We start from the raw sequence: 57,671 nt of genomic DNA on the forward strand, positions 1-57,671 counted from the left end.
GACTATGGCTAGTTCCTAGAGAAATCAGTGAAAAAAGATCTGGATGAACCTTTACGGGTTCAATGCCAGCTTTTTGATTGACCTCCATCAATTCAGAAGAAGAGTCATTGGCACTAAAGCGATGCTCATAGGATCGCAGGAGACTAAAGCAATCGGCCAGTATTTGGTCAGCTTGTTGATGAGAAATCGAAACGGTTATGGTGGAGCCCATTAGGCGTTCGGATCGACTAGTTAGTTCCACAAATAGTAAACCACCTTTCCAATATTCACCTACTTCAAGTTTATCAAAAAGAAAGCCATTTCACAATCCCCTCAAGCAAAATTATTGACATTTTTCAGGACTTATGCAAATGGATTTGAAAATAATATCACAAATTGTAAGCAAAAAATTTGGAAACGATATCATTTTCATGTTATAATTGTATGGTAAATAAAATTAAAGGTAGGATTTTTTCTATGAGTAAAATCGTAGTTGTGGGTGCTAACCACGCTGGAACTGCATGTATCAACACAATGTTGGATAATTTTGGAAACGAAAATGAAATCGTTGTCTTTGACCAAAACTCAAATATCTCATTCCTTGGATGCGGAATGGCTCTTTGGATTGGTGAACAAATCGACGGACCTGAGGGCTTGTTCTATTCAGATAAAGAAAAATTAGAAGCTAAAGGCGCTAAAGTTTACATGAACTCACCAGTTCTTTCAATTGACTACGACAACAAAGTTGTAACTGCAGAAGTTGATGGTAAAGAACACAAAGAATCATATGAAAAATTGATCTTCGCAACTGGTTCAACTCCAATCTTGCCACCAATTGAAGGTGTTGAAATTGTCAAAGGGAACCGTGAGTTCAAAGCGACTCTTGAAAATGTACAATTCGTTAAATTGTACCAAAATGCTGAAGAAGTTATTAAGAAACTTGAAGACAAGAGCAAACACCTTGAGCGCATCGCTGTTGTAGGTGGTGGTTACATCGGTGTTGAGCTTGCTGAAGCATTCGAACGTCTTGGAAAAGAAGTTGTCCTTGTTGATATCGTTGACACAGTATTGAACGGATACTATGACAAAGACTTCACACAAATGATGGCTAAAAACTTGGAAGACCACAACATCCGTTTGGCACTTGGTCAAACTGTTAAAGCTATCCAAGGTGACGGTAAAGTAGAACGCTTGGTAACTGACAAAGAAACATTCGACGTTGATATGGTTATTCTTGCTGTTGGTTTCCGTCCAAACACAGCTCTTGCTGATGGTAAGATCGAACTCTTCCGCAACGGTGCCTTCCTTGTAGACAAGAAACAAGAAACATCAATCCCAGGTGTATACGCTGTTGGTGACTGTGCGACTGTATATGACAACGCTCGTAAAGACACTAGCTACATTGCTCTTGCATCAAATGCGGTACGTACTGGTATCGTAGGTGCTTACAACGCTTGTGGACATGAGCTTGAAGGAATCGGTGTGCAAGGATCAAACGGTATCTCTATCTATGGTCTTCACATGGTTTCAACTGGTTTGACTCTTGAAAAAGCAAAAGCAGCAGGCTACAACGCTGTTGAAACTGGCTTCAACGACCTTCAAAAACCAGAATTTATCAAACATGACAACCATGAAGTTGCCATCAAGATCGTTTATGATCAAGATAGCCGTGAAATCCTTGGTGCTCAAATGGTATCACGTGACGCTGCAATCTCAATGGGTATCCACATGTTCTCATTGGCAATCCAAGAGCACGTTACAATTGAAAAATTGGCATTGACAGATCTATTCTTCTTGCCACACTTCAACAAACCATACAACTACATTACTATGGCAGCACTTACTGCTAAATAATGCATTCTATAGAAACGCTCATTTGGGCGTTTTTTTGCTGTTGTCTTACTCAAGAGCTGTGAAAAATAGTATAATAAAAGCAAGAAATCTGGGAGTTGAAGAGAATTTATGAAACAAAGTCAGCAAATCCAAAGAGAATTTCAATCGACCTCGAGATCTATTTTGTCTCAGGTTAGCAGAGGTGTTTTAGTAGGGCTTGTAGTCGGCGCGATTGTCTCGAGTTTTCGATTTTTTATTGAGCATCTCTTTCATATTGTACTGGGATTGTATAAGGATCTTGGAAGAAGTCCGATCAATTGGATCATCATCCTTTCGATGTATCTTTTTATTATTTTGCTAGCTAGCCAGCTCATCAAAAAGAACAAAAACGTTAAAGGATCTGGTATTCCTCAAGTAGAAGCAGAATTAAAAGGACTGCTACAGATAGACTGGTGGGCTACGCTTTGGCAGAAGTACATTTTAGGGATTTTAGCAATTGCTAGTGGTCTGATGTTGGGGCGTGAAGGACCCAGTATCCAACTTGGCGCCATGGGAGGAAAGGGGCTGGCTAAGAAACTTGCACTTAGTCCTGTAGAAGAAAGAGCCTTGATTGCCAGCGGTGCCGCAGCAGGTTTGGCAGCAGCCTTTAACGCTCCGATCGCTGGTCTACTCTTTGTAGTAGAAGAAGTCTACCATCATTTTTCTCGTGTCTTCTGGGTATCGACCTTGGCTGCGAGTTTGGTCGCAAACTTTGTCTCCCTCAATATTTTCGGTCAAACACCTGTATTAAATATGCCAGACCATATTCCCCATATCGATTTATCCAGCTATTGGATTTTCTTAGTCATGGGAATTTTTCTGGGCCTAACTGGTTATTTCTATGAAGTTGCTGTTTTAAATATTGGTCGGCTATATCAAAAGCTTGGTAGCTGTTTCAAGGTGACTGCTCCTTACTATCCACTCTTTGCCTTTCTTTTGATCCTACCGATCGGTTATTATTTCCCTCACTTATTAGGTGGTGGAAATCAGTTGGTTTTGAACTTAGCGCATGTCCCTCTTAGTATCCAGATGCTGATCTTCTATTTTGCGATACGATTTATTTGGAGCATGATTAGTTACGGTAGTGGTCTTCCTGGTGGCATCTTTCTTCCGATTCTAGCTCTTGGATCTGTTTTAGGAGCCTTGGTTGCGGCTGTTTTATTAAAGTTTGGTCTCATACATTCTAATCAACTTCCCTTGTTTGTCATTTTAGGAATGAGTGGTTATTTCAGTGCCATTTCAAAAGCGCCCTTGACAGCCATGATTCTAGTGACTGAAATGGTAGGAGATATACGAACCTTGATGCCGATTGGCTTGGTGACTTTGACAGCTTACATTACTATGGATCTGCTAAAAGGGGCCCCTGTCTACGAGGCTATGCTGGAACAATTGATGCCTGAGGTGACCAGCGGTTCAGATGTCTTAACCCTGATCGAAATTCCAGTATCAGAGAAAATAGCAGGCCGACAGGTTCGAGATTTAGATCTACCGAGAGACCTCCTAATCACAACTCATCAGCATAATGGAAAAAACAGTACGGTGCATGGTAGTACCCGCCTCTATCTAGGAGATAGCATCTACCTCGTGGTAAAAGAGACAGATATCGGCCGGGTGAAAGAATTACTCCTCTAATTCATTTTATTAAAGTTTTCTGACAATTATTGAAAAATGAGAAAATCTTTGCTATAATAGACCACGTAAAAAAAGTATCCAGGAGAAATTCTCATGAAAAAACTTGCAGTAGCACTCTTATCAGTCGCTTTATTAGCAGGCTGTGCTAATACATCTTCAAAAAATACAACTACAAATAGTTCCTCTTCGACAGTGAAATTGTCAAAAGAGGACCAAAAAGCCTTGGACCAGGCGACAAGTGAATACAAGGAGTTTGTGCAAGGACAAATTGATCAGTTGTTAAAAGATACAGAGGAATTTCAAAGAGTCCTCAAAAGTGGTGATTTAGAAGAAGCTAAGAAGGTCTATCCTTTGATTCGGATGTCTTATGAACGCTCTGAACCAATTGCTGAAAGCTTTGGGGAGTCTGATGTCAAGATTGACTTCCGTTTGGTTGACTATGTCGATGAAAACAAATCAGAAGAAGGATGGTCAGGCTTCCACCGTATCGAACGCATCCTCTGGGAACAAAATACAACCGAAGGCACTGAAAAATATGCGGAGCAATTGGTAAATGATATCAAAGAGTTGAAAGCTAAGATTGCGACAGTAGAAGTGACGCCAGATTTGATGTTGACAGGTGCGGTTGACCTCTTAAATGAAGTGGCGACACAAAAGATCACTGGGGAAGAAGAAATTTTCTCTCATACAGATCTCTATGACTTCCGGGCCAATATCGAAGGGGCTGAGAAGATTTTTGCACTCTTCAAACCTCTCATTGAGAAAAAGGATGCCAAACTAGTGAAAACCCTTGAAACAGAATTCAAGGCGGTGAATGACTTGTTAGACAAACATATGACTGATGATTCCAACTATAAATCATATACAGACCTAACAGAAGAAGATACCAAAGAACTAGCAGAAGCAGTTACAAAATTGGGAGAACCACTCTCTCAAATGGGAATCATTTTAAACGGTAAATAACAATGACAAAAGACGAAAAATTTTTTGAAAAGAAGATGGATCGTCGCGAATTTCTGAAAAAAGCAGGTATTGGGGGAGCAGGCTTAGCACTTGGTCTATCCGGTGCTTCTGCTTTTTTCGCTAATAAGGAGCAAGGCTCCAAAAATATCGCAGACGGTCAAGAAGAAATTAGCTTTTACGGCAAGCATCAGGCTGGAATTACCACCCCCATGCAGAAGAATATCTATTTTGTGGTGCTCGATCTCCGGACGACAGATAAAAACGAATTGATTCAGTTGTTTAAAGACTGGACAGATTATAGCCAGAAATTAGTCAATGGAGAACTGGTCAAAAAAGATGGATCCAACGCTCTCTTGCCTCCAAGTGATACTGGGGAAACAGTCGGACTAAATCCTTACCGCCTCACCCTAACCTTTGGTGTTTCGGCTAGCTTTTTGACCAAACTAGGCCTTGAAAAGAAACGTCCCAAACTCTTCCGGGATCTGCCAGCTTTTCCTAAGGAACAGTTGAGAGAGCAGTATACGGGTGGTGATATCGTTATCCAAGCATGTGCAGATGATGAGCAGGTGGCCTTTCATGCTGTCCGCAATCTGATTCGTAAAGGACGCAATAAGGTGACCATGAAGTGGAGCCAATCAGGATTTGCTGCTATTGGGGATCGCATGGAAACGCCCCGGAACCTCTTTGGCTTCAAAGATGGAACTGCCAATGTCACGACAGAGAAAGATTTCGATAAGGTCGTCTGGGCTGATAGTCAAGACTGGATGAAAAACGGCTCTTACATGGCTGTACGCCGGATTATCATGCATTTAGAGACCTGGGATCGTACCAACCTGCAGGAGCAAGAAAACACTTTTGGACGCTATAAAGAAAGTGGCGCACCATTTGGAAAGAAAAACGAGTTTGACGAAGTGGACCTCTCCCTTTTACCAGTTGACTCACATGTCCGTTTGGCTAAAGAAGTGGATCTGCCAATTTTGCGACGCTCTTATTCATACTCTGATGGGATTGATCCGAAAACGGGGCAGTTTGATGCAGGATTGCTATTTATTGCCTTTCAAAAGTATCCAGACCGCTTTGTGAAAATCCAAACCAATCTTGGGGCAGACGATAAGATGAATGAATATGTGACCCATATTGGCAGTGGCCTCTTTGCCTGCTTCGGAGGTGTGAAGGAAGGAGGGTACATTGGTCAAGACTTATTTGAATAAATTGTTAGTCGTCCTAGTAGCCTGTCTCTTTTTCATCGTGACTCCTGTTCAGGCCGAATCCTATAGTGATCTCTTTATCAAAATCACTGATGCAACGACAGCAGTTCGGGATAAGGACCAAGAAAAGGCTCACACTCTGGTCGCAGAGATAAAAGAGGAGTTTCTAAAGAAGGCCAATCATGATTCCAAGGCAGGAAAAGAAGTCCAGAAGAGTCTGGACTTGAAAGGAGAGATCACAGAAAAGCAGTTGGTGACCGTCTCCACTTCCTTGCTAGCCTTTGAAAAAGAGCAAAATCCAGTCGATCTGGATGCTGAAAAAGAGAAGCTAGAAACTCGCTTGCAACCTTACTTTGAGAAGCTTCAAGAGGCGATCACAGCAAAGGATCTCCAGGCGACACGAAAGGCTTATGCTGATTTAAACAACACCTGGACTCGGAATGAAGCCGTAGTCAGAGACCATAGTACTGCTTACTATGGAAAGGTAGAAACAGCTATCTCCTTCTTGAGAAGTGCCATCGAAACAGAGCCTACAAACTTTGACTCCATCCAATCTTCGTACAACGACTTAAAGAATGTACTGGATCAATTTATCAGTGGGGAAAAGATTGAGGAAACAAGCTCCAATCTGACTCTTTCAGACGGGATCAAGCTCCTAAAGAAAGCTCTGAGCCTCTTCCAAGCCAATGACACTAGCCAAGCTAGTCAAGTCATGAAGGAGTTCATTACCATTTGGCCAACGATCGAAGGCGATGTCAGCACGACCAATCCTGGTCTCTATACCAGAGTGGAAAGTCAAAGTCCAGTTATTATGGTCAAGGGAAAGGAAAGCAAGTACCAAAAGCAACTGGAAGCTCTGATTAGTGATCTATCAGCTATTGATACCACCGCCTCCTATTCGGCGGTTGACGCTATGTTGATCCTCTTACGCGAGGGAGTCGAAGCGCTATTGATTGTCATGGCTTTGGTGACAGTTCTCAAGTCAGCTAAATTGGTCAAAGGATTGAAATGGGTTTATGCAGGTGCTCTTCTAGGTATCCTGGCCAGTGCAGCCATTGCAGTCGCTCTTCAATTCTTATTCCCAGCTGTGACCTCGGCTTCAAACCGCGAGGTGATCGAGGGAGCGGTAGGAATTATCGCAGTAGGCATGATGATTGTCATTGGGATTTGGCTACATCGCAAGTCCTCCGTTAAAAAATGGAACCAATTCATGGAAAGTCAGATGAAGGCTGTGACAGCAACTGGAAGTTTCATTTCTATGTTTGCCCTCAGTTTCTTAGCTGTCTTCCGTGAGGGGGCTGAGACTATCCTTTTCTATGTAGGGATTCTCCCTCGTATTCGCTCCTTTGATTTCTTTCTAGGGATCGGCTTGGCACTCGCAGTTTTGGCCATTCTTGCTATTCTCATGACCAAGGCGAGCCATCTGGTCAAGCCACATAAGATTTTCTTCATCCTGACTTGGATGATCTATGCCCTGGCCTTTAAGATGCTGGGGGTGAGCCTGCACGCGCTTCAATTAACCAATATGCTTCCCAATCATATCTTGAGTAATTTCCCAACCATTGATTGGGCGGGGATCTATCCGAGCTGGGAAGTTCTTGCTTGCCAAGTTCTATTCGTTCTTATTGTCGGGATTGTAACGGTGAAGCAGCATGAAAAATGAAGATAGAAGGCTCACTATTGTAGAGCATTTAAGCGAGTTTAGACGACGCTTCATCGCTTGTATCCTTTGTTTTTTCGTTGTCTTTTGTGGAGCCCTCTTGTTTTCTGACCAGCTTTATGCCTTTTTGACGGCTGGATTTCGAGAGAAACTCTTTGTCCTTGGCCCTAATGACATTTTAAGCATCTACCTTCAGTTGGCGAGCTTAATAGCCTTTACCATCACCCTGCCCTTCACCCTCTTTCAAGTCTGGCAATTTGTAAAACCAGCTTTGAGAAATGGAGAAGCAGGAGCTATTCTGCTCTATGTGCCGGCCAGTTTGATTTGTTTCTTGCTAGGCTTACTCTTCGGCTATTATCTGGTTAGTCCAGCTATTCTCGAGGTGCTCTTGAAGTTGGGACAAGGCCAGTTTACCATCCAGTTAACGGCACAGAACTACTTGGCCTTCATCTTTCATACAACAGTACCTTTGGGTGTCTTGTTTGAATTGCCGGTCCTTGTAGCCTTTTTGACCTCGATTCATATCTTAACGCCAGACTGGTTAAGGCGCTATCGTCGAATAGCCTACTTTCTTTTACTAGTACTGGCAGTCGTCCTGACGCCAGCTGATTTTATCAGTGATTTAGCAATGACCGTGCCCCTTATCTTGCTCTATGAAGTGAGTCTGGGCATCAGTCGCATCATCTATAACCGTATACAAAAAAGGAGATAAATTATGGGAATTTTACGTGATATCGGTGCACCAGGACTGATTATTATCATCCTGGGAGCCCTCTTAATCTTTGGACCAAAGCGTTTGCCTGAGCTAGGGCACTCACTTGGGAAAATGTTCTCTGAATTCAAGTCAGCCGTCAACAATGGTGCTACTGAAAAAGAAGAGGACAAAGAAAAGACTGGTAAGACTGAAGAATAATAGCTTGCCTTTCATGATATTTTCTGACAGAACTATCTTTTGTTCTTTCATTTTCAATAATAGCAAAAGCAGGAGTAGATCGTTAAAACGATATCTAAGTATGAATCCTGCTTTTTGTTATTATTGAACCGTCTGAAAATTTTTGTAAATTACAAATTGAAAACAAATCAACTTTTGATAGCGTTTTCCTTGAATCTAAATTTGGCCAGGAGTATAATAGAGTGTGGAAAAAGTACATTAAAAAGGAGTGTGTCATGATGATCATTAGTGTGATTTTTGCTGTAGCTTACTTCTTGCTGGTTGCCCTTGTTGCGGCTCTTGTTTTCCGAGCGATAGGAAAAATATTTGAGCTCTTCGATGGCTACCTGATGTACCATTAAGAGATAAACAAGCCCACTCACTATGAGTGGTTTTTTACTATATGACGGAGATAATTATGAAAACGGAATATGAAAAGATGATTGCTGGCGAGTTTTACAGTCCCATGGATCCAGAATTGAGGAAGTTAGCACAAGAAGCTCGGACAAAGCAATTTGCCTTTAACCAAGAAGCAGACGGTGAGAAGCGGAGTCAACTTATAAAAAGTTGGTTCGGATCTACTGGAGAAAATCTATCCTTGCACCCCTTCTTGGCTTGTGACTATGGGGTCAATATCCACTTGGGAGAGAACTTTTATGCCAACTGGAACCTAACTATGCTGGATGTCTGCCCAATCAGGATTGGTAATAACGCCATGATCGGTCCCAATTGCCAATTTCTTACCCCTCTCCATCCCCTAGATCCGCATGAACGGAATGCAGGAAAAGAATATGGAGCTCCGATAACGATTGGAGATAACTTCTGGGCGGGTGGTGGAGCTATCATCCTTCCAGGCGTTACCTTAGGCGATAATGTCGTCGTTGGAGCAGGAGCAGTGGTGACCAAATCCTTCGGGGATAATGTAGTCCTAGCTGGTAATCCAGCCAGAATCATTAAGGAAATAGAGGTGAAAGAGTGAAGTTTTACTTTATCGGAGGACTCGGAAGTAACGAAAATCATATAAGCGAATTTGCTCACTGCTTTCCATACCCCATCACCTATCTAGATCCCTATAAGGTAAAGCTGGAATCTTCCCAAGATTTAGTAGATTGGTTTGAAGCACATGCGGATTCTAATGAAAAGACTTGTATCATTGCCCATTCACTGGGTGGAGACTTGGCTCGATACCTAGCAACCAATGTTCCACAAATTACCCACCTGATTTTGCTAGATGGTGGCTATCTTGACATGGAGCAGATCTTATCGCTGGAGCAAGAAATCGAAGAGACTCTCTCTTATCTGAAGCAACAGGTATTTCCATCTCTAGAGGAAGCTGTTGCAAGTGAACTTGGAGACACTTACAACCCTTCGCCAGCAACTATAAAGGCCATCCAATCCAGTTATCGTTGGAATCCTGAACTACATCATTATGAACTGGATTTGGATCCACAAGCCGTTCTTTCCCTGCTGAGACTCAGACGAGAGCTCCGATCTTTTCAAGCTCCACTAATAGATACCAAGGCCTTGTTTATCGGTCCTAAATACGAGGATGAGCCTGAATGGAGAGCTAGAGCACTTGAAAATTTAGATCCTTCTATTAAGAAGGTGCTCTTAAAGGATCTATGCCACGATTTTTATACAGCAGTTCCTGAGCTTGTCAGCAAAGAAATCATCACTTGGATTCAGATTTGTTCATAAATAACTCATATATAGAAGTTGTTCTATACAATAGTCTAGTAATTTCCGAACATTATTTATATAATCAGCATTCTATTTGAATCGCCTCCGTATCTTTGTTATAATCTTGAATGGAAACGTCGGAAGACGAAGTGATGATCCATCACGATTTAAAATTTAGAAACGAGATTTCAATCCGTATGTTAAACGAATTTCCAATCTTTGATTACGAAGATATTCAACTAATCCCGAACAAGTGTATTATCAAAAGTCGTGCAGAAGCAGACACGACAGTTCAGTTTGGTAAGCACACCTTCAAGCTACCAGTCGTACCTGCCAACATGCAGACCATCCTGGATGAAGATGTGGCCGAACAACTGGCTAAAGGGGGCTATTTTTACATTATGCACCGCTTTGACGAAGCTGGTCGCATTCCCTTTATCAAACGGATGCACGATCAGGGCTTGATTGCTTCCATTTCAGTTGGAGTGAAAGATTATGAGTACGATTTTGTGACTCAACTCAAGGACGATGCACCTGAATACATCACCATCGACATCGCTCACGGTCACTCAGATAGTGTCATCCAAATGATCCAGCATATCAAGAAGGAATTACCATATACCTTTGTCATAGCAGGAAATGTCGGAACTCCAGAGGCCGTTCGTGAATTGGAAAACGCTGGAGCAGATGCTACCAAGGTTGGAATTGGACCTGGCAAGGTCTGCATCACAAAAGTGAAGACTGGTTTTGGTACTGGCGGTTGGCAGTTAGCAGCCCTTCGTTGGTGTTCAAAAGCAGCGCGCAAGCCCATTATTGCGGATGGTGGCATTCGGACCCATGGAGATATTGCTAAATCCATTCGTTTTGGTGCTAGCATGGTCATGATTGGCTCTCTCTTTGCAGGTCATATTGAAAGCCCAGGGAAAACAGTTGAAGTAGATGGGGAATCCTTTAAGGAGTATTATGGATCTGCTTCCGAGTACCAAAAAGGGGCCTATAAGAATGTTGAAGGAAAGAAAATCCTTCTGCCAGCCAAAGGTCATCTGCAAGATACCTTGACAGAGATGGAGCAAGACTTGCAAAGCTCTATTTCCTATGCTGGAGGCTGCAAGGTTGCTGATCTCAAGCATGTCGATTATGTCATCGTTAAGAATTCTATCTGGAATGGTGACTCTCATTAAAACTACAATTACTTATTTATCTTGCGGATTGGCGCAAGGTCTCTACAAGGTGCCGGAACACCTAACAATAAGTAAGTCTTAGATTGATCCAGGTATACTTGGATTCTGTAGAGGCTTACTTGGTAAGTCTCTATTTTTTGTTCCAAACTGTTTAGGAGAAAACATGAAATTATTAGAAGAACGTATATTGAAAGACGGAAATGTCCTGGGAGAAAACATCCTCAAGGTCGATTCCTTCTTGACCCACCAAGTGGATTACCAGTTGATGAAAGAAATTGGGAAGGCTTTTGCGGAACGCTTTAAAGATGCTGGTCTGACCAAGATTGTGACCATTGAAGCTTCCGGAATCGCTCCTGCCCTTTATGTGGCAGAAGCTTTGGAACTTCCCATGATTTTTGCTAAAAAAGCCAAGAATATTACCATGAATGAAGGGATTTTGACAGCAGAAGTCTATTCCTTTACCAAGCAAGTAACCAGTACGGTTTCCATTGCTAGCAAGTTTTTAACACCAGATGATCGCGTCTTAATCATCGATGACTTTCTGGCAAATGGCCAGGCAGCTAAAGGCTTGATCCAGATCATCGAACAAGCTGGTGCCAGTGTAGAAGCAGTCGGTATCGTCATCGAGAAATCCTTCCAAGATGGCCGTGGACTGCTAGAAGAACTCGGCTACCCAGTTGTTTCACTTGCTCGTTTGGACCGTTTTGAAAATGGTCAGGTTGTATTTAAGGAGGCAGACATCTAATGCAAAAACAAGAAAACCATTCACAGGCAGCCATTCTAGGCTTGCAGCACCTATTGGCCATGTATTCAGGCTCTATTTTAGTACCGATCATGATTGCGGGAGCTTTGGGTTATAATGCCCAGCAATTGACCTATCTCATCTCTACAGATATCTTTATGTGTGGGGTAGCCACTTTCTTGCAATTGCAATTAAACAAATACTTCGGGATTGGTCTTCCGGTCGTTCTTGGGGTAGCCTTCCAGTCTGTGGCACCTCTCAGCATGATTGGAGCTAGTCATGGTAGCGGTGCCATGTTTGGTGCCTTGATTGTTTCCGGGATTTATGTGGTTCTGGTCTCAGGTTTCTTCTCTAAAATCGCTAACCTTTTCCCATCTATTGTGACGGGATCTGTCATTACAACCATTGGTTTGACTCTGATTCCCGTAGCGATTGGAAACATGGGGAACAATGCTGAAGAACCAACAGTTCAAAGTCTGATTTTAGCTGTGATTACCATCCTCATTATTCTGGTGGTTAACATCTATACAACTGGCTTTATCAAATCCATTTCTATTTTGATTGGGTTGATCGTTGGGACAGCCATCGCAGCTTCTATGGGCTTGGTGGACTTCGCACCTGTAGCACAAGCTCCAGTCGTTCACGTTCCAACACCGTTCTTCTTTGGAGCTCCTAAGTTTGAAATTACTTCAATCGTAATGATGTGTATCATCGCAACTGTTTCCATGGTCGAATCGACTGGTGTCTATCTTGCTCTTTCAGATATTACAAAAGATCCAATTGATAGCACGCGCCTTCGTAATGGCTACCGTGCTGAAGGATTAGCTGTCCTTCTCGGCGGTATCTTCAATACCTTCCCATACACTGGATTCTCACAAAATGTCGGCTTGGTGAAATTGTCTGGTATCAAGACCCGTCTTCCAATCTACTACGCGGCTGGTTTCCTCGTTCTTCTTGGTCTCCTTCCTAAGTTTGGAGCTTTGGCGCAAATCATTCCAAGTCCAGTACTTGGTGGAGCTATGCTAGTCATGTTTGGTTTTGTGTCTATTCAAGGGATGCAGATCCTTGCGCGTGTTGATTTTGAGCACAATGAGCACAATTTCCTCATCGCAGCTGTATCGATCGCAGCAGGGGTAGGATTGAACAACAGCACCCTCTTTAATGGCCTACCAAGTGCCTTTAAAATGTTCTTTGCAAACGGAATTGTTGTTGCCAGTGTCTTGGCTATCATTCTGAACGCCATCTTGAACCGTAATAAAAAATAATCTAAAAAACTGAGGATCCGTTAGATCTTCAGTTTTTTAATTCTTTTGACATTTAAGGAGACATATAGTAGAGTGGTAAGAGAAAATTTCAACTTGATAAGAAGAGAGTCCTACCATGTATCTAACCCATCATTTTAAAGAGCGCTTGCGCTTGTTTATCAGTCTATTTATCCCCCTCCTGGTCTATCAACTCGCCAACTACTCTGCTAGTTTTGTGGATACAGCCATGACGGGACAATACCATACCTTGGACTTAGCTGGAGTATCGACTGCCACTAGTCTTTGGAATCCCTTTTTCACTTTCCTGACAGGAATTGTCTCTGCACTAACGCCGATTGTCGGGCATCACCTAGGCAAGGGAAACAAAGATCGGATTGCTAGCGATTTTTACCAATTTCTTTATATGTCATTTGGTATGGCTGTTCTCTTAATAGGCTTTGTCTGGGGGATTGCGCCAATCATACTCAAGCAGATCGGTTTAGAAAATGTTGTTGCTCAGATAGCGATTCGCTACTTATATTTCCTTTCTCTAGGAATCTTACCCTTGTTGCTCTTTAGTATCGTGCGAACCTTTCTCGATACGTTGGGAATGACGCGTCTATCCATGTACTTGATGCTCTTGCTCTTGCCTTTGAATGCTTGTTTTAACTATATCCTGATCTATGGGGCACTTGGTTTTCCTGAGATGGGGGGAGAAGGAGCGGGTCTTGGAACCTCTCTGGCCTACTGGGTCTTGCTGGCTATTGCAGTTTTGATCTTGTGCAAACACCCTAAGTTAGCACCTTTTCAATTGTGGAAGCCACAACCTTATGATCTTAAAGGGATTAAAGAAGTATTGCACCTTGGCCTTCCAATCGGGGGAATTGTTTTTGCTGAAGTCATCATCTTCTCGCTTGTTGGACTGCTTATGGCAAAATTCCCATCACTCACCATTGCTAGTCACCAATCTGCTATGAACTTTTCAAACATGATGTATGCTTTCCCAGTTAGTATCTCAAGCACCATGGCAATTATTGTGTCTTACGAACTAGGAGCCGGAAGACCGGAGGTAGTGAAACAATATTGCCGTTTGGGACGATTGACAGCCTTTGGCTTTGCGATTGTCACCCTCGCCTTTCTATATACATTCCGCTTCCAACTGGCAGGCCTATACGGCAAGGATCCAGTCTTTGTGCAGCAAACAGCGATTTTCATGACCTATAGCCTCTTTTTCCAAGTAGCCGATACCTTTGCAGCCCCCCTTCAAGGGATTTTGCGGGGTTATAAGGATACAACGGTTCCATTCTTATTAGGAGTTTTTAGTTATTGGTGTATCTCTATCCCTCTAGGGATTTTCCTTGACCATGTGACCAACCTCGGTCCCTATGCTTATTGGATTGGCCTTATTTCTAGCCTTGCTGTTAGTGGTATTTGTTACCAGATGCGACTATGGCAGATTCAAAAGAAATACCAAATTTCCTAAAAGAGGCTGGGACAAAAGTCCTAGCCTCTCAATTGTCTTTGGATTATCGAGCAAAACGCAGTGGTTGAGTGGGCTCTACTACGCTGATTTCATTAGCTTTTATAGCCCTACTCAACTGTGCGGAGGTGGGATGACGAAATCGAATTCTAACGAATTACCGATTTCTATCCCACTCTCTTATTTAGTACGCATCTCACCTTGAGGGAAGTAGGTTCCTTCAGGCATATCATTGATAATGACATGAACAGCAGATTGGGGAGCACCTGTATTCCGAACGACAGCCTCGGTTACTTCCTTGGCCAAAGCTTTCTTTTGTTCCAAGGTTCGTCCTTCGAATAAATCAATACGTACAAATGGCATTGCGCCACCTCCTTCATAAATCTTAACCTTATTTTATCATATTTTATATGAAAAGGAGAAGTCTATGTAGATGTTGCGAGTATCAGTTTAATAACCATATAAAAATTTTTTACCAATTTTTAGTACCACCTACTTACATAACTTCACTTATTATGGTATAATTAATTTGTGAGAAGTGGTCTCTCACCGTGCGTTTGTCATTTTGTCAGGGAAATGATAAACGCTTTTTTTATTCTCAAATAACAAAAATGATGTGGCAACAGAGTTCATTTTTTACTAGTGCAAACAGGAAAAACAAGCCTCCGTAGAACTCATCATCCATAGCGCATCATTCATTCGTGAACCTCTCTATAAGTTGCCCTAATTTACTGCCCGTGTTATAATATAATGAAACACATTTTAGAGAGAACAGAAGGATAATGGCACAATTATATTATAAATATGGGACCATGAATTCAGGGAAAACCATTGAGATTTTGAAAGTGGCCCATAATTATGAAGAGCAAGGCAAGAGCGTCGTCATCATGACCTCAGCAATCGATACACGAGATGGAGTGGGAGTAGTTTCTAGCCGGATCGGTATGAAACGAGAAGCCATGGCCATTGAAGATGAGACGGATATCTTCGGTTATATCCAAAGTTTGGAAGAGAAACCCTACTGTGTCTTGATCGATGAAGCCCAGTTTTTGAAACGCCACCATGTCTATGATCTGGCAAGAGTCGTGGATGAACTGGATGTGCCGGTGATGGCTTTCGGCCTCAAAAATGATTTCCGAAATGAACTCTTTGAAGGTTCCAAACACCTCCTCTTGTTAGCGGACAAGATCGAGGAAATCAAAACTATCTGCCAGTACTGTTCCCGCAAGGCGACTATGGTCTTGCGTACCCAAGCGGGAAAACCCGTCTACGATGGAGAGCAGATCCAGATCGGTGGACACGAGACCTATATCTCGGTTTGCCGCAAGCATTATTTTAATCCAGATATTAAGCAAGAAAAGAAATCTTAAGGAGCAAACATGAATATCTATGATCAACTACAAGCTGTAGAAGACCGTTATGAAGAGTTAGGAGAATTGTTGAGTGACCCAGATGTGGTCTCTGATACCAAACGCTTTATGGAGCTTTCAAAAGAAGAAGCTTCCACTCGTGACACGGTGACAGCTTACCGAGAGTACAAACAAGTCCTTCAAAACATTGTCGACGCTGAAGAAATGATCAAGGAAGCAGGCGGCGATGCGGACTTGGAAGAAATGGCTAAGCAAGAGCTAAAAGATGCTAAGGCTGAAAAAGAAGAGTACGAAGAAAAACTGAAGATCTTACTTCTTCCAAAAGATCCAAACGATGACAAGAACATTATCTTGGAAATCCGTGGAGCCGCTGGAGGAGACGAAGCTCAGTTGTTTGCTGGTGACCTATTGCAGATGTACCAAAAATACGCAGAAAGCCAAGGCTGGCGCTTTGAAGTCATGGAAGCTTCCTACAATGGCGTTGGTGGGATCAAAGAAGTCGTAGCCATGGTTTCTGGTCAATCGGTTTATTCAAAACTCAAGTATGAATCTGGTGCCCACCGGGTGCAACGGGTTCCTGTGACAGAAAGCCAAGGTCGTGTCCATACTTCGACTGCCACAGTTCTGGTCATGCCAGAAATCGAAGAAGTCGAGTATGACATTGATCAAAAAGACCTTCGGATTGACATCTACCACGCATCTGGTGCGGGTGGACAGAACGTCAACAAGGTCGCAACAGCCGTTCGTATCGTCCACTTGCCGACCAATATCAAGGTAGAGATGCAGGAAGAACGGACGCAACAAAAGAACCGTGAAAAAGCCATGAAGATCATCCGTGCGCGTGTGGCTGACCACTTTGCTCAGATCGCCCAAGACGAGCAGGATGCTGAACGGAAGTCAACCATCGGTACAGGTGACCGTTCAGAGCGGATCCGGACTTACAACTTCCCTCAAAACCGTGTGACGGATCACCGGATTGGCTTGACCCTTCAAAAACTTGATACCATCTTATCTGGTAAATTGGATGAAGTGGTCGATGCTTTGGTCTTGTATGATCAAACTCAAAAACTAGAAGAGTTGAACAAATAATGTTGTTGGGACAATTATTAGCCCAGTATGAAGAAGCATTAATAGCCGTTGGAGAGGAAGCAGAAAGCCTCTCCTTCGCATATCGTGCTTTAAAAAATTGGACCTTTACGGACTTTGTCCTTGCCTTGCAAAAAGAAGTGGAAGCAGAGGATCAGGCCTTGCTGGATTCTATCTTTGAGCAGCTGAAACATCACGTCCCTGCCCAGTATATTATTGGGAGCGCAGAATTCTGTGGCCATGTTTTTACAGTTGATGAGCGCGTGCTGATTCCTAGACCTGAAACAGAAGAACTCGTTACCCTCATTCTTGAGGAAAACGATAAGGAATCCTTACGAGTTCTGGATATCGGAACTGGAAGTGGTGCCATTGCCATTAGCTTAGCCCTTGCTAGACCTAATTGGCAGGTTCAAGCCAGTGATGTGTCAGAAGATGCCTTGGAGCTTGCTCAAGAAAATGCCCAGCAGTTAGCAGCAGTTCTTTCATTCAAGTCTTCAGATATACTGGATGATCTAGAAGGTCCTTACGACTTGATTGTTTCCAACCCTCCTTATATCTCGCGGGACGATGTAGAAGAAGTTGGAGCTAACGTTTTAGCCTCTGAACCCCACTTGGCTCTCTTTGCTGATCATGATGGATATGCCATCTACGAAAAGATTGCTCAACAAGCACCGAGTGTATTAAGACCAGAAGGAAAAATCTATCTAGAAATCGGCTATAAGCAAGGTAACAAGGTAAAAGAGCTCTTTCAAACGGCATTTCCTGACAAACAAGTTCGAGTGCTGAAAGACCAATTTGGACAAGATAGAATGGTAGTAGTAGACAATGGATCCATTTGAGAAAGAATTAGAAACCGGACATGCAGTTGTCTTACCGACTGAGACTGTCTATGGCCTCTTTGCAAAGGCACTGGATGAAGCAGCGGTTGATCAGGTATACGCTCTAAAGCAACGGCCTCGTGAAAAGGCTATGAACCTCAATGTTTCCAGTGAAGAAGACATTCGATTTTATTCGAAAAATCAACCACCTTATCTATCAAAACTAATTGCAACCTTTTTGCCAGGACCCTTAACCATCATTCTCGAAGCCAATGAAGAAGTACCAGCTTGGATTAATTCTGGGATGGCTACGGTTGGTTTTCGGATGCCAGCTCATCCAAAAACATTGGAATTAATTCGTAAAGCGGGTCCCTTGATTGGACCTTCTGCCAACCTCTCTGGGAAAGCTAGTGGGACCCAGTGCCAGCAAATTCTTAAAGAACTTGGTCATGGAGTGATAGGACTTGAAGACGATAGCTTTCTAACTGGACAAGATTCGACTATTTTAGACCTTTCGGGTCCTAAAGCCCGAATCTTGCGTCAGGGTGCCATTACTCGTTCAGAGATCCTTGAGCGTGTACCAGAGATTCCTTTCTAGGAGGGAGTAGATGTTACGTAACCTTTTATTAACGGATGTGGAAGCTTTAAGTCGGATTAACACGCAAGCATTAGGCTACTCTTTTTCTATTGAGAAAACAGCCCAGCAACTAGTTAAATTAATCCAAGATTCCCACCATTTTTTCATCGGGTTTGAAGATGTTAAGTCGCATCAACTACTTGGTTATGTTCATGCAGAAGTTTACCAATCCCTCTACTCAGAACCTGGTTTTAATGTTCTGGCTCTTGCTGTTTTACCAGATCAGCAAGGAAAAGGCATCGGGAAAATTTTGCTTCAAGGATTAGAAGAAGAAGCCAAACGAAGAGGATACGCTTTTATTCGCTTAAACTCTGCTGACTACCGCACTGAGGCTCATGCTTTTTACGAGCATGTCGGTTATAGCTCTGATAAGCTACAAAAACGTTTTATTAAATTTTTTTAAAGGAGTAGATCTATGATTTTTGACAAAGAAGATTACAAAGCCTATGATGCTGACCTATGGAATGCCATTGCCAAAGAAGAAGAGCGCCAGCAAAACAATATTGAGTTGATTGCTTCTGAGAATGTCGTCTCTAAGGCAGTGATGGCAGCTCAAGGATCTATTCTGACCAATAAATATGCCGAAGGCTACCCTGGTCGTCGTTACTACGGCGGGACTGATGTGGTCGATGTGGTTGAAAGCTTAGCCATGGAACGCGCTAAGGAAATCTTTGGGGCTAAGTACGCTAATGTTCAACCACATTCAGGAAGTCAGGCCAACTGCGCTGCCTATATGGCCTTGATTGAGCCTGGCGATACAGTTATGGGGATGGATTTGGCTGCAGGAGGACATTTAACTCACGGTGCCTCTGTGAGCTTCTCAGGTCAAACCTATAACTTTGTGTCCTACAGCGTAGATCCTGAGACAGAACTTTTGGATTTTGATGCCATCTTAAAACAAGCCCAAGAAGTGAAGCCAAAACTCATCGTTGCTGGTGCATCAGCCTACTCTCAGATTATTGATTTCTCAAAATTCCGTGAGATTGCGGATGCAGTAGGAGCCAAGCTCATGGTTGACATGGCCCATATCGCTGGCTTGGTAGCGGCAGGTCTTCATCCAAGTCCAGTTCCTTATGCCCATATCACGACCACGACCACTCACAAGACCCTTCGTGGCCCTCGTGGAGGCCTGATCTTGACCAATGACGAGGAATTAGCTAAGAAAATTAACTCTGCTATTTTCCCTGGTATTCAAGGAGGACCGTTGGAGCATGTCATCGCAGCTAAAGCTGTAGCCTTCAAGGAAGCTTTGGACCCTGCCTTTAAAGAGTATGCAGCGAACGTCATTAAAAACAGTCAAGCTATGGCGGCTGTCTTCTTACAAGATCCTGATTTCCGTGTCATTTCAGGCGGAACTGAGAACCACCTTTTCCTTGTCGATGTGACGAAAGTCGTTGAAAATGGGAAAGTGGCGCAAAACTTGCTAGATGAAGTCAATATTACTCTCAACAAGAACTCCATTCCTTATGAAACCTTGTCGCCATTCAAGACCAGTGGGATTCGGATCGGTGCAGCAGCCATCACCGCTCGTGGTTTTGGAGTAGAGGAAAGCCGTACAGTGGCTGAACTGATGATCAAAACCTTGAAAAACGCAGATAACCCAGCTGTATTAGAAGAAGTGCGGAACCAAGTCAAAGCCTTGACAGACGCCTTCCCACTTTACGAGGACTAAACCATCTTATGGACATCTACGTAAAAAAAGCCATCATTCATCAATTTAGCCCAGATGATACCGATATTTATCTGGCAGACAAATTCCTGAATATCACCCCCAAAATTGAGGAATACTTGCGCAAAAAGATTGAGCGGGTCTATTCCGATGAGGCGAAAACCGGCATTTTTGAGGAAGACAATCCATTCCTTGAGATGATAACGGATGATCTCCTAGAAACTTCAGTAGCCTTAGCCAATCGCTGGAAAGAAGAATTTGTCGTCTCTGAGAATCAAAAGACCAACGATTTGGTGTTTATCCAATTCTCAAAAGAAGGGGTGGATCATTTTGCCTTTCTTCGGATCGCCTTACGGGAAACCTTGACCCATCTTGGAGGAGAAGTAGATAACCCAATCAAGCTAACGCAAAACAATCTACCTGGCTTTGGAACGGGGGCCGATGAAGCCTTGGTCATCAATCTTCAAAGTCTCAAGTACCATTTGATTGAAAAACGAATCAAGTACAATGGGACTTTCTTGAACTATTTCTCTGAGAATCTCCTCCAGGAGCAACCCAAGATTTCACCTAAAAAATCGATCAAAGAAATCGAAAAAACGGCCCAACGGATTGCTGAGAACTTCCAACAAGATGATTTTCAGTTCCAATCCAAGGTCAAATCAGCAATTTTCAACCAACTGGAAGAAGAGAATGAATTGTCACCTGAAAAGTTAGCCAATGATTTGTTCGATAACAACTTAACAGCTCGACTCAGTTTTGTCGATCTGGTGAAAGAGACTATTCCAGATCCTGTTCGCTTCGATGAGATTGATGCCAGCCGCCAATTGAAGAAATTTGAAAACCAAAAACTCTCCCTTTCAAACGGAATTGAGCTTTTGGTCCCTAACCATGTTTACGAAGATGCTGAATCGGTAGAGTTCATTCAGAATGAAAATGGGACCTACTCGATCCTCATCAAGAATATAGAGGACATTCAGAATAAATAATGATGAAACGAATAATAAAAATTTTCTTTTGCCTCTTGCTCGTCTTTATCATATACAAGGGCTATCAGATACACCGGGATGTCAAACAGGTCATGACTTATCGTACCTTAGTGCGTGAAGTACTGGCTGAGGAAGATACTGGTACGAATGAAGATCTGATCCTTGCTATGATTTATACAGAGACCAAGGGTAAGGAAGATGATGTCATGCAGGCCAGTGAAAGTGCAACAGGCCAGACAAATTCTATCACCAATAACAAAGAAAGTATCCGCCAAGGAATTCAAACCCTCTCTGAGAATCTGCGAAAAGCAAAGGAGAAGGGAGTTGATCCTTGGACAGCTGTACAGGCTTATAATTTTGGACAAGATTACATTGAATATGTAGCAAAAAATGGCGGGAAAAATAGTCTTGAATTAGCCCGTAAATACTCAAAAGAAGTGGTTGCACCGAGTCTTGGAAATGTCACAGGGAAGACCTATCTTTATCTCCATCCTATTTCATTTTTACATGGCTCAGAGCTCTACGTTAATGGGGGAAATTATTATTATTCACGTCTCGTCGAAATGAATCAGTTCATCATGAAACTATTTTCCTGGTTCTAATACAGGCAGTCGCTCTAAACAAGGGAAGAATCCCTTGTTTTTTTATGGAGCAAACTGTCATCTGTTTTTAAAGAAGCTGTAAGCCAGTCTTAAGATAAAAAGGATAGACTAGAAGGGAGGCAAAGGGAAAAAACCTGCTTCCTTTTTATTGTCCGAAAGAGGTTTAGTATGATAGAAGTAGTTATGGAGAAGGTATGAAACTATTCAGGAAATTTATTGGAATCTTTATTGTTGGCTGGTTGGCACTCCTTGCAAGCTCTTCAACAGTTTTTGCAGACGCAACCATTCAGAAAGTCATTGATCAAAAATATAGCCAACCTGACTATGTCATTGGCTCATCATTGGATGAGTTTCAAGTCGAGCAAACCCTCAGTCTCTTGATGTATAACGAAGAAAAGGAGAAGGAATGGAAAACCATGAATCCTTCTGCTTATACAAGTTTTACTATTGATGAGAACGGAGATCGTTATTCCTCCGTTAAACTACAGAAACAAGCCAAGAAAGCGCCTATTAGCGTGCACATTGTCACTCCTCAAAATATAACAGAAGTAACAGCGGATATGCATCGAAATGCACTGACCACTCTTGGGCTAGAACATGCCGAAATCACGATTGCGTCTCCAACAGAAGCATCAGGCATGAGTGCCCTTGCAGCGGTCGCATACTCCCTTGAGCAAAATGGTAGCACCATATCTGATGAAAACAAAACACTTGCTCAGGAAGAATTATCCCTGCTTGCAACCATCTATAAAGAGAGTGCCCGTAAAAAAGGCTTCCATGAAGATAAGCTCAATGTCGCTGTCATCGATCTTAAAATCGCAGCTCTAACAGGAAGCAATCAAGACAAAAAGCTCGAGAAGAAAGATTTCCAAAAGCTGGTAAAAAAGATTCTGGAAACTTATCAATTAGAGGGTGCTATAACGGATGAACAAACCAAACAATTAGTTGATTTTGCTAGCAAGCTTTCTAATAGTCAGCTAAGCTCTGATAAATACCTTGTCAAGTCCTTCAAACCTCTAAAACAGGATATCATTGAGAAAGCAGGAGATAGCTTTAATACGATTGATACCAAGCTCAATACAGAAACACTACTGAAAGAAACCAACAAGCTTCCTTTGTACCTTATGATTGGACTGGGAGTCCTGATGCTCCTTGCAATCGGATTAATAGTTTTTCGTTTTCATACTAAACAAATCAAGAGGAAATAAACTATAAAAAACCAATGCTAGATGATTTCAGTTCAAATACGAAGTATTTTTAGAAACTTTCCTTAAGTGAGTGGGGAGGTTAGATGAAATCCAGGAAGTTCCATGACTAAGTTTTGAATCATACTGTTTCAAGCACTTTTCTCACTGAGAAAATTTCAAAATTGTTCGTATAATTTTAACAACAAGTAATCATCATTATTGATTCAAAGAGATTATTTTATGTAAGATAAGATTAGTGTGTATACAATAAAAAGCCATCGAATGATGGCTTTTTAATCTGTTACTTCGATTGAGAGATAAGGAATACCTAAGATTTTTCCGAAAATACCTAGAAAAGTCTTCCAAGCTGAGCCTTTAATGACAGCTGTTTGACCAGCTTTTACGATCACTTCCTTAGAACGTGTGAAGGCTCCTCTTTGATCTACGTAGACCTTAACCATATCAAGCCCTTCAGGAAGCGGAAGTGTAACGGTTTCATCTTTGCTTAAGTTGGCAACACATTCACCGTTAATATAAACGTTTACCTTCATTAATACACCTACAAGGCCAGTTTGACGCGAAACTGTAATTTCAGACATTTGATTCTCCTAACTTTATGAATTCCTTACTCAAAAGGAATAGATTTAAAACTATCATAACATAAGTACGAGCTTCATACAAGAACCTGTTTCATTCTATATTATTTAATATTAATCTAACACCCAAATAGAGTTCACAAGTTCCGTCTATATTTTCTTTGTTTTTTGAATTAGGAAATTTTGCTCCTTGATATAGACTGCCTGGAACTGGTCTAGAGGTAGAGGTTATTTTGATTATAAACGCTGTCTTACATATATAAAAAAACGCTGAAATCAATGATTTCAAGCGTTATTTTATCAAGTCATTTTATTCCCACTCAACAGTTGCAGGTGGTTTACTTGTGATATCGTAGACGATACGGTTAACGTGGTCAACTTCGTTTACGATACGTACTGAGATTTTTTGGAGGACTTCCCAAGGGATCTTGGCAAAATCAGCTGTCATTCCATCGATGGAAGTGATAGCACGGATGGCAATGGTATAGTCGTAAGTACGACCATCTCCCATAACACCTACGGAACGAACGCCAGTGTTAACAGTGAAGTATTGCCAAATGTCGCGGTCAAGACCAGCTTTAGCGATTTCTTCACGAAGGATAGCATCTGATTCACGGACTGTCTCAAGTTTTTCTTCAGTGATTTCACCCATGACACGGATAGCAAGTCCTGGTCCTGGGAATGGTTGGCGCCATACGATGTGGTCTGGCATACCAAGTTCTGTACCAAGGGCACGAACCTCATCCTTGTAAAGAGTGTTGAGTGGTTCGATAAGCTCAAACTGCATGTCTTCTGGAAGTCCACCCACGTTGTGGTGAGACTTGATGGTTTGAGCAGTATCTGTACCTGACTCGATGACGTCTGTATAAAGTGTACCTTGAGCAAGGAATTTCACATCTTTTAGCTTGCTTGCTTCATCATCAAAGACATAGACAAACTCGTTACCGATAATCTTCCGTTTTTGTTCAGGGTCAGATACACCAGCCAATTTATCAAGGAAACGTTTAGCAGCGTCTGCTTTAACGATGTTCAAACCAAACTTACCACCAAGCATATCCATCACTTGGTCAGCTTCCCCTTTACGAAGGAGACCGTGGTCTACAAAGATACAGATCAACTGATCACCGATGGCTTTTTGGAGAAGAACCCCAACTACAGAAGAATCAACACCACCTGAAAGTCCGAGGAGAACACGTTTGTCTCCAACTTTTTCACGGATTTGTTTGATTTGCATCTCGATGAAGTTATCCATGGTCCAGTCACCTTTGGCACCACAGATGTTCAAAGCGAAGTTACGAAGGATATCATAGCCATGAACTGAGTGACGAACCTCAGGGTGGAATTGGATACCATAGATTTTCTTATTTGGGTTTTCAATCGATGCATACGGACAGTCAGCAGAAGTACCTGTACGAACAAAGTCAGCAGGGATTTCTGTAACAGCATCCCCGTGGCTCATCAAGACCAATTGTTTGTCTGGTGTGCCTGCAAAGAGAGCAGAAGACTCCGTCAAGCTAAGCTCAGATTGACCATATTCACGGTTACCAGCATCGCCTGCAGGAACAACCTTCCCACCAAGCTTGTGAGTTAATAGCTGCATTCCATAACAGATCCCAAGAATTGGAATGCCAAGTTCAAAAATTTCAGGATCAATATCGAAAGACCCTTCTTCATACACTGAGTTTGGTCCGCCTGAAAGAACGATCCCAACTGGATTGATTTCACGCACTTCAGCTGCAGTAATCTTGTGACTCTTCAATTCTGAAAAGACACCAATCTCACGAATACGACGAGAGATGAGCTGATTGTACTGGCTACCGTAGTCAAGCACGATGATTTTTTCAACATCATGCAAATCAGTTGATAGGTTTGTCATCTTTTCCCCTTCTTCTAGAAAATTCTTTTCCTCTATTCTAACACAAAAGCCCCTTCATTACCAATCAAGACTGACTAGGATTGAAGATTTAACAAAATTGCGCTACAATAGGTTATAACACACAGAAAGAGTAGCAAGATGATTCCAGCTTACATACAAATTCATGATCAAATTAAAGCCGAAATTGACCAGAAAATCTGGAAAATCGGACAACGCCTCCCTAGTGAGCGGGACTTGGCTGAGAAGTTCCAAGTGAGTCGGATGACCCTCCGTCAAGCCATTACACTCTTGGTAGAAGAAGGAGTACTGGAGCGACGTATTGGTAGTGGTACCTTTGTCGCTAGCACGCGCGTCCAGGAAAAGATGCGGGGGACGACTAGTTTTACTGAAATCATGAAGGCCCAAGGAAAAATACCTTCTACACAGGTTATATCCTACAAACGCACTATTCCTAGCCTTCAAGAAGTAGATAAGCTTGGTATCGACAAGACTGAAACAATTGTTCGAATGGAACGGGTTCGTTATGCGGATGGTGTACCAGTCGTTTATGAAGTTACCTCCATCCCTGAGAAATTTATCAAAAACTTCAAAAAAGAAGAAGTGACCAGTCATTTCTTCCAAACCTTAGAAAAGCACGGCTATCGAATCGGGAAATCTCAACAAACCATTTACGCACGCTTGGCCAAAGAAAAAATTGCTGAATATCTGGAAATCCCCAAAGGACAGGCCATCCTTGCTTTGACCCAGGTTTCTTATTTTGATAATGGTATTGCTTTTGAGTATGTAAAAAGCCAATATGTTGGAGAACGGTTTGAATTTTACTTAGAAAATAATTGATTTACATAAATTATATTATGTAAATTCTATAAGAAGTTTTTATGTCTCAAATTAAAATTGATGCTGTTGCAGCACCTCTCAGTGGACACCTTTATCCTGTCCTCTTGCTTTTAGCCCCATTATTGAATGACCTTAACTATGAGATTAGGATTTTTACAGGGCCTCAAAAGCTAAAAGTAGCAGAAGTTATTGGCTTTACTGTTGCTCCTATTATGGAAAACCAGATGGTGCAGGGATTTTCTTACAATGCATCAAAAATGAGATTCCAGCTTTAATCCTCCGGCATGACTATGACCAATATGATTACGCTATTCGCGGAGTAGAAGCAGGAGTAGCTTTGCAAGCTCCCAAGGACAAGAGTCAAAAGATCGCTCAAGCCTTTGAGCAATTACTTGCAAGAAAAGACTGATCCCAACTCAAAGAGCTCCAAAAGAGAGCCTAGACCTATGATGCCACCAGCATCTTAAAGAAAGAAATTCGTCGCTTAGTTAAAAAGGAGACACCATGAAAGTACTTGTAACAGGAGCAACAGGTTTTCTAGGAAAATATGTGGTAAAAGAGCTAGTAGCAGAGGGCTACTTTGTCCGCGCTTTCGGTCGGAATGAAGCAGTAGGACAAAGCTTGGTTTCAGACCAGGTGGAATTCTTTAAAGGAGATCTAAGTTCCAAGCAAGCAGTAGAAGAGGCCTGCAAGGGCGTTGAAATGGTCGTTCATGCTGGAGCTTTATCCACTATTTGGGGGCCTTGGGAGAGTTTTTACCAAGCTAATGTCCTTGGTACCCAGCATGTTCTAGAAGCTTGTCGAACTAATAAAATAAAACGCTTGGTCTATGTTTCTTCACCAAGTATTTACGCCGCTCCAAAAGACCAAATCGGCATCAAGGAAGAAGATGCTCCAGCTAAAAATCATTTAAACAACTACATCAAAAGTAAGCTCTTATCAGAGAAGCTCTTTCCTGCTTACCCGGATGTTCCAAGCATCATCCTCCGTCCACGTGGGCTCTTTGGCGTTGGGGATACCAGCATCCTTCCTCGTGTTCTCAAGCTAAGCCAAAAAATTGGAATCCCCTTAATCAAGGAAGGCAAGCAATTGATGGACATGACCTGTGTTGAAAATGTTGCCTTGGCCATCGCTTTGGCTCTGAAAGCAGATCGGGCAGAAGGCCAGGTTTACAACATTACCAACGGCGAGCCGACTCCCTTTAAGGAACTGATCGAAGAAGCCTTGCAGGGCTTGGGACTTCCTATTCGTTATAAAAAGCTACCGGCCTTTCTTCTAGGTGGCTTAGCTTCGAGCTTAGAAGTTCTTTATCGGGTCTTACCTCTAAAGGGAGAGCCTCCATTGACTCGCTATACCTACTACCTATTGCGTTATAGCCAGACTCTTGATATTTCAAAAGCAAGAGAAGAGTTGGGCTATGAGCCACGCCTCAGCATCAAGGAGGGAATTGCCCGGTATGTCCAAGATTATCGAAAGCATTAAGTACTTCCCTGCTGGCTATTGTACTAGCAATCTGGCCTTGCTCTTTAAGGGACAGAAAAGGAAGAAAATGGTCTTTCCAGCCGGCGTCTATCTCCTCAAACACCGAGAACATGGTTATATTCTCTACGATACTGGCTATCATTATGAGATCAAAAGCAAACTCCGTTATCTTTATTACCGCCTTGGCACTCCTATGCAGATGAAGAAGGAAGACCAGATTGATTGTTTGCTTCAAGCGACTGGGATTTCACCAGAAGACATTTCTTATGTCATCCTCTCCCATTTTCACCCAGATCATCTAGGAGGAGCGGCTTGCTTCAAAAATGCGCGCTTCTTGGTCACCGAGAGAGCGTATCAAGTTTATCAAAAGCCCAGCTTCAAGGATTTAATTTTTAAAGAGTTTATGCCGGATCATTTTGAAGAATCCGTCAAAATTATGCAACCTCAAGCAACCAACCCTCTTTTTCCTTATACGGCAACAGAGGATATCTTTAAAGACGGTAGTATTCTTCTTAGTTCTCATGATGGACATGCTAAGGGACAGGGTTGCCTATTCCTTCCAGAGTATCAATTGTTTATCGGAGCTGATCTCTGCTGGGGGATTGACCTCCTTCCCTTGACGGAGCAGATGCGCTGGATTCCTAGTCAAGTTCAGGATAATGTTGAGGCCTATTTAGAAAACGTTAATTTCTTGCGGTCCTTGTTAAATCAAGGGATCGATGTTCTTGTCAGCCATGATCCAATAAATCGGGTAGAAAGGATACTAGATGAAAAAATGGACCTTTCTTAAAACCTTTTGTCAGACTCGTTGGGGCCACCGCTTTAAGAACCGAGAGGAACTCGAGCGCTACCAAGAGAAAGAGCTGCAAAAGTACCAGGCCTTCTTACTCCAACATTCGCCCTATTTCGCTCAAGGCCTTCCAAAGGACTTCCGCTATATGGACAAGACCTTTATGATGGAGCATTTCAATGAGTTAAACACCCAAGGAATCGACCGGGACCAGGCTCTTGAAATGGCCATTCGCGGGGAGCAGTCTCGTGATTTTACAGAGATGCAAGGAGAAGTGGCAGTGGGGCTTTCTTCTGGGACCTCCGGCCACCGAGGCATTTTTATCACAACAGAGACGGAACGTAGTATGTGGGCAGCAGCTATTCTTGCTAAAATGCTTCCAAAAGGGAAGCTCTTTGGCCACCGCATTGCCTTTTTCCTCCGTGCTGATAACGAGCTCTATCAAACCATCAATTCTCCCTTGATTCGCTTAGAATATTTTGATATTTTCAAAGATAGCCAAGAGCATATAGAACGTTTAAATAACTACCAGCCGACTATCCTTGTTGCTCCAGCCTCTACCTTATTGGATTTAACCAAATATTTAGAGAATCAGGCCCTACAGATTCAACCACAAAAGGTTGTTTCCGTAGCTGAAATCTTAGAGGATCGGGACCGGGACCTCATCCGCCGGGCATTTCACTTGACTAAGGTCGATCAGGTCTATCAAGCGACAGAAGGTTTCTTAGCTTGTACCTGTTCTGAGGGGAACTTGCACCTCAACGAGGATATTCTATCAGTTGAAAAAGACTATTTGGATGACCACCGCTTTTATCCTATCATTACAGATTTTAAACGTAGTAGCCAGCCGATTTTCCGCTACCGGCTCAATGATATTCTGGTAGAGGATCCTGAGCCCTGCCATTGTGGTTCTGTCTTTACAAGGATTGCTAAAATTGAGGGCCGGTCGGACGACATCTTTTATTTCAAGAAAGCCGATGGGGAGCTACAGATGGTTTATCCAGACTTCATTCGACGTTGTATCCTCTTTGTCGAAGGGATTCAAGACTATCAAGTGACTCAAACCGAAGATGGACAAGTCCAGGTTGCCCTCAGCAAACGTTCACCTGATATAGAAGAGGCTATCCTCAACCAATTTCAAGTCTTAGCAGATCAAAAGGGCTTTATCATGCCCGCTCTTACCTTTATTGACTACCGATGGGACACGACACGCAAACTCAAGCGCGTACAACGTCTTCACAAATAGGAGGAAGCATTATGACAAGTGTACAAAGACATGTTCGTATTAAAGGATATGGAACAGCCTTACCCAAGCATCAAGTTACCTTTAAGGACCAGACACGTTACCGAGTAAAAGAAGATGAAGAATCTCAGATCGACTTAGCTGCTCGTGCTATTGAACAGGCTCTAGAGCAGGCAGGATTGACCATGACAGATATTGACTGCCTAGTTTCAGCCAGCGCCGTAGGGGTTCAGCCGATTCCATGTACAGCAGCTCTAATCCATGAACGGGTTGCCAAGAACTTGACCATTCCCGCTATGGATATCAATACCACTTGTACCAGCTTTATTTCAGCCCTCAGTACCATTTCTTATCTGATCGAAGGTGGCGAGTACAAGCGTGTCCTCATTGTTTCAAGTGAAGTAGGAAGTCTCGGTCTCAATCCAAAACAGAAAGAAAGCTATGAATTGTTTAGTGATGGGGCAGCTGCCTTTATCTTTGAAAGTACCACAGAAGATCTGGGAGTGATGGCAAGCCTTCAACGGACCTGGTCAAAGGGAGCCCATGATACAGAGATTCGTGGTGGTTTAACCGCCTACCACCCAAAACATTATAGTGAATCAACCAAAACCGATTTCATGTTTGACATGAAGGGTAAGAAGATTTTGCTTCTATCTGCGCGTGTTATTCCTGACATGTTCCAAGAATTTCAAGACAAGGTCGGCCTATCGCTTGCTGATGTAGACTATATCATTCCTCACCAAGCCAGTCGTGCCCTTCCTTTGGTTATGGAAAAATTAGGGGTACCAGACCATAAGTATCTTAACATTGTTAGCGATTACGGAAACATGGTTTCAGTAGCTGTACCTTTTGGCCTAGCTTACGCCCTGGAACATGGCCTTGTCAAAGAAGGAGATACCATCTTCTTAATGGGAACTGCAGCGGGTATGACGGTCAATATGTTGGCTCTGAAAATCTAATTCTTTGCTTAGATAAAAAATAGTGTATACTCCTAAAAACTCAGGCAAAAAGCATGAAGTCCCGCTAGTCTTTGGCGGGCTTTTTTGATATAATGAAAGGTATGGAAATTGAGAAAACCAACCGAATGAATGCGCTCTTTGAGTTTTATGCAGCGCTCTTGACGGACAAGCAAATGAACTATATCGAGCTTTATTACGCAGATGACTACAGCTTAGCTGAGATTGCGGAAGAGTTCGGGGTCAGTCGTCAGGCGGTTTATGATAATATTAAGCGGACAGAGAAGATTCTAGAGGATTATGAGATGAAGTTGCATATGTACTCTGACTACATTGTACGCAGCCAGATTTTTGATCAGATTTTAGAACGCTATCCGGAAGATACTTTTCTACAAGAGCAGGTTGAAATTTTATCCAGCATTGACAATCGGGAGTGATTATGGGCAGTCTCGTCATTTATCAAGGAATACCTTGCAAACTATTAGTCGCAGAGGAAGTATTTCCTACTCGACTACAGATTATCTCGCCCAATGATATCTCCAATGCTATGCAAATAGGTTTTAGCTGTTGGGGATATCCAAATGAAATCATGAAAGAAGTCACACCCGAAGAACTAGAATGTTTGCAACATTTCGGACGATTTCCACTGAATTGAAAAAATAGGAGAAAAAAATGGCATTTGAAAGCTTAACTGAACGTTTACAGAACGTCTTTAAAAATCTTCGTAAGAAAGGGAAAATCTCTGAAGCGGATGTCCAAGAGGCGACTAAAGAGATTCGTCTTGCCCTCTTAGAGGCCGACGTTGCCCTTCCAGTTGTAAAAGACTTCATCAAACGCGTCCGCGAGCGGGCCGTAGGTCATGAGGTCATTGAAACTTTGAACCCCGCCCAACAAATCGTGAAGATTGTTGATGAAGAATTGACAGCCATTTTGGGTTCTGAGACAGCAGACATTATCAAATCTCCAAAGATTCCAACCATTATCATGATGGTCGGTCTTCAAGGGGCTGGTAAAACAACCTTTGCGGGGAAATTGGCCAACAAATTGGTCAAGGAAGAAAATGCGCGTCCTTTGATGATTGCGGCCGATATTTATCGTCCAGCAGCCATTGACCAGTTGAAGACGCTTGGTCAGCAGATCAATGTCCCTGTCTTTTCACTTGGTACAGAAGTCCCTGCAGTGGAGATCGTTCGCCAAGGTTTGGAACAGGCAAGAGCCAACCACAATGACTATGTCTTGATTGATACAGCCGGTCGTCTGCAAATTGATGAAAAACTCATGGCTGAGTTGCGTGATGTCAAAGCCCTTGCTGAGCCGAATGAAATCCTCTTGGTTGTCGATGCCATGATTGGTCAAGAAGCGGCCAATGTGGCGCGTGAGTTCAATGAACAACTCGAAGTGACCGGGGTGATCTTGACCAAGATTGATGGGGATACCCGTGGTGGTGCAGCCCTTTCTGTCCGTCAGATTACTGGGAAGCCAATCAAATTCACTGGTACTGGTGAAAAAATCACTGATATCGAAACCTTCCACCCAGACCGCATGTCTGGTCGGATCCTCGGTATGGGGGATATGCTGACGCTGATCGAGAAGGCTTCTCAAGAATACGATGAGAAACGTTCCCTTGAACTCGCTGAGAAGATGCGGGAAAATACCTTCGATTTCAACGATTTCATTGATCAATTAGACCAAGTACAAAATATGGGACCAATGGAAGATCTGCTCAAGATGCTTCCAGGAATGGCCAACAATCCAGCCATGAAGAACCTCAAGGTCGATGAACGAGAAATTGCTCGCAAACGTGCGATCGTATCATCCATGACACCAGCTGAACGGGAAAATCCAGATTTGTTAAATCCAAGCCGTCGTCGTCGGATTGCTGCTGGTTCAGGAAATAGCTTTGTCGAAGTCAATAAATTCATCAAGGACTTTAACCAAGCCAAGCAGATGATGCAAGGTGTCCTCTCTGGCGATATGAACAAGATGATGAAACAAATGGGGCTCAATCCAAATAATATGCCGAAGAATATGCCTGGTGGAATGCCTGATATGTCTGCCCTCGAAGGCATGATGGGACAAGGTGGCATGCCTGACTTGTCAGCTCTTGGCGGAGGCGCTGGAATGCCTGATATGAGCCAAATGTTCGGTGGTGGTCTCAAAGGAAAAGCCGGTGAATTTATGATGAAACGGGCGATGAATAAGATGGCCAAACAAATGCGAAAAAATAAGAAAAAACGGAAATAATCGTTTCTAAGAGGGCCTGGAACACTGTTCCGGGTTCTTTTAGAAACTACTACTAGAGGATCATGTTAAAAAAACTATTTCAACAAGTCATTCGTTTCTTTGCAAGATTGTTTTCTTCGCACAGCAAGCCCTTTGAATTTCCTAAAGGGTCAAAGAAACCACCGATCAGACCAATCATCTTTGTACCTGGAAGTTCAGCTAGTATCCAGCGATTCAACGGAACCATCCGCATGCTCCATCGCTTTTCTAGAAAAAAACAGAGTCTTTTAAAAATAAAAGTCAATAAAGATCATTCTATAGAAATGGAGGGAAGACTGAATACGAAAGAGCCGAATCCGATGATTGTGATTGGCTTCGAGAACAATCGAGATGGCTACAGCAATATCAAGCAGCAAATCGAATCCCTTAAGATCGCTTTAACCTATCTTCTTGATCACTATTATTTTACAGAGTTCAAGGCAGTCGGGCACTCCAATGGTGGACTAGTTTTGACTGGCTTATTGGAAAGTGGCTTTTTAGAAAAGAAAAAGCTGACCGTGAGCAAGCTGGTTATTATTGGTAGTCCTTACCAATTCAATCAAGAAATGTATGACGATTTTCAAAAATGGAAGCATCGATTAGATAAAGAAGTAGAGGTCCTTAACTTTGTCGGTAGCTTTGCTGGGAAATCAGACGGGATCGTCCCTCTTTCTAGTGCTAAAGCAGCACATTCTATTTTTGAGAAACAAGCCTATACAGAAGTGAATTTAAAAGGACGCAAGGCTCATCATTCAGCTTTACCCACTAATCCAGATCTAGTGAAACAGTTAAGTCTATTTTTGAATCTATAATTAAATTACATAATTTCAGTTATGTAATTTTTATTTGTCTCTTGCAATCCTTAAGTAAATATGGTACATTTTTGGTAGCGATTACATATTCCTAAGGAGGGTTTTATGAAAGATCCTAAATTACTAGAATTAATGAAAGATTATAGGGGGCGTGATGAAGTGCCCGCAGACTTTGATACCTTTTGGGATCAAGCCCTAGCAAAGATTACTGAACTGCCTAAATACAAGCTTGAAGAACGAGATTTCAGCATTCCAAATGTTGTTTGTTATGAATTAACCTTTAAAGGGACACGAGATGGTCTTGTTTATGCGCGAGTTGTTTTTCCAAAAACAGATCAACAGATTCCAGTTATTTTCCATTTTCATGGTTATATGGGCCGTTGTTGGGATTGGACAGACATGCTGGCTTATACAGTAGCTGGCTATGGAGTTGTGTCTATGGACGTAAGAGGTCAATCAGGCTATTCAACAGACGGAGATCGATCACCACTTGGAAATACTGTAAAAGGACAGATTATCCGCGGAGCTGTGGAAGGTCCAGATGAGCTATTTTATAAGGATGTCTACTTAGATCTTTACCAGTTAATAGAAATTGTAGCTAGCTTTCCTCAAGTTGACAACAGCAAACTCGCCAGCTATGGAGCCTCTCAAGGTGGTGCCTTGGCCCTGGTTGCTGCCGGATTGAATCCAAGAATTCAACGAACGGTAGCCATTTATCCATTCTTATCAGACTTCAGACGTGTATTAGAGCTTGGAAACACCAGTGAAGCCTATGACGAGCTTTTCCGTTATTTCAAATTCCATGATTCATTCCATGAAACGGAAGACCAAATCATGGAGAACTTAGCCTATATTGATGTGAAAAATTTTGCCCATCGCATTAAAGGACAGGTTCACATGATTACAGGATTAGATGATGATGTCTGTTATCCTGTGACACAGTTTGCCATTTATAATCGATTAGAAGGTCAAAATGAGCATTTAATCATGCCAGAATATGCACATGAAGCTATGAATGTTCAAGTCAATGATCGTGTGTACAATTGGCTCTGTGGTAGCAAGATTGGTTTTCGATATGTAGAAAAATAAGTTAGAGAAAAAAACAATCAGTAGATCCATGAGATTTACTGATTGTTTTGTTAAAAAAGCTATACAGTAAAACTAAAACAGTCCTATAGATCCCCTATAACATCTTTCCGAAAAACTATAATTTTCTTGAAAAATATATCTGGCTATGCTATACTACTAGTATAGAAAGATTTGGAGAAAAACATGAAACGCGAGATCTTATTAGAACGTATCGATAAACTCAAACAAGTCATGCCTTGGTACGTCTTAGAATATTACCAATCAAAACTGGCCGTTCCATACAGTTTTACAACTTTGTACGAATACTTAAAGGAATACGATCGATTTTTTACCTGGGTTTTGGAATCTGGTATATCGGATGCTGATACCATGGCCGAGATCCCTTTAGACGTTCTGGAGCACATGACCAAGAAAGACATGGAATCCTTTATTCTTTACTTACGTGAACGCCCTCTGCTCAATGCCAATACAACGAAAAACGGGGTTTCCCAAACGACTATTAACCGTACCCTTTCTGCATTATCTAGTCTCTATAAGTATTTGACTGAGGAAGTTGAAAATGAGCAAGGAGAACCTTATTTCTACCGCAACGTCATGAAGAAGGTTGCTACCAAGAAAAAGAAAGAAACCTTGGCTGCTCGAGCTGAAAATATCAAGCAGAAGCTCTTTTTAGGTGAGGAAACAGAAGGTTTTCTTAACTATATCGACCAGGAGTACCCTCAAACACTCTCAAATCGCGCCTTATCCTCTTTTAATAAGAATAAAGAGCGAGATTTAGCCATTATCGCACTCCTTCTTGCCTCTGGTGTCCGTCTCTCTGAAGCCGTTAACCTAGACCTTCGTGACCTCAATCTTAAGATGATGGTCATTGACGTCACTCGAAAAGGTGGAAAACGAGACTCAGTCAATGTTGCTGCCTTTGCTAAGCCTTATCTAGAACAATATCTCGCGATTCGAGACAAGCGTTACAAGGCAGAAAAGACTGATACAGCTCTCTTTCTGACCTTGTATCGAGGTGTTCCAAACCGGATCGATGCTTCTAGCGTTGAAAAGATGGTCGCCAAGTATTCAGAAGACTTCAAAGTCCGCGTGACACCCCACAAGCTTCGCCATACATTAGCAACTCGTCTCTATGATGCTACCAAATCACAGGTCTTGGTCAGCCACCAGCTAGGACATGCTAGCACCCAAGTTACAGACTTATATACGCATATCGTTAATGATGAGCAGAAAAATGCCTTGGATAGTTTATAAAATTACATAACGTAAATTATGTAATTTATTAGTTTTAAAAAGAGCGATAGATTTTTTGAATGTCTACCGCTCTTTTATACTTTCTATAAAAATTCGATCCAATAATTACGGTGTGGTTCAATAATGACTGGTTTTCCCCAGAATGATTTTAGATAGGCCAAGTTTGCAGGGGTGACAGGTCTTTTTTCACCATTGAACTTCTCTGCACTCTCTTTCGTTAGAAAGCATTTAACAGCTTCATATGGTGTACCATCGCTCGCTGTTCGATCAATTCCTAAATAAGCAATTTCATCACCGGCTTTTGGAAAATCTGTAAATAGTTTACCAATAAAATAAACCGTCTTATCTTTCATTAATTCATAAGCCTTACTATTTTCCAGTCTGTTATTCGCTGCAGCGTACATAATACAAAAACTGTCCACAATATCTTTCAAAGGCATTAATTCTTCTTTGCTGACTATAATTTCGTCGGGAGCAAGTCCACCAAGGATTAAATTTTTATAATGAGGTTGCTGGATGATATTATCTAAAGCCATTCCTAATGGTAGTTGGACAGCTTGATAGCCTAATGGTTCGAGCTCTTGCTTTTTCTGGTCAAGGTGTCCTTGTGTAATACTGACATTCAAATCATAAGGATTGGAAGGTTGTTGTTTGCTAAAAAAAGCCACTACTATACGATCTAACTGTTCAAATAGACCAAGATTTTCCACTGGAATTTTCATCATCGAATATAATCCCCTTTTGTGTTCAGATTTCTTCTATATTGTACACTCATGGTATTTAAATATCAAGTTTAAGATAAAAGATATCCATGTTAAATGGATATCTTTTACTTTATTCCACCACTGCTTCAGCAATTTCTTCTGCAGTGATACCTGCAAAGTAACGACCTAGGTTAATGGTTTGAAGGGCATTGAGGACGTCTTCACGTTCGTATTTAACGCCACGAAGAACATCTTCTACTGCTGCAACATCTTCGATACCAAAGAAGTCACCATAAATCTTGATATCTTGAATTTTTGATTCAATGACATTAGCGAAGATTTCCACCTTACCACTTGGGAATTTTGTGCCACGACGGACATTGTATTCAGGAGACTTTCCATAGTTCCAATCCCAGGTACCGAACTTGGTTTCCTTGATCCGATTAATTTCAGCCAATTCTTCATCCGAGAAGACGTATTCTGTCATCTCAGGGTATTCTTTCTTCATGTAGTCCAAAAGCAAGTCACGGAACTCTTCAACCGTGATTTTTTCTGGCAACTCATCGATGATATTGGTCACACGAGCACGGACTGATTTAACCCCTTTGGACTCAAACTTGTCTTTAGATACCTTGAGAGCATTTGCAAGGACTGACAAATCAACGTCAAAAAGAAGGCAACCATGGTGCATGATCCGACCATTGATGTAAGCTTGGGCATTTCCACAGAATTTCTTGCCATCAATCTCTAAGTCGTTACGACCTGTAAATTCAGCCTTAACTCCAAGTTGAGCCAAGGTGTTGATCACGGGAGTTGAGAAGCTCTTGAAATCAAAGGCCTTGTTTTCATCTTCTTTTGAAATGATGGTGTAGTTGAGGTTGTTCAAATCGTGATAAACAGCCCCACCACCACTGATTCGGCGAACCACTTCAATCCCATGCTCCCGAACGTAGTCACGGTTGATTTCTTCGATAGTATTTTGGTGGCGACCAACAATGATAGAAGGTTTGTTAATCCAAAGAAGGAAGATTTGATCTTCATCCAAGAGGTGCTTAAAAGCATACTCTTCTAAAGCAATATTAAAAGCAGTATCATTTGAATAATTAATAATGTATTTCATAGTAATTCCAAAAATTCGTTTTATAAATCCTACTCATAGTAAGATAAGCATTAGACAGAAATAGTTGAATTTCACTTGAATATTCTGAAGTAGTAAAAAGAAATGTAACGATAACTCGTTACATTTCTCGGAAAAATTGAGACAGGTAGCTCAATTTTTAGGCATGGAACTCTAAGAGAGGTCGCTGCCGTCCGTACTACTTTAAGAAAATTTAGTTGAAAGAATAGTATTATTTCTTCTTAGGTGAGTGAACAGCCAAGCCAAGTACATCTGCAAAAGCCTCGTACATCACTTCTGAGAAGGTTGGGTGGCCATGAATGGTCTTGAGCATTTCTTCCACAGTGATTTCCATCTCAATGATTGTTGAAGCTTCGTTGATCAATTCAGCTGCTGCTGGACCAATGATGTGAACCCCAAGAACTTCACCGTATTTCTTGTCTGCAATGACTTTAACGAATCCTTGAGCTGCATCTGATGCAATGGCACGACCGTTCGCCGCAAAGTTAAATTTACCGATTTGAACATCGTATTTTTCACGAGCTTGTTCTTCTGTCAAACCAACAGCGGCAACTTCTGGAAGTGTGTAGATAGCTGCAGGCGTCAAGTTCAATTTGGCAACAGCATGATTTCCCTTAAGAGCATTTTCAGCCGCAACTTCTCCCATTCTGAAGGCAGCGTGAGCCAACATCTTAGTACCGTTGATATCACCTGGCGCATAGATACCTGGAACAGACGTTTCCATGTATTCATTAACCTTGACCCGTCCACGATCCAATTCAAACTCAACTTCACCGATTCCTTCAAGATCTGGAACACGACCGATTGAAAGAAGAGCTTTGTTTGCGATAATATCATCTTTTCCTTCAACCTTGATACGGAGTTTGCCATCTTCTTCAATGATTTCTTGCAATTTCGTATCCGTCAAGATGGTCATACCCTTGCGTTCAAGGATCAAGCGAAGGTTCTTAGATACTTCCGCATCCATAGCTGGAACAATGCGGTCCATCATTTCGATGACTGTTACTTTTGAACCAAAAGTCATGAAGGCTTGACCAAGTTCGATACCGACAACCCCGCCACCGATGATCACGAGGCTTTCTGGAACTTCGTTCATTTCAAGGATATCATCACTGGTCATGACAAGGGATGATTCCATACCTGGAACGTTAATCTTGCTGACTTTGGAACCACCAGCAAGGATGATTTTCTTCGTTTCAAGCAATTCAGAACCATTAACCAAGACATTCTTATCTTTCGTAATGGTACCGATACCCTTGTGAACATCCACACCGTAGCTGCGAAGAAGACCCGCAACACCACCAACAAGGGTATTAACAACTTTAGATTTAGTTTCTAAAAGTTTATCCATATCTACTGAGAAACTTGGATTTTCAATGATAATACCACGGTTGGCTGCATGTCCGATATTTTCAATAATTTCAGCGTTGTGGAGGTAAGTCTTAGTCGGGATACATCCGCGGTTCAAGCACGTTCCACCAAGTTCAGATTTCTCAACAAGAGCAACCTTACCACCTAGTTGAGCTGCTTTAATAGCAGATACGTAACCAGCAGGACCACCACCAATCACTACGATATCATAAGCATCATCGCTCTTATTGTCATCGTTTGAAGCACTTGCTGCAGCTGGTGCTGGACTCGCTTCTGGTGCTGCTGCTCCAGCGGTTGGGATGTTTTCCCCTTCTTCACCAAGGTAACCGATTACTTCTGTTACAGGAACCGTTTCTCCGTCCCCTTTCAAGATAGCAATTAAGTACCCATCTTCTTCTGCTTCCAATTCCATGCTGACTTTGTCTGTCATAATTTCAAGGAGAACTTCTCCTTCTTTTACAAATTCGCCGACTTTCTTATTCCACTGAACGATTTGTCCTTCGGTCATATCTACGCCGGCTTTTGGCATAATTACTTCTAAGGCCATTTTATTTCCCTCTTTTTCTTGTTTCAATTCTCTCGTTGATTAGACCAACATTGAAATCGGGTCTTCAATCAAGGCTTTCAAGTCTTTCATGAATTTGGCACCAGCCATTCCATCGACAACGCGGTGGTCAATGGTCAAGCCCAAGCTCATGATTGGACGAATGACAATTTCACCATTCACAACCACTGGTTTTTCAACCGTTGCACTAACTCCAAGGATGGCAGAGTTTGGTTGGTTGATAATCGGTCCAAATGATTGAACGCCAAACATCCCCAAGTTACTGATAGTAAAGGTTGAGTTTTGCAATTCACTTGGAGCAAGCTTACCATCCAAGGTACGTCCGATAACATCCTTGAAGGCTACGACCAACTCTGACAAGGTCATCTTTTCAGCATTGTAGACAACTGGAGTCATCAATCCATTGTCCATCCCAACTGCCATCGCTAAGTTGACATAATTGTGAGTGATGATGGTTTTGCCATCTTCTGTCAATGACGCATTGATGTATGGGTGTTTCATCAAGGTCTTAACCACTGCTAGAGAAAGCAAATCTGTTACAGTCACTTTCTTACCAGTTGCTTCCATGATTGGATCCAATACCTTCTTACGAAGAGCCAACATTTGAGACATATCGACGTCGTAGTTCAATGTAAAGGTTGGTGCTGTTAAGTAAGATTCCACCATCCGTTGAGCAATCACCTTACGCATTGGTGTCATCGGAATCCGCTCGATCTCACCATAAGGTGTCACATTATCAGGAACTTCTTCGACTTTCTTAATTTGAGCAGGTGACTTAATGGTCTCATTCTCAATATTCTCAGGAAGGAAAGCAAGGACGTCCTTCTTCATAATCTTACCACGATGACCAGTTCCTTGGATTTCTTGCCAAGCAATATTGTGTTCTAAAGCAATTCGTTTTGCAAGTGGTGAAATGCGAACCACATTTGTGTCTTTATATGTTTCCACGTCTTCTTTGTGGACACGACCGTTTGCGCCTGAACCAGAAACATCATAGAGGTTGATCCCAAGATCATCCGCTAATTTTCTAGCCGCAGGAGTCGCTCTTAGCTTATCATCAGCCATGACCTCTCCTATTCTATTATAAGATATCAAGGACGTAGAGGACAAAGAAAAAATAGGAGATTGACGCTGTGTTCGATGAACACAAGGAAATCTATCTTTTTTTCACAGTCCTCCGTCCGGATTCAACTCTACAAGCAACTTGGATACATGCGTATCTCAAGTTGCTACGGTTGCCGCTATCAGGCGGACAACCTAGTAGACTTACTAATTCGTTCGTCGAATATCATCGATTCGACTCTCTCATGTCGCATTTTTCAGATAAAAAACGAGAGAGAAAAACGAATTTCATTCACATAAAATAATTTATGTTATATGCTATTCTTTATTATACGTTTTACGAATGGCATCTTTGATGCTTTCAACTGTTGGAATCATTGCATTTTCAAGGTTTTGTGCGTAAGGCATTGGCACATCTTCACCCGCACAACGACGGATGGGTGCATCCAAGTAATCAAATGCTTCTGATTCAGAAATGATAGCTGAAATTTCACCGATATAGCCACTTGTTTTATGGGCATCATTGACAAGGACTACTTTTCCTGTCTTCTTGACAGAATTAATGATGATCTCTTTATCGAGTGGGACCAAGGTCCGTGGGTCTACTACTTCTACTGAGATGTCTTCTTCTGCCAATTCTTCAGCTGCTTGCATCACGCGACGAAGCATTTTCCCGTAGCTTACGACAGTGACGTCAGTTCCTTCGCGTTTGATTTCTCCGACACCAAGTGGAATCGTGTAGTCTGGATCAACTGGCACTTCCCCTTTTTGGTTGAATTCTGATTTGTATTCAAGAATGATAACAGGGTTGTTATCACGGATAGATGACTTAAGCAGTCCCTTCATATCCGCTGGCGTACCAGGAGCAACAACTTTCAAACCAGGAATATGAGTAAACCATGATTCCAAGGATTGGGAGTGTTGAGCTGCAGATCCAACTCCATTACCAGCAGCACAGCGAACGGTCATCGGCACTTGACCTTTTCCACCAAACATGTAGCGAGTTTTAGCAGCTTGGTTGACAATAGCATCCATGGCAATTACTGAGAAATCCATGAAGGTCATATCTACGATTGGGCGAAGTCCGGTCATGGCTGCACCTGCTGCTGCACCTGAAATCGCAGCCTCAGAAATCGGACAGTCACGGACACGTTCTGGACCGAATTCCTCAAGCATTCCTACTGAAGTTCCGAAGTCTCCACCGAACACTCCGACATCTTCCCCCATCAACAATACGTTTTCGTCGCGACGCATTTCCTCAGACATAGCAAGGATAATGGTATCGCGGAAAGACATTAATTTAGTTTCCATAATTCTCTACTCCCCCTTAGTCTGCGTAAATATCTTCGAAAGCTGATTCGAGCGGAGGGAATGGGCTTTCTTCCGCAAATTTCACTGAAGCTTCCACTGCTTCTTTTACTTCTTCTTGGATCTGATCCAATTCTTCTGCGCTCGCAATCTCATTTTCAAGGAGATACTTGCGAAGGTTTTCGATTGGATCTTTCTTCTTCCACTCTTCGACTTCTTCACGTGTCCGGTATTTACCAGGGTCAGATGATGAGTGACCAAGCCAACGATAAGTGACACTTTCAATCAAGACAGGACCTTTACCAGAGCGGACGTGTTCAACAGCTTTTTGGAATCCTTCATAGACATCGATAACATTGTTTCCATCAGGAATAAACATTCCAGGAATGCCGTAAGCAGCACTACGCTCGTGGATATGCTTGACATTGGTCATTTTTTTGATGTCAGCAGAGATTCCGTAACCGTTATTGATACAGTAGAAAATTACCGGAAGATTCCAAATAGAAGCCATATTCACTGCTTCGTGGAAGACACCTTCGTTGGTTGCGCCGTCCCCAAAGAAGCAGACAACAATCTTACCAGTCTTATGCATTTGTTGAGTAAGGGCAGCCCCTACGGCAATCCCCATACCACCACCAACAATACCGTTGGCACCAAGGTTACCTGCATCCAGGTCGGCGATGTGCATTGATCCACCCTTCCCTTTACAAGTACCGGTATACTTACCAAGGATTTCTGCCATCATGCCATTCAAATCGATTCCTTTAGCGATGGCTTGTCCGTGACCACGGTGGTTTGAAGTTAGCAGATCATCCTCGTTCAAAGCCAACATCGCTCCAACGTTAGCCGCTTCTTCCCCAACAGAAAAGTGCGTCATTCCTGGCACTTTCCCTTTTTTTACTAACTGTGCAATTTTTAAGTCCATGCGACGGATTTCTTCCATTTTACGGAACATTTCCAATAAGAGACTTTTATCTAATGTTGCCATTATTTCGCCTTTCTAAGCAATTATTCATTCTCTTTTATTCTATCTCACTATGAAAACACTGTCAAAATAAATGCTCATTTCCTTTCACAAACTAATCCGTCTAGAATACTGATAGATATGAATTCCCAAACTGTTATATAAAAGATTCACAAAGTCGTTTTCTATTATGGAAAATCAAAAAACCGATAGGGAAGACCTATCGGAATATTTTATTGATGGCGTTGGCCAAAGTCATGAATCATTTGTTCTAACTCCTCACGACTTGGCGTTGTTAACATGTAAAGATAATCACCTTGAAGCTCGGCGAAGGCAGCAGGCATATCTTTCTTCACGCGGAATTGGTCATGGTATTTAGCTAAAACTTCATCCTCAGAAAGGACATAAGATGCATTGGCACGGCGTGAAGTCGCCAAGCAATAAAGTGGCTCAAACTCAGAAGCTGGGAATGGTTCTCCGGCTACGATGGCTGCATAGCCACGGTACAAATCAATCGAGTGAGCATAGTTGTAGACGTCGATGGTGAAGCCACCTGCAGGACGATTATTGTACTCAATCGCAATATAGTCATCTCCATCACGGAAGAACTCAATGTGGAAGAAACGCTCCTTCATGCCAAAAGCTTTAACAATCGCTTCTCCGTATTGACGCAATTTTGGATCCATCTCTTTAAGGACATAATAAGAATTGTCCATCTTGTAGAGCATTAAGTCGAGTGGCGTATAGGCATAGTCAAAAGTCGTCGAGAAGACAATATTACCTTCGCGATCGACCAGACCATCAAAGGTACAAATCTCACTAGAAGTAACGAATTTCTCAAAGAAATACTCAGTATGTTCATCCCATTCAGCTTTGAAATGGTCCACATCTTCTGCTGTTTCAAGCTTGAAGGTTGCTGCCGCTCCTACCCCATTGTCAGGCTTGGCGATTAATGGCAACCCAATCTTCTTCACAGCTTTATCGATGTCTTTTTCGGCTTTGACCACTGCACCAGGTACGACTGGGACTCCTGCTTTCTTGAAGAGTTTTTTCATTTCTGATTTAAACTTGGTTTTCTTCAAATCTTTTGGTTTAGCACCGAAGACATTGAATTGCTCCCGAAGCGCCGCATCCAATTCCAACCAGTACTCATTATGGGATTCTATACGATCGATTGGACCATGTTTGTAAAAGAGAAAGGCTACCGCACGCTTCACTTCGTCCCAGTTTTCCATGTTATCAACTCGGAAATACTCTGTTAAACTATTGCGCAATGGCTCGTCTAACTGTTCATAAGGCTCCTGACCAATCCCTAAGACCGTGATGCCTTTGTTAGCCAGCTCGATGGTAAATTGTTGAAAGTTTTGCGGATAATAAGGTGAAATAACAAGATAATTCATAGAGGTCTCCTCCTTTTTAGCTTATAAATACATCTGACCTAAGAAATAAGGCATTTGCTTGCGCCACCAGTCCCAATCATGGGCGACGTCATGGCCCCACTCAGCAAACCATGCAGGAATATTTTTGTGGTCAAAGGCTTCTTTTAGTTTGTAGAAAGATGGTAGGCCATCTTGTTCCCAAGCTCCAAGACCGGTACAAATGACAATTTCCGCCTGACGGTAACGGTCAATAAACCAGCCGTCATTTTGATGCCAAATATAATCAGATGGCGAGTTTTGATAAATCGCTTCGTCACCACCAAACTCACCAACAAAGAAACGAGCATCATAGACACCACTCAAGGCAATCACCTTGTTGAAGACATCTGGATGTTGCAAGAAGAAATTAAGGGCGTGGTAGGCTCCCATAGAGCAACCAGTTGTCATCATCGGATCAAACCAGCCTGTTTTGTGCTTGATGAAAGGAATGGCTTCTTCAATCACATAACGTTCATAAGCACGGTGCATCTCTGCTCGATCATGAGGATTTTTCCAATCACAAAGCCAGCTCTCACTATCGACACTCGAAAGGGTGAAGAATTGAACTCGTCCTTCTTCGATAAACTGAGCACAAGCATCAATCATACCAAAGTCATAGTACTCGTTATGGCTTCCACCTGATGAAGCAAAGACAACAACAGGAATCCCTGCATGTCCATAGCGGTTTAGATACATTTCGCGGTTAAGTTGGCCACTCCAGTGGCTTAAATGTTCAATATTCATAAGTTCCCTCTTTCTCTTTATTTCTTTATTTACAGGCTATTAATCCCAATTTTCAGCTAAAAAGCGCAGACATTCTGGTAAATGCTCGGCCCAGGCTTCTTCGTGGTGAATAGCCCCAGATTGAATCCGAATGGCAATATTTTCCAAAGCCACCCCTTGTTGAATGACATCATGATAGTACCGAAGGGATGAGTCAATGTAGGCTTGCTTGATATTTCCCGCCATCAGCGTTTTATCCGTATCATCAGCTTCTTCAGTCCCCACATAGATGTAGATCCGTTGATCTGCATAAAGCTTCTTCCGCTCGATATAGCGATCAAAGGCCTCTTGGTGCAACCAGTTAGCAGAGGAGAAGACACCCAGACAACCGATTTGGTCTTGGTACTCTAGGCCCAAGAATTGGGTGATATTCCCACCAAGCGAAGATCCAATCATGGCTGTATGTTCTCTATCAGCAAGGGTTCGATATTCTTGATCGATAAAGGGTTTGACGACATCCATGACAAACTCCCCATACTCGACACCCTTGCCACCAAATTGCATACCAGGGATATTGGACTCCTTGTACTTCCAGGCAGAGTATTCGTTCATCCGTTGCAAACCATCGTTATCAATGGCAACGACAATCATGCGACTAATGTCAGGATTTCGCTTAATGGCTGGAATGACTTTCCAGGAATGACCCGCATAGGCCTCCTTGCTATACAAAACGTTTTGCCCATCGTGGAAATAAACCACAGGGTAGCGACGATCTGTATCTAATTCATAATTCTTAGGTAATAAGACTCGTACACGACGGAGTTTTCCGGTATAAGGCACTTTCAACTCGTGTGTCTTCATCTCTAAATAAAAGTAGGATTTATTCATTGTCAGAAAACTCTCTATATTCTAAATTTTTATTTATTATACCATTTTTATAAGAAAAAGTCTGGATTTCTCCAAACTTTTTCATTGATTGACTTTATTTTCCAATAAATGTAGCCAGATCTTGTAAAGAACGTTCGGCAATTTTCTCATACCGTTCCTTTTTATCCCGAATGCGTGGGCCTTCCAGCTCCTTAATAATTCCGAAGTTGACATTCATGGGTTGGAAATGCTTGCTGTCGGCATGGGTAATATAGTGAGCCAAACTTCCGATCGCTGTTGTTTCTGGGAAAATCGCTGCTTCTTCTCCTTTAAAAAGACGTGCCGCATTGATCCCAGCCACCAAACCTGAAGCCGCTGACTCGACATAGCCCTCTACTCCTGTCATTTGACCCGCAAAGAAGAGGTTGGCTTGCTTCTTAGAACGGTAGGTTTGTTCAAGGAGATTTGGAGAGTCCATGTAGGAATTACGGTGCATGACACCATATCTGACAAACTCCGCATTTTCCAAACCAGGAATCATTTGAAAGACTCGTTTTTGCTCGCCCCATTTAAGGTGAGTTTGGAAGCCAACGATATTGTAGAGGCTAGCAGCTGCATTGTCTTGGCGCAATTGGACTACCGCATAAGGGGTCTTAAACTCCCCGTCACGAGGTCCTTTGTAGTCATCTGGATACTCGAGACCAACTGGTTTCATAGGACCATAGAGCATGGTTTTGATGCCTCGTTTGGCCATGACTTCAATTGGCATACAACCTTCGAAATACTTTTCTTTTTCAAAAGAGTTGAGTGGGGCTTCTTCCGCATTCACCAAAGCCTCATGGAAGTCCATAAACTCTTGTTTGGTCATGGGACAGTTGAGATAAGCCGCTTCTCCTTTGTCATAACGAGACTTGAGGTAAACCTTGTTCATATCGACGGTATTGACATCGATGATTGGAGCTGCTGCATCATAGAAATAGAAGCCATCGCCACCATTGAGCTCGTGGATCTTTTCCGCCAAGGCATCGCTGGTTAGAGGGCCCGTTGCGACGACTGTGATCGCGTCTGTCGGCAATTCTGTAATTTCATCGCGAATCACTTCAATGAGTGGGTGTTGGGATACCTTTTCCGTTACTCGACTAGCAAAGCCTTCCCGGTCCACTGCCAGTGCTCCACCAGCTGGTACACGAGTCGCTTCAGCCGCTTCAAGGATGACAGACCCCAGACGACGCATTTCTTCTTTGAGGAGCCCGACAGCATTGGTTAGAGAATCCCCTCGGAGAGAGTTGGAACAGACTAACTCAGCAAAGTTGTCTGTTTTGTGTTGTGGAGTAGATTTGACTCCCCGCATTTCGTAAAGCTTGACCGGAATACCCTGTTGGGCAATCTGATAAGCTGCTTCCGAGCCAGCAAGGCCTGCACCGATGACATTGATATAAGATTGAGACATGACACTAATACCTCTTTGGGTATCCAAACCACCCCACTAGACTGTTAGACACCCACAAATCTTTCTAATTTTCTACTTGGTCCATTATACCAGAAAGCCAAGTAAAAAGACAGGGAGGGTTTTCCTTCCTGTCTTAGACCTAAGTCTGTTATTTGTTTTCTTATAGACACAACCAAGCAGCAAAGAGGGCTGATAGGATACTGAATAAGGACCCGATTAAATAATACTCTGCGAAGGCTGGATTCTCCGAAATTTTATTGTAGCGGGCGATGGATTTGGCCGTAAAGACCAGACCGATAGAAGCAAATTGGCCGTAGACGAGACAGGCACCGATAATCAACCGCTCTAAGAAGCCAATCATGGAACCAGCCCCAGTGATGGTATCCATTTTCTCCTCCATCGTCGGCTGGTACTTAGCAAAAAGAATTTTAAAGACGATATTGGTCGGTTTTCCCACTAGGAGGACATAAAAGATTAGCTTTAAACTGTCAATAGGTAAATAAGTCGTGCCATTTTTAGCTCCCCAAAGGACTAGGAAACTAATGATACCGACATGCAAGACTTGATCCAATGCAAAAGTCCATGCGGCTGTTACATTCAATTGCTTCTGAACCAAAGGTTTTCCGTAATCAATCCCTGCATGAGTCAGCAAAATGATCAAGCAAATCCACCACAAATCCAGATGACAGAGGGAAACGACGAATAGAGGCAGAGCTACATACAGAATATGAAGCCCGAGCACCTTCTTATCCTGATCCTTGTGGTCCGCCATCTTTTGACTTTGAAAATAATAATCAGACAACAAATGACAACTCAACAAGAGAAGCAAGTATGGATTTGTTACGATACTAGATAATCCTGTCATAAGCCTCTCCTTTCGCTAAACTTTGAATACTAGCTAGTGCTGCTGCTCGCCCCCGTAAGTAAACCCGGATACTGCTACTTTTCAGCCGTTTAGAGAGAGCACTTGGGTTTATCTCCAGCGATTGGGCCAAATCCTGCTGACTAAAATTCTCACTATATACACACCTCTTAAGAAGATCTAGCAGGATTTCTTCCTGACTTCCACGCCAACCCGAACGAATGGCTTCCCCGGAAGCGATGAGGGCATTCACAAAGAAGTCTTGCTTTTCCTTCCCGCATGAAAAATAAATCTGGGTATTGCCGTAGTCATTTTTCTGATGAACCAGATTGATGGCGGCGCGTGCATTCCAATAGGCTGGCCCATCCGCACCGATACTTTGTAAGGGATCAATATCTGTTACAATCTCCCCGAGACCAATCCCGAAACGAAGTTGAGTCGGGGTTAGTTCAGAACGCAGGGTATCGATGATTTGAAAAACCGGAGCATCCACCTTTAAGAGCCCCTGAAACTCATCACCAAGGGTCAAGGTAAAATTGGATGCTATGAATTCTCCAAATAGTTCATTCATTGTTTGAAGCGTTTTTTCTAACTGTTTTTGCAGGTCAAAACGCTCTTGAACCATTTTGGAATCAATGACATCTGCAATCAAAGCAAGATACATAAGCCCACCTCCTTGTGTCTATTATAACGAAAAAAAACAAAAATGTCTATTATAACAGACATTTATTAAAATTGCCGTTATAATAGACATCGCATGATTCTAAAATCTTATTTTACTTTTTCTTCTTCGTAGTCGCCGTTGCTACATACGACTTGCTTACCGCCACCACGAACTTTTTTCTCAACTAGGTAGTGACCACATTTTGGACAATCACGGCCAATTGGCTTGTCCCAAGAGGTGAATTCGCAGTCTGGATAGCGATTGCAGCCATAGAAGAGACGGTTCCGTTTGGTTTTACGCTCGATGATTTGGCCTTGGTGACAATCTGGACATTCCACTCCAATTTCCTTAACGATAGCTTGCGTATGGCGACAATCAGGGAAATTGCTACAAGCGAAGAACTTACCAAATCGACCCAACTTGATGACCATCGGACTTCCACAAACCTCACAGTCAAATCCAGCAGCCTCATCCTTGATTTGGATTTTCTCCATCTCTTCTTCAGCCTTGGCTACTTCTTTTTTAAAGGGTTGGTAGAAGGAATCAATAACCTTTTGCCACTGTTCTTTCCCGAGTTCGACATCATCCAACTTTCCTTCCATCTCAGCGGTAAAGGTTACATTGACGATATCTGGGAAGAATTCAACGATCAGTTTATTGACGATTTCTCCTAATTCGGTTGGCTCGAAGCGTTTGGCTACAAGCTTCACGTAATAGCGTTTTTGAATGGTCTCAATGGTCGGTGCATAGGTTGAAGGACGACCAACTCCATTTTCTTCTAAAGTCTTAATCAAAGTCGCTTCAGAGTAACGAGCTGGTGGTTGGGTAAAGTGCTGTTCAGGTTTGCTGTTGACCTGAGTGACGGTGTCACCTTCTTCCATGTCCGGTAGCATCTTATTCTTGTCCGAATCATTGTAGATCGCCAAATAGCCGTCAAACTTCACCTGACTTCCATTTGCTGTATATTGAACTCCATTTTGCCCTAAACGGACATTCATGGTATCAAAAATAGCTGCTGTCATCTGACTAGCCACAAAACGATTCCAGATCAAGGTGTAGAGCTTGAGCTGGTCCTTGTCCAAATACTTGGCAATTTTCTCAGGCGTATTGTAGACGCTAGAAGGACGAATGGCTTCGTGGGCATCTTGAGCACCAGAAGCATTCTTAACCCGGCTACCATGCTTAGAATACTTATCTCCAAATCGATCAACGATAAAGCTAGCTGCTTCATTTTGAGCGACTGGACTAATCCGAGTCGAATCCGTACGCATGTAGGTAATCAAACCTTGAACACCTGATCCAATATTGATTCCTTCGTATAATTGCTGTGCTACCATCATGGTCTTACGAGTACGGAAATTGATCTTATTGGCAGCATCCATCTGCATGGAAGAAGTTGTGTAAGGAAGCGGCGCATTGCGTTTGCGCTCTTTCTTCTCAACCTTTTCAACGATATACTCTTTCCCATCTAGATGCGAAAGTACAGCTTTCACATCCTCCTGGTTTTGAAGTTTCATCTTCTTGCCATTCATTCCATAGAAATTGGCTTGGAATTGCTTGGTCCCCTTTTTAAAGGTTCCATCAATTGTCCAATATTCTTCTGGTTGGAAGGCATTGATTTCTTCTTCCCGGTCAATAATTAACTTAAGCGCAACGGATTGCACCCGACCAGCCGAAAGTCCCTTCTTCACCTTTTTCCATAGAATTGGTGAGATGGAGTACCCAACAATCCGGTCCAAGACACGGCGCGCTTGTTGAGCATCTACCAGATCCATATCAATCTTACGGGGTTCTTGAAAGGCATTTTTTACCGCATCCTTGGTAATTTCGTTGAAAACAACGCGGTTCTTATCTTCCTTATCCAACTGAAGAATATGCGCCAAATGCCAAGAAATAGCTTCTCCTTCACGGTCCGGGTCACTTGCGAGAAAGACTTGTTTGGCTTTTTTAGCCTCTTTTTTCAAATCATTAATCAAAGGACCTTTTCCGCGAATATTGATGTACTCTGGTTCGTAATTGTTCTCAAAATCAATAGACATGGTAGATTTTTTCAAGTCACGAATATGACCCACGCTGGCCATGACCTTATAATTTCTACCAAGATACTTTTCAATCGTCTTCGCTTTCGCAGGAGACTCCACGATGACTAAATTCTTTTTAGTTGTTGTGGTTTTCTTTTTTGTTTTAGTAGCCACTTTTTTACCTCTATTTTGTAATAAACCTCATAGAGTGTAAACTATTTTTTTCGGGATGTCAACCGTGAAGTTCTCCTATAGGAAAACTCATTTTAAAATTCAAACTCATCTAGGACATCTTTTCCACTGGTGACCAGCTTTGCACCTTCTTGAATGAGGTGGTGACAGCCATCTGAACGTCCATCCAAGATCGAACCAGGAATAGCAAAGACATCTCGCCCTTCTTCCATAGCACGCTCGCAGGTGATCAGACTTCCAGATCGCATCCGCGCTTCCGCCACAATCACTGCTCTAGAAAGCCCAGCAATAATCCGATTGCGTTCTGGAAAATGATGTTTTTGAGGGCCTTGTCCAGGACCGTATTCTGTTAACACTAAATGACTCCCACTCATGTACTTCTGCAATTGTTTATTGGATCTAGGATAGAAGACATCTAAGCCAGTACCAATCACTCCAATTGTCTTTCCTCCATTTCGAATAGCGGCATAATGGGCTGCAGCATCAATTCCCTTGGCTAATCCGCTCACCACAATCAATTCATTATTTAACTCGTTAATGATTTTCTCGACGGATTGAATCCCGTTACGACTACAGGATCGACTTCCTACGACCGCAATCTTTGGCTGTTTAAGAAGATCAATATTGCCTGAGTAAAACAACAAAACAGGTGGGTTATGCATCCAGAGAAGCTCTTCAGGATATTCCGGATCCATAATGGAAATCGAATCAAACTCCTTAAACTCTTCTCTCAAGACCTTGTCATCAATCCGGATATACCGTTCCATAAATAGTGTTTGATTACGACAACCTGCAATTTTTGCCATTAATTCTAAAGAGGGCCACTCCCCATTCATTTCCCAGTAATTGACAATGTTAAAAACCTGTAGATTTGACAGGCCAGCAACCTTTAATTTATAAAGTTCATATTTCTTCATTCGTAAACCTCTTTTTCTACTATCTATTTATAATATTCGTAAAAGAAAACAAAAAAAGCTCTAAAAATAGAACTTTTTAATGATTTTCTAAGATGTTAAAATGACAAACTGCCCCCAAAAGATTACTTGAGTTGTGGTAACGAGCTGCTTGAATCTCTACTAAAGAAAATCGTTGCTCCCCACTTTCCTCCATCAGGCTTTTATACTGATGGTTAATCTCTTCTAAAAGAAGGGGTTGACTACTAATTCCCCCACCAATCGTCACTTTTTCAAGCCGAACCAAAGACTGAAGGTTATAGATTAGGATCGCAATTTCTCGACAATAAGAAGCAAATAAGTCTTGCAATTCCTCATGATAACCAGCTTCAAGGACTTCAAAAACTTGAACTCCATCTTCTTCAGGCAATTCTAGGAGTCGACTAGCATTAGCCACAAAATTGACTGCAGAGCCTAAATTTTGAACCAAACTGGAAATCCCATGTCGCAAAATCTCGGTCTGATATTGCTTTTGTTCAGGAGTCACTTGCTTCTCCCCTAAGCTTGGCCAACGAAGATAATCCTTGAGATTCCAGGTGGAAATTAAGGAACCGTTGGAAGTCAAGGCTAAGCCTACCCCAGTTCCTAACACAAAGGTTGCGCCACAATCACAATCCTGGAGGTTTCCAATTCGTGCTTCTGCCAAGCCTGCAGCATCCCCATCGTTGAGGACGGTCACAGGGACTTGAAAAGTCTTATTTAAACGAGAAGCTAAAGGAATATTCCTTAAATAAGGAACGAGGCCACCTTTAAAGACAAATCCCAGTCGACTATTGATTTCACCCGGACAAGAGATGGCGATCCCAGTGATTCGATTCTGGAACAAGCAAATCACGCGCTCAAGAGCTTCCCAGAATTCCTCAATAGTAGCTGGTGTCGGAACTTTAGAGGAATCATTCACCTGATAGGCTTCATCCACTAAGGCATATTTAATAAAGGTTCCTCCAATATCAAAGGCTAATAGCATTTCCTTCCCTCCTAGTCAAGATCCGTCATGGACTTAATGGGTTCGAAGCTTCGACGATGGATAGGCGTGACCCCATGTCTTTCCAAGCCCTCAAGATGATTGCTTGTCCCATACCCCGCATTCTGAGCAAAATCATAACCTGGATACTTTTGGTCATAGGCTGCCATCATCTGATCTCGTGTCACCTTCGCCACAATAGAAGCAGCTGCGATAGACAGAGAATTAGCATCTCCTTTGATGATGGATGTCTGAGAAATAGGGAGGTCCAATTTCATAGCATCAATCAAGAGGTGTTGAGGTTGAGGGTCCAATTCTTGAATAGCCTCAAGCATGGCTAATTTGGTTGCTTCATAAATATTAACCTGATCAATGACCCGATTATCTTTTATCCCAATCCCGACAGAGAGAGCCTGATCTAAAACCGCTTGGTAAATAGCATGGTGCTTCGATTTTGGAATTCTCTTACTATCGTTTAAACCTGGAATCTTACAATTTTCAGGCAGAATGACGGCTGCTGCGACGACAGGGCCAGCCAAAGGGCCTCGCCCTACTTCATCAACACCTGCAATAAGATGAATCCCTTGAGCATAAAGTTCTTTCTCATAGGCTAGCATTTTTTCCAAACGCAAATCTTCGTCTACTTGTTTTTGGAGTTCGCGTTTTCGTTTGCTGATAGCCGCTTGAACGCCCGCTCGACCATCAAGGATCAACTCTTCAAATAAGGGATGATCTAGCCTATCAATCGTTGACAAACACTCTTTGATTTCTTTAATCGTTGGCATCTACTTCACCTACACGATCAAGGGTATAGCGACCCAAACGACCATCACGTACATCCTTGACAAACAAACTGTAGAAGCGATCATAATCATCTCGGAAACCTAAGCGTTGAGTCATCTCCATAATGATTTCAGGCGCTTCCTGATCTAATTTCATTTGCTTATAGCGTTCTTGTAACTCTTTAGGGTAGTGCTCTTTAAAATAGTTGAGGCCAAAAATGGTCACTTCATCCATTGGAAGCAACTGGTCCTTAATTGCTCCTGTTAAGGCGAGCTTCAAGGCCACTTCTTCATCTTCAAATTTTGGCCAAAGAATCCCTGGGGTATCCAAGATTTCGAGGTCCTTATTGGTTTTCAACCACTGTTGCCCCTTGGTCACCCCTGGTTTATTTCCAACAACAGCAATCTTTTTCCCTGCTAAGCGGTTCATCAGCGTTGATTTACCAGCATTGGGAATCCCGATAATCATGGTCCGAAGGGTTTCAATTTGAATCCCTCGTTCCTTCTGACGGGCAATTTTATCGGCCATCAAAGACTTAGCAGCATCTGTAACCTTTTTAACCGTAGATTGCTCTTTAGAGTTAATAGCCAAAGTTTTGATCCCTTGTGACTCAAAATACTCCTGCCATTCTTTTGTAGCGACAGGATCTGCCAAGTCTACCTTGTTCAGAATCATCAGCTTAGGCTTATCACCAACAATTTTTGTTAACATAGGATTTTGACTTGATAGAGGCAAACGAGCGTCCACCAAAATTGTCACGAAATCCACAAATTTAATATTTTCTTGTACTTGTCTTCTAGCTTTGGACATATGTCCAGGAAACCATTGAATAATCGCCATGAAATGAAATCCTTTCAACATTCAATCTTATCTATTATACCATGAAATACAGTATTTTCTTTTAAAACTGCTCCCCATTTTTTCTTAAAAAAACGAAGCTACACCCGTAACTTCGTTTCTTATTTTAGCGAATTTGCTCAAAGTGCAAGTGAACAGCGATGTGGTCTCCATAGCCACTTCGTTCCAAATCGCGTTGCAAACGATAAGAAATATAGTGTTCAGCAATGGTAATATAACCAGCACCAAGTAAACGGTGCTCAACCATTGATTGGATCATGCTGATTGTGGCACGTTCCACTTTCGCTTCTTCCAAATCCATCACAACTTTTTTAGTCACTTGCGCCAAGTTTTGGCGAAGATCATCGGTCAAGACATAGACTGTTTGTGCTGCCTTCAAAACAGCTTGATAGATTTTATCTGGATCAAATTCTACAACTTCACCACTACGTTTAATGACTTCCATCTTATTCTCCTTGATCATCAATATACTTCTATTATCTAAATAAATAGGGGATTTGTCAAGAATCTAAAACGTCAATAATCCGGACGAAGAACTCCCGTAATGATTTCTTTGGTCGCGTGGTAATCCCCATCCACTACAACCTTGATAATGCGCTTCGCTTCCTCAGCAGGAGCTGGCACTAATGGCAAACGAGTTGGCCCTGCTTCAAAGCCCATATAGTTCAAGACTGCTTTAACTGGAGCTGGACTTGGATAAGAGAAGAGAGCATTGACTTTCGGGATAAATTGGCGCTGAATGGCCGCCGCTTTTTTAATATCATTATTTTCAATGGCTAGGAACATTTCGTGCATTTCATCCCCATTGGTATGAGATGCTACTGAAATCACCCCATCTGCCCCAAGGTTCGTGGCATGGAAAGCATCTCCATCCTCTCCCGTATAAATGAGGAACTCCTCTGGCTTGTGCTCAATTAAATAAGCCATATTGGCAAGGGTTGTACACTCTTTTACCCCGATGATATTTGGATGTTCTGCCAAACGAAGCATGGTTTCTGGTGTCATTTCGACAACCACGCGCCCAGGAATGTTATAGATTATGATTGGCAAGTTAGAAGCGTCTGCAATAGCCTTAAAATGCTGGTACATACCTTCTTGAGAAGGTTTGTTGTAATAAGGGACAATCGCTAATCCGGCAGCAAAACCACCAAATTGGTCGACTTCTTTTACAAACTCAATCGAGTCGCGAGTTTCATTGGTCCCGACACCAGCAATCAAAGGAACCCGTCCGTTGACTACCTTTTGCACCGCTGCAAAAAGTTCTAATTCTTCATCGTGTGTTAGAGTTGGACTTTCAGCTGTGGTACCAGCTAAAAGAATCCCATCTGTGTGATGAGCCAAAAGATGTTCAATAAGCGGAGGAATAGCCTCAAAATTAATCGAACCATCTTCATGGAAGGGAGTGATAAAGGCAGTGATCATTCTACAATTTTTTAAATCTTGATAAGACATACATACTCCTTCTTGAGACAACCATAGGGAAGAGGGACAGCACCAAAAGTTGATAGCTGTCCCCTATTACAATTTATTTAGTTAATGAATCATTTCAACTCAAACTTCAACTCAGCTGTTGGGCGCACGAGTCCACGTTCATGAAGGGTTTCTGCAATTTGAACTGAGTTCCAAGCAGCTCCTTTAAGAAGGTTATCAGAAACCACCCACATATGAATCCCTTTTTCAGCATCCAAGTCTTTACGGATACGACCAACAAAGGTATCGCGAGAACCAACCGCATTGATAGCTTGTGGGTATACTTGATGAGCCACATCATCTTCCAACACTGCTCCTGGGAAGGCAGCAATAGCAGCTTTTACTTCTTCGATTGGTGCTACTTCTTTGGTCTCAATGTAAACTGACTCTGAGTGAGCTGACAAGACTGGAATACGTACACATGTTGCTGATACGGCAATGCTATCGTCTTCCATGATTTTCTTAGTTTCGTTCGTCATCTTCATTTCTTCATATGTGTAGTCATTATCAGTGAAGACGTCAATTTGAGGAAGGGCGTTAAAGGCGATTGGATAATGTTTCTTATCGCCACCTGAAGGTAAGATTTCCGCGTGCAAATCACGTGGATCCACTCCATCATTCAATACTTCACGCAATTCACGTTGGGTTTCAAGAATGGCTCCCATACCAGCACCAGAGACAGCTTGGTAAGTAGACACGATGATACGGTCCAAGCCCCATTTCTGACGAACAGGCTCAAGAGCTACCATCATTTGAATGGTTGAACAGTTAGGACAGGCGATGATTCCGTTATGGGCATCAAGCGCATGTGCATTTACTTCAGGAACAACCAATGGTACATCTGGATTTTGACGGAAGTAAGAAGTGTTATCTACTACGACCGCACCAGCTTTAACAGCATATGGTGCATATTTAGCTGAAGTTGATCCTCCAGCTGAGAAGAGAGCGATATCTACTCCTGCAAAAGCCTCTTCAGTTGTTTCTTCAATGGTCACGTCTTGCCCTTTGAATTGCAAGACCTTCCCTGCTGAACGCGCAGATGCAAGGTAGCGAATCTTATCAATTGGAAGACTTGATTCTTCCAGCATTTTGATCATTTGTGCACCAACGGCACCTGTAGCACCGACAACAGCAACTGTATATCCCATAATAAAACCTCTTTCGGAATTTTCTAAAAATTTGTGAATTTTATCTATTATACTATTTTTCC

General features: G+C 42.4%; 59 protein-coding genes and 1 riboswitch (1 of these 60 only partly in view). Of the genes, 35 read left to right on the forward strand and 24 right to left on the reverse strand.

Features of this window, described 5'->3' with window-relative positions; all coding sequences use genetic code 11:
• A protein-coding gene (locus EAI95_RS02025) for an FAD:protein FMN transferase (protein ID WP_129822039.1) crosses the window boundary here: on the reverse strand, window positions 1–241 show its beginning. Its footprint begins 683 nt before the window's first position; the window shows 241 of its 924 coding nt (coding positions 1–241); its start codon is at window positions 239–241; its stop codon lies beyond the left edge, outside the window.
• 215 nt (window positions 242–456) lie between these two features.
• Between EAI95_RS02025 and EAI95_RS02030 the strand changes: the two genes are divergently transcribed.
• The 14 genes from EAI95_RS02030 to EAI95_RS02090 all read left to right on the forward strand — a co-directional run bounded on the left by EAI95_RS02030 (window position 457) and on the right by EAI95_RS02090 (window position 14,575).
• Window positions 457–1,833 (forward strand): FAD-dependent oxidoreductase, encoded by a 1,377-nt coding sequence (locus EAI95_RS02030; protein ID WP_125329400.1) that lies wholly within the window; start codon window positions 457–459, stop codon window positions 1,831–1,833.
• A 108-nt stretch (window positions 1,834–1,941) separates the two neighbouring features.
• Window positions 1,942–3,483 carry a ClC family H(+)/Cl(-) exchange transporter gene (locus EAI95_RS02035; protein ID WP_129822040.1) on the forward strand — a complete coding sequence of 514 codons (1,542 nt, stop codon included), beginning with the start codon at window positions 1,942–1,944 and terminating at the stop codon, window positions 3,481–3,483.
• A 93-nt stretch (window positions 3,484–3,576) separates the two neighbouring features.
• Window positions 3,577–4,446: an iron uptake system protein EfeO gene (gene efeO / locus EAI95_RS02040; RefSeq protein WP_048691249.1), complete on the forward strand. Its 870-nt coding sequence runs from the start codon at window positions 3,577–3,579 to the stop codon at window positions 4,444–4,446.
• A gap of 2 nt (window positions 4,447–4,448) precedes the next feature.
• Window positions 4,449–5,657 (forward strand): iron uptake transporter deferrochelatase/peroxidase subunit, encoded by a 1,209-nt coding sequence (gene efeB, locus EAI95_RS02045; protein ID WP_129822041.1) that lies wholly within the window; start codon window positions 4,449–4,451, stop codon window positions 5,655–5,657.
• A complete protein-coding gene (locus tag EAI95_RS02050; RefSeq protein WP_129822042.1) occupies window positions 5,635–7,317 on the forward strand; it encodes an FTR1 family protein in 1,683 nt (560 codons plus the stop codon). Before efeB ends, EAI95_RS02050 begins: the two co-directional genes overlap by 23 nt.
• The gene (gene tatC, locus EAI95_RS02055) at window positions 7,307–8,026 is read left to right on the forward strand and encodes a twin-arginine translocase subunit TatC (protein ID WP_129822043.1); all 720 of its coding nucleotides are present in this window, start codon (window positions 7,307–7,309) and stop codon (window positions 8,024–8,026) included. Before EAI95_RS02050 ends, tatC begins: the two co-directional genes overlap by 11 nt.
• Window positions 8,027–8,029: 3 nt before the next feature.
• On the forward strand, window positions 8,030–8,227 hold the full coding sequence (locus tag EAI95_RS02060; protein WP_048716047.1) for a twin-arginine translocase TatA/TatE family subunit: 198 nt from the start codon (window positions 8,030–8,032) through the stop codon (window positions 8,225–8,227).
• Window positions 8,228–8,481: 254 nt separating this feature from the next.
• Window positions 8,482–8,607 carry a hypothetical protein gene (locus EAI95_RS10080; RefSeq protein ID WP_023023285.1) on the forward strand — a complete coding sequence of 42 codons (126 nt, stop codon included), beginning with the start codon at window positions 8,482–8,484 and terminating at the stop codon, window positions 8,605–8,607.
• Window positions 8,608–8,663: 56 nt separating this feature from the next.
• Window positions 8,664–9,224, forward strand: a complete 561-nt coding sequence (locus tag EAI95_RS02065) for a sugar O-acetyltransferase (RefSeq protein ID WP_129822044.1) — start codon at window positions 8,664–8,666, stop codon at window positions 9,222–9,224.
• Window positions 9,221–9,943 carry an alpha/beta hydrolase gene (locus tag EAI95_RS02070; protein ID WP_129822045.1) on the forward strand — a complete coding sequence of 241 codons (723 nt, stop codon included), beginning with the start codon at window positions 9,221–9,223 and terminating at the stop codon, window positions 9,941–9,943. Before EAI95_RS02065 ends, EAI95_RS02070 begins: the two co-directional genes overlap by 4 nt.
• Window positions 9,944–10,122: 179 nt before the next feature.
• Window positions 10,123–11,106, forward strand: a complete 984-nt coding sequence (gene guaC, locus EAI95_RS02075; protein WP_129822046.1) for a GMP reductase — start codon at window positions 10,123–10,125, stop codon at window positions 11,104–11,106.
• Window positions 11,099–11,194: riboswitch (purine riboswitch) on the forward strand. Its footprint overlaps the gene before it by 8 nt.
• A gap of 75 nt (window positions 11,195–11,269) precedes the next feature.
• Complete coding sequence (locus EAI95_RS02080; protein ID WP_129822047.1) at window positions 11,270–11,851, forward strand: xanthine phosphoribosyltransferase; 582 nt, start codon at window positions 11,270–11,272, stop codon at window positions 11,849–11,851.
• Window positions 11,851–13,113: a nucleobase:cation symporter-2 family protein gene (locus EAI95_RS02085; protein WP_048691230.1), complete on the forward strand. Its 1,263-nt coding sequence runs from the start codon at window positions 11,851–11,853 to the stop codon at window positions 13,111–13,113. Before EAI95_RS02080 ends, EAI95_RS02085 begins: the two co-directional genes overlap by 1 nt.
• 115 nt (window positions 13,114–13,228) lie before the next feature.
• On the forward strand, window positions 13,229–14,575 hold the full coding sequence (locus tag EAI95_RS02090; RefSeq protein WP_129822048.1) for an MATE family efflux transporter: 1,347 nt from the start codon (window positions 13,229–13,231) through the stop codon (window positions 14,573–14,575).
• A gap of 177 nt (window positions 14,576–14,752) precedes the next feature.
• On the opposite strand, the gene EAI95_RS02100 is transcribed toward EAI95_RS02090, so the two are convergent.
• A complete protein-coding gene (locus tag EAI95_RS02100; protein WP_001117401.1) occupies window positions 14,753–14,935 on the reverse strand; it encodes a 4-oxalocrotonate tautomerase in 183 nt (60 codons plus the stop codon).
• A 419-nt stretch (window positions 14,936–15,354) separates the two neighbouring features.
• Here EAI95_RS02100 and EAI95_RS02105 point away from each other — a divergent pair, with 419 nt between their 5' ends.
• The 9 genes from EAI95_RS02105 (at window position 15,355) to EAI95_RS02145 (ending at window position 22,948) form a co-directional block, all read left to right on the forward strand.
• Window positions 15,355–15,942 (forward strand): thymidine kinase, encoded by a 588-nt coding sequence (locus tag EAI95_RS02105; RefSeq protein ID WP_048716033.1) that lies wholly within the window; start codon window positions 15,355–15,357, stop codon window positions 15,940–15,942.
• 9 nt (window positions 15,943–15,951) lie between these two features.
• Window positions 15,952–17,031, forward strand: a complete 1,080-nt coding sequence (gene prfA / locus EAI95_RS02110; protein WP_129822049.1) for a peptide chain release factor 1 — start codon at window positions 15,952–15,954, stop codon at window positions 17,029–17,031.
• Window positions 17,031–17,867: a peptide chain release factor N(5)-glutamine methyltransferase gene (gene prmC / locus EAI95_RS02115; protein WP_129822050.1), complete on the forward strand. Its 837-nt coding sequence runs from the start codon at window positions 17,031–17,033 to the stop codon at window positions 17,865–17,867. The genes prfA and prmC overlap by 1 nt, the downstream gene beginning before the upstream one ends.
• Window positions 17,854–18,444: an L-threonylcarbamoyladenylate synthase gene (locus EAI95_RS02120; protein WP_129822051.1), complete on the forward strand. Its 591-nt coding sequence runs from the start codon at window positions 17,854–17,856 to the stop codon at window positions 18,442–18,444. Before prmC ends, EAI95_RS02120 begins: the two co-directional genes overlap by 14 nt.
• A gap of 10 nt (window positions 18,445–18,454) precedes the next feature.
• Window positions 18,455–18,886 (forward strand): GNAT family N-acetyltransferase, encoded by a 432-nt coding sequence (locus EAI95_RS02125; protein ID WP_129822052.1) that lies wholly within the window; start codon window positions 18,455–18,457, stop codon window positions 18,884–18,886.
• Window positions 18,887–18,898: 12 nt separating this feature from the next.
• On the forward strand, window positions 18,899–20,155 hold the full coding sequence (gene glyA, locus EAI95_RS02130) for a serine hydroxymethyltransferase (protein WP_129822053.1): 1,257 nt from the start codon (window positions 18,899–18,901) through the stop codon (window positions 20,153–20,155).
• An 8-nt stretch (window positions 20,156–20,163) separates the two neighbouring features.
• The gene (locus EAI95_RS02135) at window positions 20,164–21,138 is read left to right on the forward strand and encodes a nucleoid-associated protein (protein ID WP_129822054.1); all 975 of its coding nucleotides are present in this window, start codon (window positions 20,164–20,166) and stop codon (window positions 21,136–21,138) included.
• A complete protein-coding gene (locus tag EAI95_RS02140; RefSeq protein ID WP_129822055.1) occupies window positions 21,138–21,740 on the forward strand; it encodes a lysozyme family protein in 603 nt (200 codons plus the stop codon). Before EAI95_RS02135 ends, EAI95_RS02140 begins: the two co-directional genes overlap by 1 nt.
• Window positions 21,741–21,934: 194 nt before the next feature.
• Window positions 21,935–22,948 (forward strand): DUF1002 domain-containing protein, encoded by a 1,014-nt coding sequence (locus EAI95_RS02145; RefSeq protein WP_129822056.1) that lies wholly within the window; start codon window positions 21,935–21,937, stop codon window positions 22,946–22,948.
• 272 nt (window positions 22,949–23,220) lie between these two features.
• On the opposite strand, the gene EAI95_RS02150 is transcribed toward EAI95_RS02145, so the two are convergent.
• Both EAI95_RS02150 and guaA read right to left on the reverse strand, forming a co-directional pair.
• Window positions 23,221–23,526: a hypothetical protein gene (locus tag EAI95_RS02150; RefSeq protein ID WP_023023261.1), complete on the reverse strand. Its 306-nt coding sequence runs from the start codon at window positions 23,524–23,526 to the stop codon at window positions 23,221–23,223.
• Window positions 23,527–23,833: 307 nt separating this feature from the next.
• Window positions 23,834–25,399, reverse strand: a complete 1,566-nt coding sequence (gene guaA / locus EAI95_RS02155) for a glutamine-hydrolyzing GMP synthase (protein WP_129822057.1) — start codon at window positions 25,397–25,399, stop codon at window positions 23,834–23,836.
• 138 nt (window positions 25,400–25,537) lie between these two features.
• Here guaA and EAI95_RS02160 point away from each other — a divergent pair, with 138 nt between their 5' ends.
• From EAI95_RS02160 to xerS, 12 genes are all read left to right on the forward strand, one after another.
• The gene (locus EAI95_RS02160) at window positions 25,538–26,236 is read left to right on the forward strand and encodes a GntR family transcriptional regulator (RefSeq protein WP_129822058.1); all 699 of its coding nucleotides are present in this window, start codon (window positions 25,538–25,540) and stop codon (window positions 26,234–26,236) included.
• 41 nt (window positions 26,237–26,277) lie between these two features.
• Window positions 26,278–26,511: a hypothetical protein gene (locus EAI95_RS10030; RefSeq protein ID WP_238662883.1), complete on the forward strand. Its 234-nt coding sequence runs from the start codon at window positions 26,278–26,280 to the stop codon at window positions 26,509–26,511.
• 229 nt (window positions 26,512–26,740) lie between these two features.
• Window positions 26,741–27,718, forward strand: coding sequence for an NAD(P)-dependent oxidoreductase (locus EAI95_RS02170; RefSeq protein WP_129822059.1), 978 nt, complete (start codon window positions 26,741–26,743; stop codon window positions 27,716–27,718).
• Window positions 27,693–28,508, forward strand: a complete 816-nt coding sequence (locus EAI95_RS02175; protein WP_129822060.1) for an MBL fold metallo-hydrolase — start codon at window positions 27,693–27,695, stop codon at window positions 28,506–28,508. Before EAI95_RS02170 ends, EAI95_RS02175 begins: the two co-directional genes overlap by 26 nt.
• The gene (locus EAI95_RS02180) at window positions 28,486–29,754 is read left to right on the forward strand and encodes a F390 synthetase-related protein (RefSeq protein WP_129822061.1); all 1,269 of its coding nucleotides are present in this window, start codon (window positions 28,486–28,488) and stop codon (window positions 29,752–29,754) included. The genes EAI95_RS02175 and EAI95_RS02180 overlap by 23 nt, the downstream gene beginning before the upstream one ends.
• 11 nt (window positions 29,755–29,765) lie before the next feature.
• On the forward strand, window positions 29,766–30,710 hold the full coding sequence (locus EAI95_RS02185) for a 3-oxoacyl-[acyl-carrier-protein] synthase III C-terminal domain-containing protein (protein WP_129822062.1): 945 nt from the start codon (window positions 29,766–29,768) through the stop codon (window positions 30,708–30,710).
• Between the two features lie 101 nt (window positions 30,711–30,811).
• Window positions 30,812–31,144, forward strand: coding sequence for a putative DNA-binding protein (locus EAI95_RS02190; protein WP_003001435.1), 333 nt, complete (start codon window positions 30,812–30,814; stop codon window positions 31,142–31,144).
• Between the two features lie 2 nt (window positions 31,145–31,146).
• Window positions 31,147–31,362, forward strand: a complete 216-nt coding sequence (locus EAI95_RS10035) for a 2-oxoglutarate:acceptor oxidoreductase (protein ID WP_129822063.1) — start codon at window positions 31,147–31,149, stop codon at window positions 31,360–31,362.
• Window positions 31,363–31,379: 17 nt separating this feature from the next.
• Entirely contained in the window at window positions 31,380–32,951 is a 1,572-nt protein-coding gene (gene ffh / locus EAI95_RS02200) for a signal recognition particle protein (protein ID WP_129822064.1), read from the forward strand.
• A gap of 62 nt (window positions 32,952–33,013) precedes the next feature.
• Window positions 33,014–33,781 carry an alpha/beta hydrolase gene (locus EAI95_RS02205; RefSeq protein WP_129822065.1) on the forward strand — a complete coding sequence of 256 codons (768 nt, stop codon included), beginning with the start codon at window positions 33,014–33,016 and terminating at the stop codon, window positions 33,779–33,781.
• 105 nt (window positions 33,782–33,886) lie between these two features.
• On the forward strand, window positions 33,887–34,870 hold the full coding sequence (locus EAI95_RS02210) for an acetylxylan esterase (RefSeq protein WP_129822066.1): 984 nt from the start codon (window positions 33,887–33,889) through the stop codon (window positions 34,868–34,870).
• 183 nt (window positions 34,871–35,053) lie between these two features.
• Window positions 35,054–36,124 carry a tyrosine recombinase XerS gene (gene xerS, locus EAI95_RS02215; protein WP_129822067.1) on the forward strand — a complete coding sequence of 357 codons (1,071 nt, stop codon included), beginning with the start codon at window positions 35,054–35,056 and terminating at the stop codon, window positions 36,122–36,124.
• 83 nt (window positions 36,125–36,207) lie between these two features.
• On the opposite strand, the gene EAI95_RS02220 is transcribed toward xerS, so the two are convergent.
• The 20 genes from EAI95_RS02220 to EAI95_RS02315 all read right to left on the reverse strand — a co-directional run bounded on the left by EAI95_RS02220 (window position 36,208) and on the right by EAI95_RS02315 (window position 57,609).
• Window positions 36,208–36,849: a hypothetical protein gene (locus tag EAI95_RS02220; RefSeq protein WP_129822068.1), complete on the reverse strand. Its 642-nt coding sequence runs from the start codon at window positions 36,847–36,849 to the stop codon at window positions 36,208–36,210.
• Between the two features lie 109 nt (window positions 36,850–36,958).
• Window positions 36,959–37,948: a lipoate--protein ligase gene (locus EAI95_RS02225; protein ID WP_118095165.1), complete on the reverse strand. Its 990-nt coding sequence runs from the start codon at window positions 37,946–37,948 to the stop codon at window positions 36,959–36,961.
• A 229-nt stretch (window positions 37,949–38,177) separates the two neighbouring features.
• Window positions 38,178–39,884: a dihydrolipoyl dehydrogenase gene (lpdA, locus tag EAI95_RS02230; protein WP_129822069.1), complete on the reverse strand. Its 1,707-nt coding sequence runs from the start codon at window positions 39,882–39,884 to the stop codon at window positions 38,178–38,180.
• Window positions 39,885–39,923: 39 nt separating this feature from the next.
• Window positions 39,924–40,967 carry a dihydrolipoamide acetyltransferase gene (locus EAI95_RS02235; RefSeq protein ID WP_129822070.1) on the reverse strand — a complete coding sequence of 348 codons (1,044 nt, stop codon included), beginning with the start codon at window positions 40,965–40,967 and terminating at the stop codon, window positions 39,924–39,926.
• 315 nt (window positions 40,968–41,282) lie between these two features.
• Window positions 41,283–42,275 carry an alpha-ketoacid dehydrogenase subunit beta gene (locus EAI95_RS02240; RefSeq protein WP_129822071.1) on the reverse strand — a complete coding sequence of 331 codons (993 nt, stop codon included), beginning with the start codon at window positions 42,273–42,275 and terminating at the stop codon, window positions 41,283–41,285.
• Between the two features lie 16 nt (window positions 42,276–42,291).
• Window positions 42,292–43,260, reverse strand: a complete 969-nt coding sequence (locus EAI95_RS02245) for a thiamine pyrophosphate-dependent dehydrogenase E1 component subunit alpha (RefSeq protein ID WP_048789008.1) — start codon at window positions 43,258–43,260, stop codon at window positions 42,292–42,294.
• A gap of 209 nt (window positions 43,261–43,469) precedes the next feature.
• Complete coding sequence (locus EAI95_RS02250; RefSeq protein WP_129822072.1) at window positions 43,470–44,636, reverse strand: ATP-grasp domain-containing protein; 1,167 nt, start codon at window positions 44,634–44,636, stop codon at window positions 43,470–43,472.
• A 21-nt stretch (window positions 44,637–44,657) separates the two neighbouring features.
• Window positions 44,658–45,398 (reverse strand): alpha/beta hydrolase-fold protein, encoded by a 741-nt coding sequence (locus tag EAI95_RS02255; protein WP_048690507.1) that lies wholly within the window; start codon window positions 45,396–45,398, stop codon window positions 44,658–44,660.
• A gap of 39 nt (window positions 45,399–45,437) precedes the next feature.
• Window positions 45,438–46,265 (reverse strand): alpha/beta hydrolase, encoded by an 828-nt coding sequence (locus tag EAI95_RS02260; RefSeq protein WP_129822073.1) that lies wholly within the window; start codon window positions 46,263–46,265, stop codon window positions 45,438–45,440.
• 94 nt (window positions 46,266–46,359) lie between these two features.
• A complete protein-coding gene (gene trmFO / locus EAI95_RS02265) occupies window positions 46,360–47,694 on the reverse strand; it encodes a methylenetetrahydrofolate--tRNA-(uracil(54)-C(5))-methyltransferase (FADH(2)-oxidizing) TrmFO (protein ID WP_048715976.1) in 1,335 nt (444 codons plus the stop codon).
• Between the two features lie 160 nt (window positions 47,695–47,854).
• Window positions 47,855–48,559 carry a DUF3307 domain-containing protein gene (locus EAI95_RS02270; RefSeq protein ID WP_129822074.1) on the reverse strand — a complete coding sequence of 235 codons (705 nt, stop codon included), beginning with the start codon at window positions 48,557–48,559 and terminating at the stop codon, window positions 47,855–47,857.
• A complete protein-coding gene (locus tag EAI95_RS02275; RefSeq protein WP_048715972.1) occupies window positions 48,543–49,220 on the reverse strand; it encodes a SatD family protein in 678 nt (225 codons plus the stop codon). The genes EAI95_RS02270 and EAI95_RS02275 overlap by 17 nt, the downstream gene beginning before the upstream one ends.
• A gap of 107 nt (window positions 49,221–49,327) precedes the next feature.
• On the reverse strand, window positions 49,328–51,415 hold the full coding sequence (topA, locus tag EAI95_RS02280; protein WP_048715970.1) for a type I DNA topoisomerase: 2,088 nt from the start codon (window positions 51,413–51,415) through the stop codon (window positions 49,328–49,330).
• Between the two features lie 92 nt (window positions 51,416–51,507).
• A complete protein-coding gene (gene dprA / locus EAI95_RS02285; RefSeq protein WP_048715968.1) occupies window positions 51,508–52,350 on the reverse strand; it encodes a DNA-processing protein DprA in 843 nt (280 codons plus the stop codon).
• A gap of 76 nt (window positions 52,351–52,426) precedes the next feature.
• A complete protein-coding gene (locus EAI95_RS02290) occupies window positions 52,427–53,353 on the reverse strand; it encodes an ROK family protein (RefSeq protein ID WP_048715966.1) in 927 nt (308 codons plus the stop codon).
• A gap of 11 nt (window positions 53,354–53,364) precedes the next feature.
• The gene (locus tag EAI95_RS02295) at window positions 53,365–54,135 is read right to left on the reverse strand and encodes a ribonuclease HII (protein ID WP_129822075.1); all 771 of its coding nucleotides are present in this window, start codon (window positions 54,133–54,135) and stop codon (window positions 53,365–53,367) included.
• Window positions 54,122–54,973: a ribosome biogenesis GTPase YlqF gene (gene ylqF, locus EAI95_RS02300; protein WP_048715962.1), complete on the reverse strand. Its 852-nt coding sequence runs from the start codon at window positions 54,971–54,973 to the stop codon at window positions 54,122–54,124. The genes EAI95_RS02295 and ylqF overlap by 14 nt, the downstream gene beginning before the upstream one ends.
• 124 nt (window positions 54,974–55,097) lie before the next feature.
• Window positions 55,098–55,436 carry an ATP cone domain-containing protein gene (locus EAI95_RS02305; RefSeq protein WP_006597242.1) on the reverse strand — a complete coding sequence of 113 codons (339 nt, stop codon included), beginning with the start codon at window positions 55,434–55,436 and terminating at the stop codon, window positions 55,098–55,100.
• 71 nt (window positions 55,437–55,507) lie between these two features.
• Window positions 55,508–56,443, reverse strand: coding sequence for a 4-hydroxy-tetrahydrodipicolinate synthase (gene dapA / locus EAI95_RS02310; RefSeq protein ID WP_129822076.1), 936 nt, complete (start codon window positions 56,441–56,443; stop codon window positions 55,508–55,510).
• 89 nt (window positions 56,444–56,532) lie between these two features.
• Window positions 56,533–57,609, reverse strand: coding sequence for an aspartate-semialdehyde dehydrogenase (locus EAI95_RS02315; protein ID WP_048715959.1), 1,077 nt, complete (start codon window positions 57,607–57,609; stop codon window positions 56,533–56,535).
• Window positions 57,610–57,671 lie beyond the last annotated feature (62 nt).

The organism is Streptococcus sp. bf_0095 (genome assembly GCF_004166885.1).
Classification (GTDB): Bacteria; Bacillota; Bacilli; order Lactobacillales; family Streptococcaceae; genus Streptococcus.

Excerpts from the sequence above, each read along its gene's own strand:
- EAI95_RS02240 (WP_129822071.1), bottom strand. The coding sequence starts at position 42,275 with ATGGAAACTAAATTAATGTCTTTCCGCGATACCATTATCCTTGCTATG.
- EAI95_RS02185 (WP_129822062.1), top strand. The coding sequence starts at position 29,766 with ATGACAAGTGTACAAAGACATGTTCGTATTAAAGGATATGGAACAGCC.
- EAI95_RS02190 (WP_003001435.1), top strand. The coding sequence starts at position 30,812 with ATGGAAATTGAGAAAACCAACCGAATGAATGCGCTCTTTGAGTTTTAT.
- EAI95_RS02100 (WP_001117401.1), bottom strand. The coding sequence starts at position 14,935 with ATGCCATTTGTACGTATTGATTTATTCGAAGGACGAACCTTGGAACAA.
- EAI95_RS02035 (WP_129822040.1), top strand. The coding sequence starts at position 1,942 with ATGAAACAAAGTCAGCAAATCCAAAGAGAATTTCAATCGACCTCGAGA.
- EAI95_RS02175 (WP_129822060.1), top strand. The coding sequence starts at position 27,693 with ATGTCCAAGATTATCGAAAGCATTAAGTACTTCCCTGCTGGCTATTGT.
- efeO (WP_048691249.1), top strand. The coding sequence starts at position 3,577 with ATGAAAAAACTTGCAGTAGCACTCTTATCAGTCGCTTTATTAGCAGGC.
- EAI95_RS02250 (WP_129822072.1), bottom strand. The coding sequence starts at position 44,636 with ATGAATTATCTTGTTATTTCACCTTATTATCCGCAAAACTTTCAACAA.
- EAI95_RS02060 (WP_048716047.1), top strand. The coding sequence starts at position 8,030 with ATGGGAATTTTACGTGATATCGGTGCACCAGGACTGATTATTATCATC.
- EAI95_RS02245 (WP_048789008.1), bottom strand. The coding sequence starts at position 43,260 with ATGGCAACATTAGATAAAAGTCTCTTATTGGAAATGTTCCGTAAAATG.
- EAI95_RS10080 (WP_023023285.1), top strand. The coding sequence starts at position 8,482 with ATGATGATCATTAGTGTGATTTTTGCTGTAGCTTACTTCTTGCTGGTT.
- EAI95_RS02065 (WP_129822044.1), top strand. The coding sequence starts at position 8,664 with ATGAAAACGGAATATGAAAAGATGATTGCTGGCGAGTTTTACAGTCCC.
- EAI95_RS02260 (WP_129822073.1), bottom strand. The coding sequence starts at position 46,265 with ATGAATAAATCCTACTTTTATTTAGAGATGAAGACACACGAGTTGAAA.
- EAI95_RS02150 (WP_023023261.1), bottom strand. The coding sequence starts at position 23,526 with ATGTCTGAAATTACAGTTTCGCGTCAAACTGGCCTTGTAGGTGTATTA.
- EAI95_RS02290 (WP_048715966.1), bottom strand. The coding sequence starts at position 53,353 with ATGCTATTAGCCTTTGATATTGGAGGAACCTTTATTAAATATGCCTTA.
- xerS (WP_129822067.1), top strand. The coding sequence starts at position 35,054 with ATGAAACGCGAGATCTTATTAGAACGTATCGATAAACTCAAACAAGTC.
- EAI95_RS02140 (WP_129822055.1), top strand. The coding sequence starts at position 21,138 with ATGATGAAACGAATAATAAAAATTTTCTTTTGCCTCTTGCTCGTCTTT.
- dprA (WP_048715968.1), bottom strand. The coding sequence starts at position 52,350 with ATGAAGAAATATGAACTTTATAAATTAAAGGTTGCTGGCCTGTCAAAT.
- ffh (WP_129822064.1), top strand. The coding sequence starts at position 31,380 with ATGGCATTTGAAAGCTTAACTGAACGTTTACAGAACGTCTTTAAAAAT.
- EAI95_RS02135 (WP_129822054.1), top strand. The coding sequence starts at position 20,164 with ATGGACATCTACGTAAAAAAAGCCATCATTCATCAATTTAGCCCAGAT.
- EAI95_RS02315 (WP_048715959.1), bottom strand. The coding sequence starts at position 57,609 with ATGGGATATACAGTTGCTGTTGTCGGTGCTACAGGTGCCGTTGGTGCA.
- guaC (WP_129822046.1), top strand. The coding sequence starts at position 10,123 with ATGTTAAACGAATTTCCAATCTTTGATTACGAAGATATTCAACTAATC.
- EAI95_RS10030 (WP_238662883.1), top strand. The coding sequence starts at position 26,278 with ATGTCTCAAATTAAAATTGATGCTGTTGCAGCACCTCTCAGTGGACAC.
- EAI95_RS02170 (WP_129822059.1), top strand. The coding sequence starts at position 26,741 with ATGAAAGTACTTGTAACAGGAGCAACAGGTTTTCTAGGAAAATATGTG.
- EAI95_RS02225 (WP_118095165.1), bottom strand. The coding sequence starts at position 37,948 with ATGAAATACATTATTAATTATTCAAATGATACTGCTTTTAATATTGCT.
- dapA (WP_129822076.1), bottom strand. The coding sequence starts at position 56,443 with ATGTCTTATCAAGATTTAAAAAATTGTAGAATGATCACTGCCTTTATC.
- EAI95_RS02120 (WP_129822051.1), top strand. The coding sequence starts at position 17,854 with ATGGATCCATTTGAGAAAGAATTAGAAACCGGACATGCAGTTGTCTTA.
- EAI95_RS02220 (WP_129822068.1), bottom strand. The coding sequence starts at position 36,849 with ATGATGAAAATTCCAGTGGAAAATCTTGGTCTATTTGAACAGTTAGAT.
- EAI95_RS02030 (WP_125329400.1), top strand. The coding sequence starts at position 457 with ATGAGTAAAATCGTAGTTGTGGGTGCTAACCACGCTGGAACTGCATGT.
- ylqF (WP_048715962.1), bottom strand. The coding sequence starts at position 54,973 with ATGGCGATTATTCAATGGTTTCCTGGACATATGTCCAAAGCTAGAAGA.
- lpdA (WP_129822069.1), bottom strand. The coding sequence starts at position 39,884 with ATGGCCTTAGAAGTAATTATGCCAAAAGCCGGCGTAGATATGACCGAA.
- EAI95_RS02210 (WP_129822066.1), top strand. The coding sequence starts at position 33,887 with ATGAAAGATCCTAAATTACTAGAATTAATGAAAGATTATAGGGGGCGT.
- guaA (WP_129822057.1), bottom strand. The coding sequence starts at position 25,399 with ATGACAAACCTATCAACTGATTTGCATGATGTTGAAAAAATCATCGTG.
- EAI95_RS10035 (WP_129822063.1), top strand. The coding sequence starts at position 31,147 with ATGGGCAGTCTCGTCATTTATCAAGGAATACCTTGCAAACTATTAGTC.
- EAI95_RS02105 (WP_048716033.1), top strand. The coding sequence starts at position 15,355 with ATGGCACAATTATATTATAAATATGGGACCATGAATTCAGGGAAAACC.
- trmFO (WP_048715976.1), bottom strand. The coding sequence starts at position 47,694 with ATGTCTCAATCTTATATCAATGTCATCGGTGCAGGCCTTGCTGGCTCG.
- EAI95_RS02255 (WP_048690507.1), bottom strand. The coding sequence starts at position 45,398 with ATGAATATTGAACATTTAAGCCACTGGAGTGGCCAACTTAACCGCGAA.
- EAI95_RS02090 (WP_129822048.1), top strand. The coding sequence starts at position 13,229 with ATGTATCTAACCCATCATTTTAAAGAGCGCTTGCGCTTGTTTATCAGT.
- tatC (WP_129822043.1), top strand. The coding sequence starts at position 7,307 with ATGAAAAATGAAGATAGAAGGCTCACTATTGTAGAGCATTTAAGCGAG.
- prmC (WP_129822050.1), top strand. The coding sequence starts at position 17,031 with ATGTTGTTGGGACAATTATTAGCCCAGTATGAAGAAGCATTAATAGCC.
- EAI95_RS02145 (WP_129822056.1), top strand. The coding sequence starts at position 21,935 with ATGAAACTATTCAGGAAATTTATTGGAATCTTTATTGTTGGCTGGTTG.
- efeB (WP_129822041.1), top strand. The coding sequence starts at position 4,449 with ATGACAAAAGACGAAAAATTTTTTGAAAAGAAGATGGATCGTCGCGAA.
- EAI95_RS02305 (WP_006597242.1), bottom strand. The coding sequence starts at position 55,436 with ATGGAAGTCATTAAACGTAGTGGTGAAGTTGTAGAATTTGATCCAGAT.
- EAI95_RS02180 (WP_129822061.1), top strand. The coding sequence starts at position 28,486 with ATGAAAAAATGGACCTTTCTTAAAACCTTTTGTCAGACTCGTTGGGGC.
- EAI95_RS02080 (WP_129822047.1), top strand. The coding sequence starts at position 11,270 with ATGAAATTATTAGAAGAACGTATATTGAAAGACGGAAATGTCCTGGGA.
- EAI95_RS02295 (WP_129822075.1), bottom strand. The coding sequence starts at position 54,135 with ATGCCAACGATTAAAGAAATCAAAGAGTGTTTGTCAACGATTGATAGG.
- EAI95_RS02085 (WP_048691230.1), top strand. The coding sequence starts at position 11,851 with ATGCAAAAACAAGAAAACCATTCACAGGCAGCCATTCTAGGCTTGCAG.
- EAI95_RS02270 (WP_129822074.1), bottom strand. The coding sequence starts at position 48,559 with ATGACAGGATTATCTAGTATCGTAACAAATCCATACTTGCTTCTCTTG.
- EAI95_RS02235 (WP_129822070.1), bottom strand. The coding sequence starts at position 40,967 with ATGGCTGATGATAAGCTAAGAGCGACTCCTGCGGCTAGAAAATTAGCG.
- EAI95_RS02160 (WP_129822058.1), top strand. The coding sequence starts at position 25,538 with ATGATTCCAGCTTACATACAAATTCATGATCAAATTAAAGCCGAAATT.
- EAI95_RS02205 (WP_129822065.1), top strand. The coding sequence starts at position 33,014 with ATGTTAAAAAAACTATTTCAACAAGTCATTCGTTTCTTTGCAAGATTG.
- EAI95_RS02275 (WP_048715972.1), bottom strand. The coding sequence starts at position 49,220 with ATGTATCTTGCTTTGATTGCAGATGTCATTGATTCCAAAATGGTTCAA.
- prfA (WP_129822049.1), top strand. The coding sequence starts at position 15,952 with ATGAATATCTATGATCAACTACAAGCTGTAGAAGACCGTTATGAAGAG.
- EAI95_RS02125 (WP_129822052.1), top strand. The coding sequence starts at position 18,455 with ATGTTACGTAACCTTTTATTAACGGATGTGGAAGCTTTAAGTCGGATT.
- glyA (WP_129822053.1), top strand. The coding sequence starts at position 18,899 with ATGATTTTTGACAAAGAAGATTACAAAGCCTATGATGCTGACCTATGG.